This window comes from Methylobacterium sp. 1A (assembly GCF_058072805.1).
Genome location: NZ_JBYQVE010000002.1, coordinates 57,455 through 112,876, shown reverse-complemented (window position 1 = coordinate 112,876; position 55,422 = coordinate 57,455). Strand labels below are relative to the sequence as shown.

The 55,422-nt window shown below is 71.0% G+C and carries 52 protein-coding genes (2 of these 52 only partly in view); 28 read left to right on the top strand and 24 right to left on the bottom strand.

Annotation, left to right across the window (positions count from 1 at the left end; translation table 11 throughout):
• Window positions 1-412 carry the beginning of an urea ABC transporter substrate-binding protein gene (gene urtA / locus ACX9MN_RS20495; RefSeq protein WP_042669481.1) on the bottom strand. It extends 857 nt beyond the left edge of the window, so 412 of the gene's 1,269 nt are visible here — the first part of the coding sequence; its start codon is at window positions 410-412; its stop codon lies off the left edge, out of view.
• 283 nt (window positions 413-695) lie between these two features.
• On the opposite strand from urtA, the gene ACX9MN_RS20490 reads away from it, so the two are divergent.
• The 4 genes from ACX9MN_RS20490 (at window position 696) to ACX9MN_RS20475 (ending at window position 5,794) form a co-directional block, all read left to right on the top strand.
• Entirely contained in the window at window positions 696-4,070 is a 3,375-nt protein-coding gene (locus tag ACX9MN_RS20490) for a hybrid sensor histidine kinase/response regulator (RefSeq protein WP_489725281.1), read from the top strand.
• Window positions 4,063-4,980 (top strand): response regulator transcription factor, encoded by a 918-nt coding sequence (locus ACX9MN_RS20485; RefSeq protein ID WP_489725280.1) that lies wholly within the window; start codon window positions 4,063-4,065, stop codon window positions 4,978-4,980. The genes ACX9MN_RS20490 and ACX9MN_RS20485 overlap by 8 nt, the downstream gene beginning before the upstream one ends.
• A gap of 146 nt (window positions 4,981-5,126) precedes the next feature.
• Window positions 5,127-5,360, top strand: a complete 234-nt coding sequence (locus ACX9MN_RS20480) for a hypothetical protein (protein WP_042669484.1) — start codon at window positions 5,127-5,129, stop codon at window positions 5,358-5,360.
• Between the two features lie 47 nt (window positions 5,361-5,407).
• A complete protein-coding gene (locus ACX9MN_RS20475; RefSeq protein WP_056531876.1) occupies window positions 5,408-5,794 on the top strand; it encodes a DUF6894 family protein in 387 nt (128 codons plus the stop codon).
• Window positions 5,795-5,800: 6 nt separating this feature from the next.
• Here ACX9MN_RS20475 and ACX9MN_RS20470 read toward each other — a convergent pair whose 3' ends face one another.
• Window positions 5,801-6,244: a DUF488 domain-containing protein gene (locus ACX9MN_RS20470; RefSeq protein ID WP_020092959.1), complete on the bottom strand. Its 444-nt coding sequence runs from the start codon at window positions 6,242-6,244 to the stop codon at window positions 5,801-5,803.
• Window positions 6,245-6,446: 202 nt separating this feature from the next.
• Here ACX9MN_RS20470 and ACX9MN_RS20465 point away from each other — a divergent pair, with 202 nt between their 5' ends.
• A complete protein-coding gene (locus ACX9MN_RS20465) occupies window positions 6,447-7,331 on the top strand; it encodes a glycoside hydrolase family 25 protein (protein WP_489725279.1) in 885 nt (294 codons plus the stop codon).
• Between the two features lie 134 nt (window positions 7,332-7,465).
• Complete coding sequence (locus ACX9MN_RS20460; RefSeq protein WP_020092957.1) at window positions 7,466-8,239, top strand: Crp/Fnr family transcriptional regulator; 774 nt, start codon at window positions 7,466-7,468, stop codon at window positions 8,237-8,239.
• Between the two features lie 28 nt (window positions 8,240-8,267).
• Here the strand turns inward: ACX9MN_RS20460 and ACX9MN_RS20455 are convergent, their stop codons facing one another.
• The 4 genes from ACX9MN_RS20455 to ACX9MN_RS20440 are packed head-to-tail and all read right to left on the bottom strand — an operon-like array spanning window position 8,268 to window position 11,537.
• Window positions 8,268-9,041 (bottom strand): ABC transporter ATP-binding protein, encoded by a 774-nt coding sequence (locus ACX9MN_RS20455; RefSeq protein WP_489725278.1) that lies wholly within the window; start codon window positions 9,039-9,041, stop codon window positions 8,268-8,270.
• Window positions 9,041-10,093, bottom strand: a complete 1,053-nt coding sequence (locus tag ACX9MN_RS20450) for a FecCD family ABC transporter permease (protein ID WP_489725277.1) — start codon at window positions 10,091-10,093, stop codon at window positions 9,041-9,043. The genes ACX9MN_RS20455 and ACX9MN_RS20450 overlap by 1 nt, the downstream gene beginning before the upstream one ends.
• Window positions 10,090-11,154 (bottom strand): iron ABC transporter substrate-binding protein, encoded by a 1,065-nt coding sequence (locus tag ACX9MN_RS20445; protein ID WP_489725276.1) that lies wholly within the window; start codon window positions 11,152-11,154, stop codon window positions 10,090-10,092. The genes ACX9MN_RS20450 and ACX9MN_RS20445 overlap by 4 nt, the downstream gene beginning before the upstream one ends.
• The gene (locus ACX9MN_RS20440; protein ID WP_091678973.1) at window positions 11,154-11,537 is read right to left on the bottom strand and encodes a VOC family protein; all 384 of its coding nucleotides are present in this window, start codon (window positions 11,535-11,537) and stop codon (window positions 11,154-11,156) included. The genes ACX9MN_RS20445 and ACX9MN_RS20440 overlap by 1 nt, the downstream gene beginning before the upstream one ends.
• A 230-nt stretch (window positions 11,538-11,767) precedes the next feature.
• Between ACX9MN_RS20440 and ACX9MN_RS20435 the strand changes: the two genes are divergently transcribed.
• Window positions 11,768-12,688, top strand: a complete 921-nt coding sequence (locus ACX9MN_RS20435; protein ID WP_489725275.1) for a DnaJ C-terminal domain-containing protein — start codon at window positions 11,768-11,770, stop codon at window positions 12,686-12,688.
• Between the two features lie 127 nt (window positions 12,689-12,815).
• Window positions 12,816-13,640 (top strand): enoyl-ACP reductase FabI, encoded by an 825-nt coding sequence (fabI, locus tag ACX9MN_RS20430; protein ID WP_132366064.1) that lies wholly within the window; start codon window positions 12,816-12,818, stop codon window positions 13,638-13,640.
• 55 nt (window positions 13,641-13,695) lie between these two features.
• Here the strand turns inward: fabI and ACX9MN_RS20425 are convergent, their stop codons facing one another.
• Entirely contained in the window at window positions 13,696-14,850 is a 1,155-nt protein-coding gene (locus tag ACX9MN_RS20425) for an AAA family ATPase (protein ID WP_489725274.1), read from the bottom strand.
• Between the two features lie 16 nt (window positions 14,851-14,866).
• Window positions 14,867-15,859 (bottom strand): polyphosphate kinase 2 family protein, encoded by a 993-nt coding sequence (locus ACX9MN_RS20420; RefSeq protein ID WP_489725273.1) that lies wholly within the window; start codon window positions 15,857-15,859, stop codon window positions 14,867-14,869.
• 96 nt (window positions 15,860-15,955) lie between these two features.
• Here ACX9MN_RS20420 and ACX9MN_RS20415 point away from each other — a divergent pair, with 96 nt between their 5' ends.
• From ACX9MN_RS20415 to ACX9MN_RS20405, 3 genes are all read left to right on the top strand, one after another.
• Complete coding sequence (locus ACX9MN_RS20415) at window positions 15,956-16,543, top strand: histidine phosphatase family protein (RefSeq protein WP_489725272.1); 588 nt, start codon at window positions 15,956-15,958, stop codon at window positions 16,541-16,543.
• 111 nt (window positions 16,544-16,654) lie between these two features.
• On the top strand, window positions 16,655-20,725 hold the full coding sequence (locus ACX9MN_RS20410) for a Pls/PosA family non-ribosomal peptide synthetase (RefSeq protein ID WP_489725271.1): 4,071 nt from the start codon (window positions 16,655-16,657) through the stop codon (window positions 20,723-20,725).
• Window positions 20,726-21,026: 301 nt separating this feature from the next.
• Entirely contained in the window at window positions 21,027-22,181 is a 1,155-nt protein-coding gene (locus ACX9MN_RS20405) for a GGDEF domain-containing protein (RefSeq protein ID WP_489725270.1), read from the top strand.
• Between the two features lie 17 nt (window positions 22,182-22,198).
• On the opposite strand, the gene ACX9MN_RS20400 is transcribed toward ACX9MN_RS20405, so the two are convergent.
• A complete protein-coding gene (locus ACX9MN_RS20400; protein ID WP_489725269.1) occupies window positions 22,199-23,674 on the bottom strand; it encodes a methyl-accepting chemotaxis protein in 1,476 nt (491 codons plus the stop codon).
• A gap of 372 nt (window positions 23,675-24,046) precedes the next feature.
• Here ACX9MN_RS20400 and ACX9MN_RS20395 point away from each other — a divergent pair, with 372 nt between their 5' ends.
• The gene (locus ACX9MN_RS20395) at window positions 24,047-24,253 is read left to right on the top strand and encodes a SlyX family protein (RefSeq protein ID WP_020092944.1); all 207 of its coding nucleotides are present in this window, start codon (window positions 24,047-24,049) and stop codon (window positions 24,251-24,253) included.
• A gap of 39 nt (window positions 24,254-24,292) precedes the next feature.
• Here ACX9MN_RS20395 and ACX9MN_RS20390 read toward each other — a convergent pair whose 3' ends face one another.
• Complete coding sequence (locus tag ACX9MN_RS20390) at window positions 24,293-25,726, bottom strand: NAD-dependent succinate-semialdehyde dehydrogenase (RefSeq protein WP_091678962.1); 1,434 nt, start codon at window positions 25,724-25,726, stop codon at window positions 24,293-24,295.
• A 101-nt stretch (window positions 25,727-25,827) separates the two neighbouring features.
• Window positions 25,828-26,613 carry a class II glutamine amidotransferase gene (locus tag ACX9MN_RS20385; protein ID WP_489725268.1) on the bottom strand — a complete coding sequence of 262 codons (786 nt, stop codon included), beginning with the start codon at window positions 26,611-26,613 and terminating at the stop codon, window positions 25,828-25,830.
• Between the two features lie 320 nt (window positions 26,614-26,933).
• Here ACX9MN_RS20385 and ACX9MN_RS20380 point away from each other — a divergent pair, with 320 nt between their 5' ends.
• The gene (locus ACX9MN_RS20380; protein WP_026604893.1) at window positions 26,934-27,326 is read left to right on the top strand and encodes a response regulator; all 393 of its coding nucleotides are present in this window, start codon (window positions 26,934-26,936) and stop codon (window positions 27,324-27,326) included.
• A gap of 297 nt (window positions 27,327-27,623) precedes the next feature.
• Here ACX9MN_RS20380 and rpsU read toward each other — a convergent pair whose 3' ends face one another.
• Window positions 27,624-27,959, bottom strand: coding sequence for a 30S ribosomal protein S21 (gene rpsU, locus ACX9MN_RS20375; protein ID WP_012322424.1), 336 nt, complete (start codon window positions 27,957-27,959; stop codon window positions 27,624-27,626).
• Window positions 27,960-28,181: 222 nt separating this feature from the next.
• On the opposite strand from rpsU, the gene ACX9MN_RS20370 reads away from it, so the two are divergent.
• A complete protein-coding gene (locus ACX9MN_RS20370) occupies window positions 28,182-29,228 on the top strand; it encodes a threonine aldolase family protein (RefSeq protein WP_489725267.1) in 1,047 nt (348 codons plus the stop codon).
• 261 nt (window positions 29,229-29,489) lie between these two features.
• Here the strand turns inward: ACX9MN_RS20370 and ACX9MN_RS20365 are convergent, their stop codons facing one another.
• Window positions 29,490-30,677 (bottom strand): DUF1501 domain-containing protein, encoded by a 1,188-nt coding sequence (locus tag ACX9MN_RS20365; RefSeq protein WP_132366071.1) that lies wholly within the window; start codon window positions 30,675-30,677, stop codon window positions 29,490-29,492.
• Window positions 30,674-32,203 carry a DUF1800 domain-containing protein gene (locus ACX9MN_RS20360; protein WP_489725266.1) on the bottom strand — a complete coding sequence of 510 codons (1,530 nt, stop codon included), beginning with the start codon at window positions 32,201-32,203 and terminating at the stop codon, window positions 30,674-30,676. The genes ACX9MN_RS20365 and ACX9MN_RS20360 overlap by 4 nt, the downstream gene beginning before the upstream one ends.
• A gap of 185 nt (window positions 32,204-32,388) precedes the next feature.
• On the opposite strand from ACX9MN_RS20360, the gene ACX9MN_RS20355 reads away from it, so the two are divergent.
• The gene (locus ACX9MN_RS20355) at window positions 32,389-34,002 is read left to right on the top strand and encodes a peptide chain release factor 3 (RefSeq protein WP_489725265.1); all 1,614 of its coding nucleotides are present in this window, start codon (window positions 32,389-32,391) and stop codon (window positions 34,000-34,002) included.
• Between the two features lie 51 nt (window positions 34,003-34,053).
• On the opposite strand, the gene ACX9MN_RS20350 is transcribed toward ACX9MN_RS20355, so the two are convergent.
• Window positions 34,054-34,512 carry a response regulator gene (locus tag ACX9MN_RS20350; RefSeq protein WP_020092936.1) on the bottom strand — a complete coding sequence of 153 codons (459 nt, stop codon included), beginning with the start codon at window positions 34,510-34,512 and terminating at the stop codon, window positions 34,054-34,056.
• A 7-nt stretch (window positions 34,513-34,519) separates the two neighbouring features.
• The gene (locus ACX9MN_RS20345; protein ID WP_020092935.1) at window positions 34,520-34,987 is read right to left on the bottom strand and encodes a BLUF domain-containing protein; all 468 of its coding nucleotides are present in this window, start codon (window positions 34,985-34,987) and stop codon (window positions 34,520-34,522) included.
• 310 nt (window positions 34,988-35,297) lie between these two features.
• On the opposite strand from ACX9MN_RS20345, the gene ACX9MN_RS20340 reads away from it, so the two are divergent.
• From ACX9MN_RS20340 to ACX9MN_RS20320, 5 genes are all read left to right on the top strand, one after another.
• Window positions 35,298-36,683, top strand: coding sequence for a flagellar hook protein FlgE (locus tag ACX9MN_RS20340; RefSeq protein ID WP_020092934.1), 1,386 nt, complete (start codon window positions 35,298-35,300; stop codon window positions 36,681-36,683).
• A gap of 34 nt (window positions 36,684-36,717) precedes the next feature.
• Complete coding sequence (flgK, locus tag ACX9MN_RS20335; RefSeq protein WP_489725264.1) at window positions 36,718-38,601, top strand: flagellar hook-associated protein FlgK; 1,884 nt, start codon at window positions 36,718-36,720, stop codon at window positions 38,599-38,601.
• 2 nt (window positions 38,602-38,603) lie between these two features.
• Window positions 38,604-40,211: a flagellin gene (locus ACX9MN_RS20330; protein WP_489725263.1), complete on the top strand. Its 1,608-nt coding sequence runs from the start codon at window positions 38,604-38,606 to the stop codon at window positions 40,209-40,211.
• A 147-nt stretch (window positions 40,212-40,358) separates the two neighbouring features.
• Entirely contained in the window at window positions 40,359-40,619 is a 261-nt protein-coding gene (locus ACX9MN_RS20325) for a hypothetical protein (RefSeq protein WP_056531919.1), read from the top strand.
• Between the two features lies 1 nt (window position 40,620).
• A complete protein-coding gene (locus tag ACX9MN_RS20320) occupies window positions 40,621-40,956 on the top strand; it encodes a porin family protein (protein ID WP_020092930.1) in 336 nt (111 codons plus the stop codon).
• Here ACX9MN_RS20320 and ACX9MN_RS20315 read toward each other — a convergent pair.
• Genes ACX9MN_RS20315 through ACX9MN_RS20305 form a run of 3 tightly spaced genes read right to left on the bottom strand, consistent with a single transcriptional unit; the run spans window position 40,953 to window position 42,934 of the window.
• Window positions 40,953-41,426: a hypothetical protein gene (locus ACX9MN_RS20315; RefSeq protein WP_020092929.1), complete on the bottom strand. Its 474-nt coding sequence runs from the start codon at window positions 41,424-41,426 to the stop codon at window positions 40,953-40,955. The two genes, ACX9MN_RS20320 and ACX9MN_RS20315, sit on opposite strands and share 4 nt — an antisense overlap.
• Complete coding sequence (locus ACX9MN_RS20310) at window positions 41,413-41,772, bottom strand: rod-binding protein (protein WP_020092928.1); 360 nt, start codon at window positions 41,770-41,772, stop codon at window positions 41,413-41,415. Before ACX9MN_RS20310 ends, ACX9MN_RS20315 begins: the two co-directional genes overlap by 14 nt.
• Before the next feature lie 25 nt (window positions 41,773-41,797).
• Window positions 41,798-42,934, bottom strand: a complete 1,137-nt coding sequence (locus tag ACX9MN_RS20305; RefSeq protein ID WP_489725262.1) for a flagellar basal body P-ring protein FlgI — start codon at window positions 42,932-42,934, stop codon at window positions 41,798-41,800.
• Window positions 42,935-43,173: 239 nt separating this feature from the next.
• Between ACX9MN_RS20305 and ACX9MN_RS20300 the strand changes: the two genes are divergently transcribed.
• Entirely contained in the window at window positions 43,174-43,602 is a 429-nt protein-coding gene (locus ACX9MN_RS20300; protein ID WP_020092926.1) for a flagellar assembly protein FliX, read from the top strand.
• Window positions 43,603-43,665: 63 nt separating this feature from the next.
• On the opposite strand, the gene ACX9MN_RS20295 is transcribed toward ACX9MN_RS20300, so the two are convergent.
• Window positions 43,666-45,162 (bottom strand): helicase HerA domain-containing protein, encoded by a 1,497-nt coding sequence (locus ACX9MN_RS20295; RefSeq protein WP_103984877.1) that lies wholly within the window; start codon window positions 45,160-45,162, stop codon window positions 43,666-43,668.
• A 244-nt stretch (window positions 45,163-45,406) separates the two neighbouring features.
• Between ACX9MN_RS20295 and ACX9MN_RS20290 the strand changes: the two genes are divergently transcribed.
• From ACX9MN_RS20290 to dksA, 4 genes are all read left to right on the top strand, one after another.
• Complete coding sequence (locus tag ACX9MN_RS20290) at window positions 45,407-46,654, top strand: Hsp70 family protein (protein WP_489725261.1); 1,248 nt, start codon at window positions 45,407-45,409, stop codon at window positions 46,652-46,654.
• 127 nt (window positions 46,655-46,781) lie between these two features.
• A complete protein-coding gene (locus tag ACX9MN_RS20285; protein WP_489725260.1) occupies window positions 46,782-48,155 on the top strand; it encodes an MBOAT family O-acyltransferase in 1,374 nt (457 codons plus the stop codon).
• A gap of 2 nt (window positions 48,156-48,157) precedes the next feature.
• Window positions 48,158-49,165, top strand: coding sequence for a hypothetical protein (locus tag ACX9MN_RS20280; RefSeq protein ID WP_489725259.1), 1,008 nt, complete (start codon window positions 48,158-48,160; stop codon window positions 49,163-49,165).
• 182 nt (window positions 49,166-49,347) lie between these two features.
• Complete coding sequence (gene dksA, locus ACX9MN_RS20275) at window positions 49,348-49,767, top strand: RNA polymerase-binding protein DksA (protein WP_012322444.1); 420 nt, start codon at window positions 49,348-49,350, stop codon at window positions 49,765-49,767.
• 47 nt (window positions 49,768-49,814) lie between these two features.
• On the opposite strand, the gene ACX9MN_RS20270 is transcribed toward dksA, so the two are convergent.
• The 3 genes from ACX9MN_RS20270 to ACX9MN_RS20260 are packed head-to-tail and all read right to left on the bottom strand — an operon-like array spanning window position 49,815 to window position 52,766.
• Complete coding sequence (locus ACX9MN_RS20270; protein ID WP_489725258.1) at window positions 49,815-51,539, bottom strand: pilus assembly protein TadG-related protein; 1,725 nt, start codon at window positions 51,537-51,539, stop codon at window positions 49,815-49,817.
• On the bottom strand, window positions 51,511-52,176 hold the full coding sequence (locus ACX9MN_RS20265) for a TadE/TadG family type IV pilus assembly protein (RefSeq protein ID WP_020092920.1): 666 nt from the start codon (window positions 52,174-52,176) through the stop codon (window positions 51,511-51,513). The genes ACX9MN_RS20270 and ACX9MN_RS20265 overlap by 29 nt, the downstream gene beginning before the upstream one ends.
• Entirely contained in the window at window positions 52,155-52,766 is a 612-nt protein-coding gene (locus tag ACX9MN_RS20260; RefSeq protein ID WP_056531937.1) for a TadE/TadG family type IV pilus assembly protein, read from the bottom strand. The genes ACX9MN_RS20265 and ACX9MN_RS20260 overlap by 22 nt, the downstream gene beginning before the upstream one ends.
• A gap of 236 nt (window positions 52,767-53,002) precedes the next feature.
• Here ACX9MN_RS20260 and ACX9MN_RS20255 point away from each other — a divergent pair, with 236 nt between their 5' ends.
• Together ACX9MN_RS20255 and ACX9MN_RS20250 are read left to right on the top strand one after the other, a co-directional pair.
• Window positions 53,003-53,413 (top strand): hypothetical protein, encoded by a 411-nt coding sequence (locus ACX9MN_RS20255; RefSeq protein WP_489725257.1) that lies wholly within the window; start codon window positions 53,003-53,005, stop codon window positions 53,411-53,413.
• Window positions 53,410-53,880: a hypothetical protein gene (locus ACX9MN_RS20250; RefSeq protein WP_489725256.1), complete on the top strand. Its 471-nt coding sequence runs from the start codon at window positions 53,410-53,412 to the stop codon at window positions 53,878-53,880. The genes ACX9MN_RS20255 and ACX9MN_RS20250 overlap by 4 nt, the downstream gene beginning before the upstream one ends.
• 12 nt (window positions 53,881-53,892) lie before the next feature.
• On the opposite strand, the gene ACX9MN_RS20245 is transcribed toward ACX9MN_RS20250, so the two are convergent.
• On the bottom strand, window positions 53,893-55,170 hold the full coding sequence (locus ACX9MN_RS20245) for an NAD(P)/FAD-dependent oxidoreductase (RefSeq protein WP_489725255.1): 1,278 nt from the start codon (window positions 55,168-55,170) through the stop codon (window positions 53,893-53,895).
• A 146-nt stretch (window positions 55,171-55,316) separates the two neighbouring features.
• On the opposite strand from ACX9MN_RS20245, the gene ACX9MN_RS20240 reads away from it, so the two are divergent.
• A protein-coding gene (locus ACX9MN_RS20240) for a glutamate--tRNA ligase (RefSeq protein ID WP_489725254.1) crosses the window boundary here: on the top strand, window positions 55,317-55,422 show its 5' end (the start). The gene runs 1,235 nt beyond the window's last position; 106 of the gene's 1,341 nt are visible here — the first part of the coding sequence; it begins with the start codon at window positions 55,317-55,319; its stop codon lies off the right edge, out of view.

The window sequence follows — 55,422 nt, the reverse complement described above, 5'->3', positions numbered from 1 at the left end:
AGGCCGAGGTCCAGCAGCCCATCACGGCGGCGCAGTGGTCGTTGACGAGGAGCTTCTTGGCCTTCTCGGCGAAGGTCGGCCAGTCGGAGGCGCCGTCCTCCTGGATGATCTTGATCTTGCGGCCGAGCACGCCGCCGGCGTCGTTGATCTGCTGGATCGCCAGCTTCTCTGCTTCCTGCGCGCCCGTCTCCGAGATCGCCATCGTGCCGGTGACCGAGTGCAGGATGCCGACCGTCACCTCGCTGTCGGTCACCGCGAGGCCCGTGGTGTTGACCGCCGCGGTCGGCGGCGCCGCCCAGGCGGTGCGCGGCAACAGCGCCAGCGCCGGGGCGCCGGCCAATCCCATGAGCAGCCTGCGCCGCAGCGGGGAGCGCAAGCCGTGATCGGCGCCGGTCTCGGTGTCGTCTGCCATGTGCCTGACCCTGTTCGCGTCCGGGCCTTGAGAGGCGGCCCGGATCGACGAGCGCAGGCTAGGTCCTGGGTTGCAGTGCGGCCTATACGCGATTTTGCGTATGGCCGTGGTCTTGCATGCGCCGCACCATCGCGGCGGAATACTTTGAGGTCGGGGTGGCTGAGAGCGCGAATAGTGGGAGCACCGCTCCGGTGCCCGGTCTTTCGCGCGCGCGCGCGTCGCGCGGTCGCCCGTGCGCGACGCTGCCCGGGCACGACGGGCTGATCGTCCCGGCCGGGGCCCGATGAGCGGTCCGCAGCGCATCATCCCCATCCGCCGGGACTACAACCGCTTCGTCGCCGACGAGACGCTGGAGGATTACGCCCTCCGCTTCACCGCCAAGAAGGCGCGGCGCTGGTCGAGCCTCGAGGTGGCGCAGACGGCCCTCGGCTCGATCTCTTTCCTCGCGCTGGAGGCGATCGGCGGGACGCTGGCGCTCACAGCGGGATTTCCCAACACGGTGGCGGCCGTGCTGGTCGTCGGCCTGATCATCTTCGCCACGGCGGCGCCGATCACGGTCTACGCCGCCCGCTACGGCGTCGACATGGACCTGCTCACCCGAGGCGCCGGCTTCGGCTATCTCGGCTCGACCGTCACCTCGCTGATCTACGCGAGCTTCACCTTCCTGTTCTTCGCCATCGAGGCGGCGATCATGGCGCTGGCGCTGCAGCTCTGCTTCGGGCTGCCGCTCGGCGTCGGCTACCTGCTCTGCGCCGGGGCGGTGATTCCCCTCGTCGTCTACGGGATCCGGCTGATCAGCCGGTTCCAGATCTGGACGCAGCCGATCTGGATCGGGTTGAGCCTGCTGCCGCTGATCTTCGTGGCGGCGCAGGGCGCGGGGCCGCTGCGGGCGCTCGCCGGCTACCCGGGCCTCGACGGCGCCGGGGGCGGCTTCGACCTCGCGCGCTTCGGTCTCGCCACCGGGGTCCTGCTGGCGCTGCTCGCCCAGGTCGGCGAGCAAGTCGACTTCCTGCGCTTCGTGCCGGAGCCGCGGGGCCCGCGCGACCGCCGCTGGTGGCTCGCCGTCCTCTCGGGCGGCGCTGGCTGGATCCTGCCCGGGATGCTGAAGATCCTGCTCGGCGCCGCGCTGGCGGTCCTTGCGCTGGGGCACGGCGTCCCCGCCGAGCACGCCGCCGAGCCGACCCGCATGTACGCGGTGGCCTTCGGCTACCTGACGGGGGAGGGGAGCCGGGCGGCGCTGCTGCTCACCGGGCTGTTCGTCCTCGTGTCGCAGCTCAAGATCAACCTGACCAACGCCTATGCCGGCTCGATCGCGTGGTCGAACTTCTTCTCGCGCCTGACCCACAGCCATCCGGGACGGGTGGTCTGGCTCGTGTTCAACGTCGCCATCGCGGTGCTCCTGATGGAGCTCGGCATCGACAAGACCATCGAGAGCACCCTGCCGCTCTACGCCTCCGTGGTCTCGGCCTGGGTCGGCGCGCTCGCCGCCGACCTCGCGGTCAACAAGCCGCTCGGACTCTCGCCCCCGGGCATCGAGTTCAAGCGCGCCCATCTCTACGCGGTGAATCCCGTGGGGACCGGCGCCATGGCGCTATCCCTCGCGGCCGGGGGCGCGGCCTATGTCGGCTGGCTCGGCGCGACCCTGCAGCCCTTCGCGCCGTTGCTGACCCTGGCGATCGCGTTCTGCGCCGCGCCGGCGATCGCCTGGGCGACGGCGGGGCGCTGGTATCTGGCGCGGGTCCCGAAGCGGGATTGGGGCGCGGCCGAGGTGGTCTGCCGGGTCTGCGAATTGCCCTTCGAGGGCGAGGACATGGCCCATTGCCCGGCCTACGACGCCCCGATCTGTTCCCTCTGCTGCTCGCTCGACGCCCGCTGCGGTGACCTCTGCAAGCCCCACGGGCGCCTGGAGGTGCAGGCGCAGGCCGCCGTCGCGCGGATCCTGCCGGGCCGCACCGCTGCCTGGATCGGCGCGCCACTGGGCCGCTACCTCGCGGTGATGCTGACGCTCTGCGCGGTGATCGGTCTGATCCTCGGCATCGTGCACGCGGGCGCGACGATCGCCCACCCGGAGAATCGCGAGTTCCTGCGCACGGCGCTGACCAGCGTGTTCTTCACCCTGGTGGTGATCCTCGGCGTCGTGGCGTGGCTCTTCGTGCTCGCCCAGGAGAGCCGGCGCGTCGCTCAGGCCGAGACGATGCGCCAGACCGCGCTCTACCAGGCCGAGATCGCCGCCCATAAGATCACCGACGCCAAGCTGCAGGAGGCCAAGGAGCGGGCCGAGGCCGCCAACCAGGCCAAGAGCCGCTACGTGGTCGGGATCAGCCACGAGCTGCGAACGCCGCTCTCAACGGTGCTCGGCTACGCCCAGCTCCTCGAATCCGACCCCGCGATCCCGGCGCACCGCGTCAACGGCCTGCGGGTGATCCGGCGCAGTGCCCAGCACCTGTCGGGCCTGATCGACGGCCTCCTCGACATCTCGCGCATGGAGGCCGGGCGCCTCCAGATCCACCGCGACGAGGTCCGGCTGACCGACTTCCTCGACCAGCTGGTCGACATGGTCCGCCTCCAGGCGCGGGAGGCCGGACTGGAGTTCCGGTTCTCAAGGCCCGAGATCCTGCCGGCGGTGGTCGCCACCGACGAGAAGCGCCTGCGACAGGTGCTGCTCAATCTCCTGTCGAACGCCATCAAGTTCACGGAAGCCGGCACCGTCTCGCTGGACCTCAGCTACCGGAGCCAGATCGCGGTGTTCACGATCCGCGATACCGGGCCGGGCATCCCGGAGGCGGACCTCGCGCGGATCTTCGAGCCGTTCGAGCGCGGCTCGACCCCGGCCGCCCGCAGCACGCCGGGGACCGGGCTCGGGCTCACCATCGCCAACCTGCTGGCGCAGCTCCTGGGCGGCGAGATCACCGTGACCGCTGCCCCCGGCGGCGGCACGCAGGCGCGGCTGCGCCTGATGCTGGCCTCCGTGGCCCAGCCCGCGCCGATCGCCCCGGCCGCGCCGGTCGCACCCCCGGAGCGGGCCTACGCGGGCGCGCGCCGCACCGTTCTGGTCGCCGACGACGACAGCGCTCACCGCGCGTTAATGCGGGCGATCCTGGAGCCGCAGGGCATCTCCGTGCGGGAGGCCGGCTCCGGATCCGAGTGCCTCGCGACGGTCGCGCAAGGCGGCGTCGACCTCGTCCTCCTCGACATCGCGATGCCCGGGATGAGCGGCTGGGCGGCGGCGGCGGCCCTGCGGCAGGCCGGGCATACCGGCCCGATCGCCATGATGTCTGCCAACGTCCACGAGATCAGCCCGACCCGGGGCGACGACGCCCCGCACGACGCGATCTTCGCCAAGCCCTTCGACCTGCGCGACGTGATGGAGCGGATCGGCAAGCTCCTGCACCTCGAATGGACCGAGGGCGCCGCGCCGGGGCGGTCCGGGGCGGCCGCGGCCACGGCGGACGTCCCGGGGCCGGGGCCCGAGCCTGTCGGCGAGCTCCTGCGCCTCGGCCGGATCGGGCATATCCGCGCCATCGAGGCCAAGCTGACCCAGATGGAGCAGGACCCGACCGTGCCGCCCGCTTTCGTCGCCCGGATGCGCGGGCTCGTCGAGGGATACGACCTTCGCCGCTACCTCGCGGTCCTGCAGGAACTCGCCCGACATGACTGAGGCGCCGAAGGTCCAGCCGCACCGGGACATCGTCCTGGTGATCGACGATTCGCCCGACACGCTGAGCTTCCTCACCGAGGCGATCGAGCGGTCCGGCGCCACCGTGCTGGTCGCGGTCGGCGGCGACCTCGCCCTAACCCTGGTGGACGAGATCACCCCCGACGTGATCCTCCTCGACGCGGTGATGCCGGGCCTCGACGGGTTCGAGACCTGCCGGCGGCTCAAGGCCAAGCCGCAGCTCGCCGGCGTTCCGGTGATCTTCATGACCGGGCTGAGCGAGACCGAGCACATCGTGAAGGGGCTCTCCGCCGGCGGGATCGACTACGTCACGAAGCCCATCGCCCCCGACGAGATCCTGGCCCGGATCCGCGTGCATCTCGCGAGCGCCCGCGCCGCGCAGAGCGCCCGGACCGCCCTCGACACGGCCGGGCGGACCCTGTTCGCGGTCGCCGAGGACGGCACGATCCTGTGGTCGACCCCGCAGGCCGGACGCCTGCTCGCCGGGCTCGGCGCGGTACCCTCCGGCGCCCCCGCGCTGCCCGCCGGCGCCCGCGAGTGGCTGCGCGGTTGCCTCGCCGGCGCCGCCCAGCCCCTCGCGCTGACCGATCGCGACGGCGTCGCCTACGCCCTGACCTTCATCGGCCGCACCCCGGACGAGATCCTGCTCCGCCTGTCGCGCGACTCGCTGTCGGCCGGGGTCGAGCGGCTGCGGGTGCGCCTGCCGGTCACCGGGCGCGAGGCGGAGGTCCTCCTCTGGCTGTCCCGGGGCAAGTCGAGCCGCGACATCGGCGAGATCCTCGGGCTCAGCCACCGGACCGTGACGAAGCACCTCGAGAGCATCTACGCGAAGCTCGGCGTGGAGAACCGCACGGCCGCCTCGATCATCGCGGCGCGGCACCTGCAGGATTGAGCCCGCGCGGAAGCCGGTCGGCAGGGTTGCGCCGGCCGCGGATCCCCAAGCTTGTCCACAGGCGTCGATCCCCGGCGAAACGCCTTGGTAAGCCCCGCCGCCCCACGGTCCCGGCTCAGCCCGACAAGCCGAGTCCGGATGCGATGATGACCAGCCAGCAGCTCGCCGACGAACTGAAGCGGATCGCCACCACCCAGGTCAGCGACATCACGCGGGCAGTGAAGGAAGGCCAGAAGTCGATCGCCCTCAACGAGGTGCGGGACATGGCGCGGCGCCTCGGCCTGCTCGCGGACGCCTTCGATCCGAAATCCGCGGCCGAGAGATCCGAGGCCGACGGCGCGAGCGTCGCCGAAGCGGTCGACGACGCCCAGGCCGCCTGACACCCGTTGCCGGCGGCGCCCCGCCGGTCCCCTCCCAGGAGCGCTCCATGGTCCGCGCGCACTTCACCATCCGCCTCGGCAACGCCTCGCTCCCGGCCTCGGCGGCCCAGTGGGTCGAGGATGTCGAGGCCGCCCGGTCGACCGCGCGCACGATCGTGCAGGGGCTGATGCGTCAGCACGGCGGCGACCCGCGCCTCATGGAGGCCGCGATGGTGATCACCGACGACGACGGCGCCGTGCTGCTCGAGATGTCCTTCTTCGACACGCTGTACCTGCCGGTCGAGCCGGTGCCCGACGCCGACCGGCGCCGGCCACGCGCGCCCCGCGGGGCCGCGCCGCGGGGACTGACGGCCGCCCTCGGCCCGGTCCGGCGCCTCGCCGGCGCGCTGGGCATGCGCGCGCAGCCGCAGCCGCGACCGCTGCCCGGGCGCTGAGACGCTTCAGCCGTAGAGATCGCTGACCACGAAGCCCCGCGGGGCGAGGCGCTCGGCCAGCACGCGCCGGTGGCAGCCGGCCGGATCGCGCTCGAAGCAGAGCAGGCAGATCGGCGACGCCTCGGCGAGCGCGGCGAGTTCGTCGAGCGCCGCGATCCCGGCAGCGGTGTCCAGCACTTCCTCGCAGTAGATCCGGCGCATCAGCGCCGCGTCCCCGGCCCGCGCCGCCTGCCGGCCGGATTTCGGGGTGCCGAGGCTGCGCAGATGCGCGTAGCCGAGCCCGGCCTCGCGCAGGGAGGTGCCGAGCGCGCCCTTCGAGAAGCCGCGCTTGCGCGAGTTCGCCACCGCCCGGACATCCGCCAGCACCGCGACCCCGGCCGAGCGCAGGACGCCGACGAGGCGCTCCGAGTCGAGGCCTTCGTAGCCTATGGTAAAGAGTTGCTTACTCACGGTGCCCCGTCCGGACTCGCGTTGCGGGACCGCGACTTAGCCGTATGCGGCCCTGTGAACCAGCCGGGGATCGACGCCGTATGTCGCGGGGATGCAACGCGTCCCGGAATTCCGCCGCAATGATCGCAAAGCTCCGTTAACCGCGCCAGGGCCATCGAATACGCCTGTCTGTGGCGCATCTTCGGTGGCGGGCTAAACACTGATGTCGCGGATCTACACGCCTTCGCGGTCACCGATCGACGCTCTCGCTCGGGGCCTGATCAGTCGCCTCAAGCCGGCCCGGCGTCTCGCCGGGCGCTTCGCCGCCGCCGCGATCCTGGCCGGCCTCGCCGCCTGCGCGTCGAACAACGACTTCTATCCGACGAAGGGCGACGCCAAGCCCCATCCGGGCGTGGCCAAGGCCAAGCTTCACCCGATCCAGGGCATCGATATCTCGAAGTGGCAGGGCAACGTCGACTGGGCCTCGGTCCGCGCCGCCGGCACCCAGTTCGCCTTCATCAAGGCCACCGAGGGCGGCGACCACGTCGACGAGCGCTTCCGGACCAACTGGGACGGCGCGGCCCGGGCCGGCGTGCCGCGCGGGGCCTACCACTTCGTGTTCTGGTGCCGCTCCGCCCGGGAGCAGATGGACTGGTTCAAGAAGAACGTCCCCAACGACCCCACCGCCCTGCCGCCGGTCCTCGACGTCGAGTGGAACGGCCACTCGCAGACCTGCCCGAAGAAGCTGCCCAAGGCCCAGGCCCTGGCGATGGTCACCGAGATGCTGGAGGAGATGGAGCGCTACACCGGCAAGCGCCCGATCATCTACACCGACATCACGTTCCACAAGGACGTCTTGGAGGGCGAGCTCCCCGATTACCCGCACTGGCTGCGCTCCACCGCGGCCGAGCCGGAGCAGCGCTTCGTCAACCGCAAGTGGATGCTGTGGCAGTTCACGTCCACGGGCCGGGTTCCGGGCGTGCGCGGCGACGTCGACCGCAACGCCTTCTACGGCACCCCGTCCGAATGGGCCTCGTTCCTGACGACCGACTGCGACCCGCGCGAGCACAAGCGGCTCTCCGAGCAGGGGCTCTGCACGGACAAGTAGATGAAAGGCGTCGGCGAAACCTAGGTTAGTTCAAGGACGTAGAGTGCGGGGTATGGCTGACGGGCCCGCGCACCGGCGGGCGAGCCCGAGAGGATCCTGACGGGAGACTCTCCTCCCGCACCTCTCCGTCCCCCATGCCGATCGACTCTGCCGCCTCCACCGGCAACCTGCTCCTCGACGCGCTGCCGGGTTCGGATCGCGCCCTGATCGCCCCCCACCTGGAGCCGGTGACCTTCGCCAAGGGGGATACGGCGCTGGCGGCGGGCGCCGCGGCGAGCCACGTCATCTTCCCCCGCGACCAGACCGTCGTGGCGCTGATCGTCGCCACGCGGGACGGCCGGACGGCCGAGATCGCGAGCGTCGGGCACGAGGGCGCGATCGGCGGGATCATCGGCGAGGGGCGGCTGCCGCCCGCGGTCAGCGGGCTGGCGCAGATCGGCGGCGCGGCATTGCGCCTCGACGCGGCGCGGCTCCGGCAGGCAGAGCTCGAGTCATCGACGCTCCGCGACCTGTTCGCGCGCTACGCCGACTGCTTCCTGGCTCAGCTGTTCCAGATCGCGGCCTGCAACGCCCTGCACCCGATCGAGCAGCGCTGCCTGCGCTGGCTGCTGTCGCTGCAGGACCGGACGGGCGGCGACACCCTCCCGATCACGCACGAGGTCCTGGCCTCCATGCTGGGGGTCCAGCGGACCTACCTCACGCGGATCCTGCGGGTGCTGCAGGAGCAGGGCCTCATCCGGGTCGGCCGCGGGCGCATCACGATCCTCGACCGCCGGGCGGTCTCGAACGCCGCCTGCGAGTGCCACGCCCGCGTGCGGATGCAGTGCGAGGCGGTGCTCGGCGCGGTTTTCCGGGCCGAGGAGCCCCGCCGGACCGAGCCGGTCGAGACGCTGTCGCGCGCCGGGTGAGGGACCGGCCCGCGATCCGTCGACCACGTCAGGCAACGACCGGCACGCAGACCGGCGCCGCGAGGCCCGGCACCGGCGCCACCACCACGTCGATCCCGTAGATCAGGCGCAGCAGCTCCGGCGTGACCGTCGCGGCGGCGGGCCCGTCGGCGACGAGGCGGCCCGCGTGCAGGGCGATGAGGCGGTCGGCGCAGAGCAGGGCGTGCCCGGGATCGTGCGTCGAGAACAGCACGGCGATGCCGGCCTGGGCGAGGCGGCGGACCTGCCCGAGGACGCGGGCCTGGTTGCCGAAATCGAGGCTCGCGGTCGGCTCGTCCATGACGAGGAGCCGCGGCTCGCCGCTGAGCGCCCGTGCGATCAGCGCGAGCTGGCGCTCGCCGCCGCTGATCTCGGTGTAGACCTGATCGGCGAGATGCCCGATCCCGAGCGCGGCCAGCGCCCGCTCGGCGGCCGCGACGTCCGACGGCCCGGGGGCGGCGAACGGGCCGAGCCGGCTCGCCCGGCCCATCACGACGACCTCGCGCACCGTGAACGGGAAGTACGCCGCGTGCGCCTGCGGCACGGCGGCGATGGTGCGGGCGACGGCTTTCCGCGACAGGCGCGACAGGTCGGTGCCGTCGAGGAGCACCCGCCCGGCGCGGGCGGGCAGCAGGCCGAGCAGCGTCTGGAACAGCGTGGTCTTGCCGCCGCCGTTCGGCCCGACGAGGCACAGCACCTCGCCGGCGGCGAGGTCGAACGACACGTCGTGGCCGACGATCCGGCTGCCGTAGCCGAAGGCGAGGTCCCGGACCCGGAGCAGCATCAGCTGAAGCCCCGGCGCCCGGACGCCAGCAGCCAGAGGAAGAACGACGCCCCGACAAGGGCTGTCAGGATGCCGAGGGGTACCTCGACGGTGCCGAGATTGCGGGCGATCAGGTCGACCAGCACGAGGTAGCCCGCCCCGAGGACAAGCGAGGCGGGCAGCAGGCGGCGGTAATCCGGCCCGACCAGCAGCCGGGCGACGTGCGGCACGATCAGCCCGATCCAGCCGATGACCCCGGTCATCGCCACGGCCGCCGCCGTGATCAGGGTCGCGCCGGCGATCAGGACGGGGCGCAGCACCCGCGTCTCCACGCCGAGGGCCCGCGCCTCCGCGTCGCCGAGGCTCATCAGGTTCATGCGCCAGCGCAGCAGCACCAGCGGCACGAGGCCGAGAAGCAGCATCGGCAGGGTGGCGGCGACGTCGCCGAGGGTGACCGAGGACAGGCTGCCGAGGAGCCAGAAGGTGATCGCCGGCAGCTGGTTGTAGGGATCGGCCAGCACCTTGAGGAGCGAGATGCCCGCCCCGAGCACCGCGCCCACCGCGACCCCGGCGAGGACCAGCGTCAGGACCGGGTCGTGCCGCCGCACGGCGAGGCCGACGCCGTACACCGCCGCGACGGCGCCGAGCCCGCCCAGGAAGGCCAGGGCCTGGATCGGCGCCACCGGCAGGCCGAGATAGATCCCCAGGACGGCGCCGAGCCCGGCGCCGGCCGAGACGCCGAGGATGTCGGGCGAGACCAGCGGGTTGCGGAACAGGCCCTGGTAGGTCGCCCCCGCGGCCGACAGGGCCGCGCCGACGACCAGCGCGGCGATCACCCTGGGCAGGCGCACCTGCATCACGACCGTCTCCGCCGTTGCCGGAACCCGGAGGGGCAGCCCGAGCAAGCGGTGGCCGAGGATCGCGGCGAGGTCGGCGGGCGCGACCGGGTACTTGCCGACCGCCAGCGCCACGGCGGTCAGCGCCAGCAGGGCGAGACCGGCCAGCAGCGCCGCGGGCAGGCGGAGGCGGCTGCGCGCCCGGATCGTCTCGGCGGCGGCCGGGACGCGACTCACCGCGCCGGGCCCGGGGGGCCGCCCGGCGGCGTCGGGCCGAGGAGGGCGTCGGCCTGACCGGCATCGAGGTCGACATGGTAGAAGCGGCCGTAGAAGGCGCGCACCACCTCGGGCATCGGCTGCGGGAACAGGTCCGGATGAAGCCGGGCCGCCAGCCAGCGCAGGCCGATCAGCCGGTTGACCCCCGGCGGGGCGTCGAACCACGGGAAAGGCTGGAGCGGCGCCACGTAGACCCGCCCGGTCTGCACGGCCCGGACGTCCCGCCACAGCGGGTCGGCGCGCAGCCCGGCCGCGAAGGCCGGGTCGAGGGTGACGATCACGTCGGGGTTCCAGGCGAGCACCTGCTCGGGCGAGACGTTGCCGAGGCGGCCGCCCCCGTCCTGCGCGACGTTGCGGCCTCCGGCGGCCTCGACCAGCTCGGTGTTGATCGAGCCGGCGAACCCCGTCTCCAGCCCGCGCGGCCCGCGCGCGTAGTAGACCCGCGGCCGCTTGTCCTCCGGGACCGTCGCGACGGCGCGGTCCACCGTGTCGGCGAGGCTCTGGGCCTCCGCCGCCAGGGCGTCCGCGTCGGACTGACGGCCCAGGGCCGCGCCCAGCTGCCGATACGCCTCCGGTGTCTTCGCGAAGCTGCCGTCGAGCAGGATGTAGGGGATCCCGGTCTGGGCCTGGACCCGGTCGGCGAGCGACGCGTAGGTCGGCCCGAGGCTGCCCGAATCCACGATCAGATCCGGCTTGGCGGCCAGAACCGCCTCGACGTTCGCCGTGCCGCCGCGCCCGGTCAGGCGGCCGCAGGCGGGGAGGGCCCGGGTCCGGGGCGCGAGGAAGGGCAGCGCCTCGGGATGCGGGGCGCTCACCCAGCCGGCCATGAGGTCGGGCGCCAGCGTGTAGAGCAGCACCGCGGCCGGCGGTCCCGCGGCGAGCACCCGCCCGACCCGTTCGGGGAGTTCGACCGTGCGGCCGGCCGCGTCCGTGAACGGGCGCGCCGCCGCCCCGCCGGACGCCGCCAGCAGCAGGATCAGCGCCGCGGTGAGGGCGCGGCGGCGCGCGGGTCGCGGCGCCATCAGGCGGATTTCCGCTCCAGGATCTCGATCAGCGCCCCGTCGGGGCCCTCCACGAAGGCGATCCGCAGGCCGGGGCCGCGCTCCGTGATGCCGGTCCGCACGGGCACGCCCCGGGCGGTGAGATCGGCCATCGCGGCCTCGATGTCGGCGACGCGCAGCCCGAAATGCTCGATTCCGAGGCAGGGCGTGGCGGTCGCCGGCGCGATCTCGTCCGGGGCCTGCTCGATGAAGACGGCGAGGCCGCCGAGGTCGAGCACGACGCGCTGCACCGGGTCCGCGCCGACGCGCTTCACCTCCCGGGCCCCGAAGGTGTCGACGTAGAAGGAGGCGGCCGCGACGGCGTCGCGGCTGCGCAGGTGGAGGTGGTCGCAGGCGTAGTGCATCGGCTCTCCGGTTTCAGGTGATCCAGACGGGCGCGGCCCCCGGCCCGGAGGCGCCGTTCCGCGCCGTGTCCGACGATAGGGCCGGCGCGGAGCCGCGGCGAGATCGGCCGCTTGACGTTCGCCACGAACCCGCAGACTTTCCCCGCCAGAACCGTTGCAGGGATGCAACATCCATCCCACATCCCGGTTGCGAACCCACATCGCAAGCCAACCGCACAGCCAAGAGATCCATGCGCAATCCCTACGACGTGCTGGGCGTGGCCAAGGGGGCGAGCGAGGCCGAGATCAAGAAGGCCTATCGCAAGCTCGCCAAGGACTTCCACCCCGATCGCAACAAGAACGACGCCAAGGCCAAGGACCGGTTCGCCGAGGCGAATTCGGCCTACGAGATCCTGGGCGATTCCGAGAAGCGCAAGCAGTTCGACCGCGGCGAGATCGACGCCGAGGGCAAGCCGCGCGCGACCGGCTTCGAGGGGTTCGGCGGCTTCGGCGGCGGGCGCGGGGGCAATTTCGATTTCGAGAACATGGCGCGCGCGCAGCGCGGCGGCGGTGGCGGGATGGGCGAGGATATCTTCTCGCACATTTTTGGGGAGGCCTTCCGCGCCGGCGGGGCCGGTCCGGGCGGCCAGCGTCAAGCGGCCAGGGGCGAGGACGTCGCCGCGGAATTGCTGGTGACGCTGGAGCAGGTCGCCAGCGAGGAGAAGCTGCGCCTCGCCCTGCCCACGGGCCGCGAGGTCGACGTCGTGATTCCCCGCGGCGTTGTCGACGGCCAGACCATCCGACTGCGCGGCCTCGGCCAGAGTGGCGGCCTCCGGGCCGAGCCGGGCGACGCTCTCCTCACCATCCGGATCCGGCTGCACCCGCGCTTCACCGTCGAGGGGGCCGACCTGCGCACCAGCGTCGACGTCCCGCTGGAGGATGCCGTGCTCGGCGGCACGATCCGCGTGCCGACGCTCACCGGCGCCGTCGAGATGAAGATCCCGGCGATGACGAGTTCCGGCCGCACCTTCCGCCTGCGCGGCAAGGGGCTTCCGAAGAAGGACGGCACCCGCGGCGACCTGTTCGCCACGACGGCGATCGTCCTGCCGGAGGGCGAGGACGCGGCACTGACCGAATTCGCCCGCGGCCGCCGGGCGGCCAACGCGGCCTGACGCGCCGGCGTAGCCACCGGGGCGCGCATGAAGGCGCTCGGCGGCGTCCCGGACTTCCGTCGCCGGGCCGCCTCCGCTAAGGAGGCCCCCCGGCCCCGAGAGGGGTCGCGCGGCTTCGGGATCGATCATGGCGGAACACGGGCAGGGCCTTCTGGCGGGCAAGCGGGGCATCGTCCTCGGGGTCGCCAACAACCGCTCGATCGCCTGGGGCATCGCCCGCAGCGCCCGCGCCCACGGGGCCGAACTGGCGTTCACCTACCAGGGCGACGCCCTGCGCAAGCGCGTCGAGCCCCTGGCCAAGGAACTCGACGCCCACGTGATCGGGCACTGCGACGTCACCGAGTCAGCCACGATCGACGCGGTCTTCGCGGAGGCCGCCAGGGTCTTCCCGGACGGCATCGACTTCGTCGTCCACTGCGTCGCCTTCTCCGACAAGGACGAACTGACCGGACGCTACATCGAGACCTCCGAGGACAATTTCACCAAGTCGCTCCTGGTCTCCTGCTACTCGTTCACCGCCGTGGCCCAGCGCGCCGAGAAGATCATGCGCCCGGGCGGCTCGCTGGTGACGCTGACCTATTACGGCGCCGAGAAGTGGATGCCCCACTACAACGTAATGGGCGTCGCCAAGGCGGCCCTAGAGGCGTCGGTGCGCTACCTCGCGGCCGATCTCGGCCCGAAGAACATCCGGGTCAACGCCATCTCGGCCGGCCCGATCAAGACCCTCGCGGCGTCCGGGATCGGCGATTTCCGCTACATCCTGAAGTGGAACGAGTACAACGCGCCCCTGCGTCGGACCGTGACGATCGGGGAGGTCGGGGAGACCGCGTCCTACCTCGTCTCCGACATGGCGGCCGGCATGACCGGCGAGATCCTCCACGTGGATGCCGGCTACCACGTCGTCGGCATGAAGAATCCCGAGGCACCGGATCTCACCCTCGACAAGGACTGAGGCGGGTCGGTCGTCGCGGCGGCCCGGACCCGAGGCGTGAGCGGCCCGGTGTGGCTCACGCGTCTTCCGCCTCGTCGAACTCCCCCGAGAGCGTGAGCCCGTCGATCCAGGTCTCGCCGTCGCGCTTGATGACGGTGCGCGGCCGGACCTTCCCGTGCTCCGCGATGCCGACCGCCAGCCGCTCCGAGTGCGTGACGAGCCAGACCTGCGTGCGCTCCGCGGCCCGCGCGATCAGCCGCGCCAGCGGATCCATGAGATCGGGATGCAGGCTGGTTTCGGGCTCGTTCAGCGCGATGAACGGCGGCAGCCGGTAGCCGAGCAGCGCGCCGGCCAGGGCGAGGTAGCGCAGGGTGCCGTCCGACAGTTCCGGCGGATCGAAGGTCCGGCCCGGGAAGTCGGGGAAGCGCAGGCCGAAGCGCGCGTGACGGCCCGGCTCCGGCAGCACGAGCGCCGCGCCCGGGAAGGCGCCGTCGACGGCCTCGTCGATCTCGGTCGTGTCCTCCCGGATATGCGCCAGGGTGGCGAAGACGGCGGCGAGGTCCGCGCCGTCGGACGCGAGGGTCGGCGTCGTCACCGCGAGGCAGGGCCGGCGCAGGGGCGACTCGGCATCCGTCCGGAAATCGTGGTGGAAGCGCCACCCCGCCAGAGCGAGGCGGACCACGGCGATCTCGGGATGGCCGGTGGCGTCGAGGAGGCTGCCGAGGGCGGTCTCGGTCGGCAGCAGGTCACCGCCGAGGGTGCGCTTGCGGCCCTCCGCGTCCCGGAAGAAGCCGCTCCGCCCGTCGCGATCGAGGATCACGGCCGCGCGGCCGCGGGTGCGGACCGTCAGGCGCTCGGCCTTGACCTGCGGCTCCTTCCGGAAGGCGGCACCGAAGGTCGTCCCGCCGACCTGCTGCACCAGCCCGATCTCGACGGCGTAGACGAATTCCTGCCCGATCGTGTCGTGGCGCAGGGTGGCCGACAGGCGGATCCGCGCCGCCTCGCCCTGCCGCCGGCGGCCGGCCCAGAGGGCGGAGTCCATGCCGCCCTCGGCGGCGAGGTCGCGGGTGAGGGTGCCCCGGGCGGCGGCCTGCAGCAACTCCAAAGACCGGTAGAGGTTGGTCTTGCCGGTGCCGTTGCCGCCGACGAAGACCGACAGCGCGTCGACCGGGAAGCCGATCCGCCGCAGCGAGCGGTAGCCCGAGATCGCGACCTCTCGAACCACCAGCATCCCGGATTCTCCCGCGTCAGTCGGGGACCGTCAGATCCGCGATGCCTTTGGCGGCCTCGGGGAATCGCGGGTCCATGGCCTCCAGCGTATCCGCCACGGTCCGGGCAATCACGTAGTTGCGGAACCACTTGTGGTTGGCCGGCACCACCAGCCAGGGCGCCTCGGGCGTCGAGCAGCGGCCGAGGGCGTCCGCGAAGGCCTGCTGGTAGGCGTCCCAGGATTTCCGCTCGACCAAGTCGGCCGGGTCGAACTTCCAGTGCTTCTCGGGGTCGGCGATCCGGGCCTCCAGGCGTCGCTTCTGCTCCGCCTTGGAGATGTGCAGGAAGAACTTCACGACCGTCGTGCCCGACTCGGTGAGCAGGCGCTCGAAATCGTTGATCCGGCCGTAGCGGCTCTGCCAGACCGCGTCCGGCACGAGGCCTTTCACCCGCACGACGAGCACGTCCTCGTAATGGCTGCGGTTGAACACACCGATCATGCCGCGCCCCGGCACCCGGGCGTGGTAGCGCCACAGGAAGTCGTGATCGAGCTCCTCGCTCGAGGGCACCTTGAACGAGGCCACCGCGCAGCCCTGGGGGTTCACCCCCTTGAGCACCGACCGGATCGTGCCGTCCTTGCCGCCCGTGTCGATCGCCTGGAACACCAGCAGGAGGCTCCGGGCGCGCTCCGCGTAGAGGCGCTCCTGGAGGGCGACGATGCGCGCCCGCTCCTGGGCGAGGGCGTCCTTGGCCCAGTCCTTCTCGAGGCCGCCGACGTCGTCGGGATCGACCGTGCCGAGATCGAAGGGCGCCCCCGGTTCGACCGCCACGATGCCGGGCGCCGGGCGGATCGGTACCGGCCCGTGCCGGCCGAGCGCCGCCGGGACGGATTCGGCCACGCTGTCGACGCTGCCGGCCCAGCGGGCCATCGACGGGCGGTGATCCACGGTGGCGCCATGCAGATCAGCCTCACCTGTCATGCCGTCACCGCGTTTGTGGCCGCGATGATGCTTGCCGTGCTTCTTGGACATGGGGCAGGACCTAGTTCCGGATATTGCCGACCGCCGGCGAGAACGGCCGGTAGTCCACGCTGTTCCGGACGCCTGTGCAGGACGGGGTTGAGACGGTTGGGTACGATCTACTTCATCCGGCACGGCCAGACCGCCTGGAACGCCGAGGGGCGCCTCCAGGGCGGGCGCGACACCGACCTCAATACCCAGGGGGAGGCACAGGCTGCGGCCGTGGCGGAGCGCCTCGTTGCCGCGGCGGGGCCGGCCCTGGCAGAGGCCGATTTCGTCGCGAGCCCACTCAAGCGCACCCGGCGCACCATGGAGATCCTGCGGGGCGCCCTCGGCCTGCCGCCCGAGGCGTACCGCGTCGACCCGCGCCTGCGGGAGATCGGTTTCGGCAGCTGGGAAGGCTCCACCTGGGCGGAGATCCGCCGCCGCGACCCGGCCGGGGCCGCCGGCCGCGACCGGGACCGCTGGCACTACCGCCCGCCCGGCCTCGGCGCGGAGAGCTATGCCGGCCTCGTCGAGCGCGTCGGGCCGATGATCGCGGGGCTGGAGCGGGACACGGTCATCGTCGCCCATGGCGGCGTCGCGCGGGCCGCCCTGGTCGCCCTCGGCCACCTCGACGTCTACGCGGCGCCCCGCCTGGGCATCCGCCAGGGCGAGGTCCTGATCCTCGAGCCCGGTGGCTGGCGCTGGGCTTGATCCCGTGCGCCGGCGCAGTGCAAAGCCGCCTCGATAACGGCATGATCGGCAGGCTATAGGGCGGCGGCCAGGACAGGCGCCGGCCCGAGCGGTCGGCCAGCGGAGCAGCGGATGAGCGACGTCGCCGAGAAGACCCGGCCCGGACCGACGGCCGGGGAGCCCGCGCCTCTCGGAGCCGCGGCGGCGATCCTGCGCGGCGACCACCGGCCCGACCTCATCCGCGACGAGGTCCTGGCCGAGATCTTCCTGCACGCGGCCGAGACCCGGCCCGATCATCCCTGCCTGGTCGACGGCGCCGGCGTCGGCGCCGGGGGCGTCCACCCGCACCTGACCTACGCGGAGGTCGCCGCCCGGGCCGGCCGGATCGCCGCCGGCCTCGCCCATCGCGGCATCGGGCCGGGTGACATCGTCGGCCTGTGGATGGCCCGTGGCCCGGACCTCCTCGTGGCGCAGATCGGCATCACGATGGCGGGCGCGGCCTGGCTGCCCTTCGACGCCGAGGCGCCGGCGGACCGGGTGGGCGTGTGCCTCGCCGACGCGGGCGCGAAGGCGCTGCTGGTCTCCCCGGCGCTCGCCGCGGCGGCGCCCGACGCCGCCCCGGCCCTGACGCCCGCCGATCTCGACTCCGGGACGCCCGCCGGCGCGCCGCTGCCCGATCCGCGCGCGGCCGGGCTGACACCCGAGCACCCCGCCTACCTGATCTACACCTCGGGCTCGACCGGCGTCCCCAAGGGCATCGTCATCAGCCACGCCAACATCTGCCACTTCCTGCGGTCCGGGAACGCCCTCTACGGGATGCGCGCCGACGACGTTGTCTTCCAGGGCGCCTCGGTGGCCTTCGATCTCTCGATGGAGGAGATCTGGGTGCCGTATCTCGTGGGCGCGACCCTGTTCGTGGCGAGCCCCGCCATGATGGGCGACCTGGAATCGCTCCCCGGCATCCTGGAGGCCGAGGGGATCACGGTGCTCGACACTGTCCCGACGCTCCTGGCGATGATCTCCGGCGACCTGCCGCGGGTGCGCCTCGTCCTGCTCGGCGGCGAGGCGCTGCCCGAGCCGCTGATCGCCCGCTGGGCTACCGGCGGCCGCCAGCTGTTCAACACCTACGGCCCGACGGAGGCCACCGTGGTGGCCACCGCGGCCGAGATGCGGCCCGGCGAGCCGGTGACGATCGGCGGCCCGATCCCGAACTACTCCGTCTACGTCGCCGGCGAGGACCTTTCCCTGCTCGGCCGAGACCAGCAGGGCGAGCTGCTGATCGGCGGTCCCGGCGTGGCGCGGGGCTACCTCGCCCGTCCCGAGCTGACGGCGGAGAAGTTCATCGCCAACCCGTTCGCGTCGGACGGGACCGACCCGGTGCTCTACCGCTCGGGCGACGCGGTCTCCCTCGATGCCGCCGGCCGGATCGTGTTCCACGGCCGGATCGACGACCAGGTGAAGATCCGCGGCTTCCGCGTGGAACTCGGCGAGATCGAGTCCCGGATCCGAGCGGTGCCCGACGTCAACCAGGCCGCCGTCGTGCTGCGCAACGACGACGGCGTCGACCGCCTCGTCGCCTTCCTGATCCCGGAGCGCGGCCGGTCCATCGACGCCGCCGCCCTCCGCCGGACCCTCGCCGGGCAGATGCCGCCCTACATGGTGCCCGGCCATTTCGAGGTGGCCGAGACTCTGCCCCGGCTCACGTCCGGCAAGGTCGACCGCAAGGCGCTCAAGGTCGCCCCACTCACGGTGGTCGCCGCCGACGGCGAGCAGGAGCCGCCCGCCAACGAGACCGAGGCGGCCCTGGTCGCCGCGGCCAAGCAGATCTTCGGCAACCAGCCGATCGCCCTCGAGGGCGACTTCTTCGCCGATCTCGGCGGCCATTCGCTGCTCGCCGCGCGCTTCGTCTCGGCGGTGCGCGAGAACCCACCGCTGGCCGGGATCACGCTGCCGGACGTCTACGCCCTGCGCACCGTGCGGGCGATGGCCGACGCGCTCATCGCCCGCACGGGCGGCATGGGCGCCGGGGCCGCGACCCGCGACCTGAGCTTCGCGCCGCCGCCGCTGCTGCGCAGGGCGCTGTGCGGCCTCGGGCAGCTCGTCGCGCTGCCCTTCGTGATCGCGCTGGCCACCGCGCAGTGGCTCGGCATGTTCGTGACCTACCTGCTGCTCACCGGCGGAGGCCTGAGCTTCTTCGCCGAACTCGGCGTGCTGCTCCTCGTCTACGTGGCGATCAACGGCGTGACCGCGGTCGCGGCGGTCGCCGGCAAGTGGCTGATCCTCGGCCGGACCAGGCCGGGCCGGTACCCGCTCTGGGGCACCTACTATTATCGCTGGTGGCTCGCGCAGCGGCTGGCGCCCCTCGTCCACGTGAAGTGGCTCCAGGGCTCGCCCGCGATCGCCGTCTACCTCCGGCTGATGGGTGCGAAGGTCGGACGCGACACGCTCATCTCCGACATCGAGATCGGCGCGGCCGACCTCCTGACCATCGGGGACGGCGCGTCCCTGGGCGGCCGCCTCGTCATCGCCAACGCGGAGATCGTCGGCAACGAGCTGGTCATCGGCAGGGTCGAGATCGGCGCGGACGCGGCGGTGGGCACCTCCTGCGTGATCAGCCACGACGCGGTGATCGGGCCGCAGGCGGAGATCGCCGACCTCACCACGATCCCCACGGGCTCGCGGGTGGGCGCGGCCGAGCGGTGGGACGGCTCGCCCGGCCGCAAGGTCGGGATGGCCGACCCCGCGGAGCTGCCCGAACCCGCCGAGGCTTCCTTCGCGCGCCGCGCGGCGTTCATGGCGGCCTACGTGGTGCTGCTCGGCGCGATCCCCGCGGTGGGTCTGCTGCCGATCTTCCCGGCCTTCTTCATCTTCGACCAGATCTCGGACTCGCTCTCCGACATCACCGACATCGACTACCACTGGTACCTGCCGATCCTCACCTGGCCGACCGCCATGCTGATGACCGCCGGCACGGTGCTGCTGATCGCCGGCATCCGCTGGGTGGTGCTGCCGCGGACCCGCTCCGGCACCTACTCGGTCCACTCGCTGTTCTACCTGCGGAAATGGTCGCTGGCGCTCGCCGTCGAGGTCACCCTGGAGACGCTCTCGTCGCTGTTCGCGACCGTCTACATGCGGGCCTGGTACCGGCTGATGGGCGCCAATATGGGCCACGGCGCCGAGATCTCGACCAACCTCGCGGGCCGCTACGACCTCGCCGAGGTCGGCGCGAAGAACTTCATCGCCGACGAGGTGGTGTACGGCGAGGAGGAGATCCGGCGCGGCTGGATGCACCTGGAGCCGGTGCGCACCGGCGCCCGGGTCTTCGTCGGCAACGACGCCGTGGTGCCGCCCGGCGCCGTCATCCCCGACGACGTTCTCATCGGCATCAAGTCGAAGCCGCCCGAGAACGCCGCGATGAGCCCCGGCGAGACGTGGTTCGGCTCGCCGCCGATCCGGCTGCCGGCCCGCCAGAAGGTCGATCTCGGCTCGACCGCCCAGACCTACGAGCCCGGCGCGTGGCCGAAGATCCGGCGCGGCGTCTTCGAGGCCTTCGCGACCTCGTTCTCGCCGATGCTCTACATCACCCTCGCGATCACGGTGATCGACTGGTACTTTTACCCGGCCATCCTGGAGCAGGACTGGTCGGGGCTCGCCTACAGCTTCGTCGTGGCGAGCGTCGCTATCGCGCTGATCCAGTCCTCGGCGGTCATCGCGATGAAGTGGCTGCTGATGGGCGTCTACAAGCCCGGCATGCAGCCGATGTGGTCGTGGTGGGCGATGCGCACTGAGGCGATCGCGGTGGCCTACTGGGGGCTCGCCGGCAAGGTGCTGCTCGAGCACCTCCAGGGCACGCCCTTCCTGCCCTGGGTGCTCCGGCTGTTCGGCGTGAAGGTCGGCAAGGGCGTCTGCATGCTCACCACCGACATCACCGAGTTCGACTGCGTCACCATCGGCGACTACGCCACCATCAACCGCGTCTCGGCACTGCAGACGCACCTCTACGAGGACCGGATCATGAAGATCGGCCGCGTCGTCGTCGGGCGCGGTGTCTCGGTGGGTGCGTTCTCGACCGTGCTCTACGACACCAAGGTGGGCGATTTCGCCCGGCTGCGCCCGCTCACCATCGTCATGAAGGGCGAGTCGATCCCCGCCAACACCGAGTGGGAGGGCGCGCCCGCGGTCCCGGTGATCCACCGCGCCTGACGGGCGGGCCGCACCGCGCGTTCCGGCCCCGGCGTTCCGGGGCCGTGCGGGGGCGGGCCCGCGCCGAGGTCAGAGTCGGCAACTCTGCGGCACTCAGCACGAGAGACCCGGCAGGCTCAGGGACTAATATGCCGGTGTACTAGCACCTTCGTCCCGGTTGGCCGTTCTAATCTAGCTTACTGTGGCTTCCGGCAAGATAGAGCGATATACTCTGCCGGCTCGTATCGTTGCTCGGCCATAGTGCGGCGCGACGCGGGGGCGGGGGCGGCTCAACGTCCGGGTCGAGGATAGACAGGCGTCCGTGCAACTCGATCCCGCCACCCTGCTGGTCGTCAGCGCGGCGACGACCTTCCTGGTCGGCACGCTCTTCATGGCCTCGTGGCGGCAGGCGCCCGAATCCAGGGTGCTCGCCTACTGGGGCGCGGCGCATCTCGTGGGCGCGGCCGGATCGGCCGGCCTCGCGCTGCGCAACCAGATCCCCGACCTGATCTCGGTGGGCTTGGCCAATGCCGTGGTGCTCGCCGCCTACGGCCTCATCTGGAGCGGCGTCCGCTCCTTCGAGCATCGGGAGCCGCGGGTGGGCATCGCCATGGCCGGCGCCCTCGGCTGGTGCGTCCTGTGCCTGATCCCGACCTTCTACGCGTCGATCGAGGCCCGCATCATCTACGCCTCGGGGACCGCGGCGCTCTATTGCTGCGCCGCGGCCGCGCAGATCTGGCGCGGTCGCGCCGAGCGGCTCGCCTCCCGGATCGCCGCCGCCACCATCCTGGGACTGCACGGCAGCTTCTACATCGTGCGGATCCCCGCGACGCTGGTGGCGCCCCCGCAGCCGGGTCTCAGCCCGCTCGCGTCGCACTGGGTGGCGATCCTGTGCTTCGTCACCCTGATGTTCTCGATCGCCTCGGCCTTCACGTTCATGGCGCTGGTCAAGGAGCGGGCGGAGCGGGAGCAGCGCATCGCCGCCTCCACCGACGCGCTGACGGGTGTGCGCAACCGCCGGGCCTTCGCCAGGGCCGCCGCGGACGCGATGGCGCGGCACGGCGACGCCGCCCTGCTGCTGTTCGACCTCGACCGGTTCAAGGCCGTCAACGACCGCTTCGGCCACGGGGTCGGCGACGCGGTGCTCATCGGCTTCTGCACCATGGCGTCGACCTTGCTGCCGCGGGAGGCCCTGCTGGGCCGCCTCGGCGGTGAGGAGTTCGCATGCCTCCTGCCGGACGTCTCGCCCGCCGAGGCCCTGGCCCGAGCCGAGGAGCTGCGCCAGACCTTCGCGCAACTCGCGGTTCCCGAGCTTCCGGCCCTGCGCGTCAGCGTCAGTATCGGGATCGCGCAGGCGCGCCCCGGCATCGCGTTCGACCTGCTGATGCAGCGGGCTGACGCCGCTCTCTACGCCGCCAAGAATGGCGGACGAGACCGGATCTCCGTGGCCGATCCGGTCGCCACCCGCGCGGCCTGAGGCCCTGCCGGGCCGGCTCACGCGAGGGCGCGCGCCGCCTCCGAGACCTTGCGCACCGAGGCGTCGACGACGCTCGCCGAGGAGGCGATCTCCGCCATGGCGGTGTGGATCGCCGCGACGCCCTGCGCCGCCGACTGCATGTTCTCGGTCATGTCGCGGGTCACCGCGGCCTGCTCGGTCACGGCCGACGAGACGCTGAGCGAGATCGCGCTGAGCTGCTCGATCGTGGCGCCGATCCCGTCGATCGCCGAGACGGCCCGGGAGGTCTCGGTCTGCACGGCGGCGATCTGGGTTCCGATCTCGCCGGTGGCCTTGGCGGTCTGCTCGGCGAGCGCCTTCACCTCGGCGGCGACGACCGCGAAACCCTTGCCGGCCGCTCCGGCCCGGGCGGCCTCGATCGTGGCGTTCAGCGCCAGCAGGTTCGTCTGGTCGGCGATGGACCGGATCAGGCTGACCGCCGCCCCGATCCGGTCCGCGGCGCCGGTCAGCCCCACGACGATCGCCCCCGCCTCCTCGGCGCGGGAAACGACCAGATCGACGGAGGATTTCGCCTGCATCGCGTGACGGCTGAGCTCCTCGATCGAGGCGGCGAACTCCTCCGAACCCGCAGCGACCGCATCGACGTTGCGGCTTGTCCGGCTCGAGGCCTCCGCGGTCTCGTCCGCCTGCCGGACCACCCGGCTCATCGAATCGCGGATTGCCGCGATGTCGGCGTCGATCGCGCGCTGCCCCTCGGCCCGGCGCTGGCGGTCTTCGACCTGCCGGGTCACGTCGGTGGCGAACTTCACCACCGCGCAGGGCTTGCCGTCGGCGTCGAGGATCGGATTGTACGCGCCGAAGATCCAGACGATGCGGCCGTCCTTCCCGACGCGCCGGAACTCGCCGGCCTGGTACTGGCCGTTGCCGAGCGCGGCCCAGAACGCCGTGTAGTCCGGGCTGGCCGCCTCCGCCGGCGCCATGAACATGCGGTGATGCCGCCCGCGGATCTCCTCCAGCGTGTAGCCCATCGTGGACAGGAAGTTGCTGTTCGCGTCCGTGATCGTCCCGTCGAGGGCGAAGCAGATCACCGCCTGCGAACGGTTGAGCGCTTCGACCTGACCGGCGTGGAGCGCGTTGCGGACGCGTTCCGCGGTGATGTCGGTGGCGAGCTTGACGACCTTGGTGGGCTTGCCGCGGCGGTCGAGGATCGGGTTGTAGGAGCCCTGGATCCACACGGTTTGGCCGGCTTTCGTCACCCGCGGAAAGGCACGCGCCTCGTGCTGACCGGCGCGCAGCCGGTCCCAGAAGGCGCTGTAGTTCGGACCGGACCTGTCGGCCTCAGGCACGAACATTCTGTGATGCTGGCCCCGGACTTCGTCGAGCGTGTAGCCGACGAGGTCGAGGAACACGGCGTTCGCGTCGGTGACGGTGCCGTCGAGGTCGAATTCCACCCGCGCCATCGTCCGGTCGATCGCCGCGAGGAGGGCGTCGTCGCGTGAACCAAACATCGCCATCGGAGCCCGTGCCCGCCTGATCTGTAAAGTGCGGACGATCATGAGGAGACGCGCTTAAAAAACCGTCAATGGCGTGCTCTCGTCATGAAACAGGCTCAATTAGATCGCGGGAAAGTTGTAGGAGCGCAGTCGATCGTCCCAAAATGCATTTATTCAAGCGGCAAAGACACGCGAGATATAAATCATTTTCGCGCAATTATCGGTCTTCGAGTCTATACGTCGACTGATGGACGTTCTCGACTGGTCATGGCTCGAGGCGGTCCGTCGGGTTGTTCGGCGCGCGGCCTGCGTTAGGAGGAGCGTCGAGCGCCGGAGGTCCGAGACGATCGGGTCGGGGACAGCTCGCGACACGGCACTGCCTGGAGACCCGACATGGACGAGGCGACACGGATCGATCGCCTGGAGATGCGACTGACCGAGCAGGATGCGACGATCGAGGATCTGAACCGGACCGTGACCGAGCAGTGGCGGGTGATCGACCGGCTCGTCCGGCAGCTCGACGCGCTGCGGGAGCAGGTGGAGGAGGCGGCCGCCCGCGCGGCGCCGCGCGGGCCGGAACCGCCGCCGCCGCATTACTGAGGGGAGGGGCCGGCGCGCCGCGGCGCGCCGGCCGGTGCGTCAGAAATTCGCCTGCGTGACGAACTTGGTGACCAGGTAGGCGTCGAGGGCCTCCGGGCCGCCCTCGCTGCCGTAGCCCGAATCCTTGACGCCGCCGAACGGCGTCTCGGGCAGGGCGAGGCCATGGTGGTTGATCGAGATCATGCCGCTCTCGACCGCATTCGACACCCGCGCCGCGCGCTCGGCGGAGCGGGTGTAGGCGTAGGCCGCGAGCCCGTAGGGCAGGCGGTTGGCCTCGGTGAGCGCTTCCTCGTCGTCAGAGAACCGGTTGATCATTGCCAGAGGGCCGAAGGGCTCCTCGTTCATGATCCGCGCGGTCAGCGGCACCTCGGTGAAGACCGTCGGCTCGAAGAAGTTGCCCTGGTTGCCGATGCGCTTGCCGCCGGCGCGCAGCGTCGCGCCGCTCGACTCGGCGTCCGCTGCCAGCGCCGTGACGGCGTCGAGGCGCCGCCCGTGGACCAGCGGTCCCATCTTGGTCTCGGGATCGAGCCCGTCGCCGACCTTCACCGACTTGGCGAAGGTGGTGAAGCCCTCGACGAAGCGATCGAAGACCGAATCGTGCACGAGGAAGCGGGTCGGCGAGACGCAGACCTGGCCGGCATTGCGGAACTTCGAGGGGGCCAGGACGGCCACCGCCTTCTCCACGTCGGCGTCGCCGAACACGATCGCGGGGGCGTGGCCGCCGAGTTCCATCGTGGCGCGCTTCATGTGCTCGCCCGCGAGCGCCGCGAGCTTCTTGCCGACCACGGTCGAGCCGGTGAACGAGATCTTCCGGATGACCGGGTGCGGGATCAGGTAGGCCGAGATGGCTTCGGGATCGCCGTAGACCAGCGAGAGCGCGTCGCCCGGGATGCCCGCATCCAGGAAGGCGCGGACCAGGGCGGCGCAACTCGCCGGCGTGTCCTCCGGGCCCTTCAGGATCACCGTGCAGCCGGTGCAGAGCGCCGCCGAGATCTTGCGGACCGCCTGATTGATCGGGAAGTTCCAGGGCGTGAAGCAGGCCACCGGCCCGACCGCCTCGCGGACCACCGCCTGCAGCACGCCGTCGGCGCGGCCCGGGATGACGCGGCCGTAGGCGCGCTTACCCTCCTCGGCGAACCAGTCGATGATGTCGGCCGCCGCCAGGGTCTCGACCCGCGACTCGGCGAGCGGCTTGCCCTGCTCCAGCGTCATGATCCGGGCGATCTCGTCGACCCGGGCGCGCAGCAGGTCGGCCGCCTTGCGCATCACCTTGGCGCGCTCGAAGGGCGCGACTTTGCGCCAGGCCGGGAAGGCGCGGGCGGCGGCCGCCAGGGCCTCGTCGAGATCCGCCGTGGTGGCGACCGCGCACTGGCCGATCGTCTCGCCCGTGGCGGGGTTCAGGACGCCCAGGGTGTCCCGGTCGGCACCCGCGCGCCAGCGCCCGGCGATGTGAAGCTCGGTATCCGGATACATCGGTCGATTCCCGCTCGGCCGCACCATCGGCCGCAGGCGGAATGTGGCGATGTGGCGCGCCCCGGCAATCCCCGCGGCGGCATGGCTGGGGCCGTCTGTATTCAGGCGGCGGCGCGCGCGGGCTCCGGCGCCTCGACGAGGGTCGCGCTCCCGTGGCGGGCGCGCAGGGTCGCGCCCTTCGGAACCACCCGCCAGCCCTCGCGGCAGCCGTCGATCGGCTCCGACACCACCACGATGCCGCCCGGCCCCTCGCGGTAGTACAGGCTCGGCGGCCGGCCGTCGCAGGCCCAGCGATAGGCGGTCAGCGTCTCGCCGTCCGTGAGCAGCGCGGTGAAGCGCAGCGGCTCGCAGACATTCGCCGACTCCATCAACTCGCGGACGGTCTTCAGCGTCCGCGCCATCGCACCGACGGGGTCCGCCTCGAGGCCGTTGGCGAGCCCCAGGAGGAAGATCGCCTCCGAGTCGGTGCTGCCGCGGCGATGGTCGTAGTAGGAATCCGGGATCAGCGCCTCGAGGCGCCGCTTGATCCGGTGGTAGCCGCCGATCTGGCCGTTATGCATGAACAGGTGGCGGCCGAACACGAAGGGGTGGCAGTTGGCCCTGGCGGTGGCCGTCCCGGTCGAGGCGCGCACGTGCGCGAAGAACGTCCGCGCCCGCACCTGCCCGCAGAGGTTCACGAGGTTCTCGTCCGACCACGCCGGGGAGATGTCGCGGTAGACACCCGGCTCGGGCCGCTCGGCGTACCAGCCGATGCCGAAACCGTCGCCGTTGGTCTCGGTCTTCCCCTCGTCGGCGTGCAGCGACTGGTGCACCAGCGAGTGGGTCGGCGCGCAGACGAGGTCGGAGAGGAAGACCGGCTCACCGCTGTAGGCGAGGAAACGGCACATGTCGGACGATGATCCTTCAGCTCTAGGCCGCGTTCGATCCCGCGAAACGCCCCGCGCGGGTGGAGACGTTCCGCCGCAGGACGTTAACAGTCGGTCCACTCCGGTGAACAGTTTCTTAACCGCCCGGAAACTGCGCCATTTTCGTGCGTTCCGCATGAAAATGGTGCCGCCTGTCCGCAGGGCAGGCATTCGCCTCCGGAGCGACGCGACTCTTGTGAGCCGCCTCATGAAGGGTCAGCATGGCCGAATCGGGGAATCAGAAGCTCGCCGTACAGGCGGCCACCCGACGCGGGGCAAGGCACCGGCAGCAGGAGACTTTGATGGATCGCGCAACGCCCGATAGTTCCGCCCCCGTGGCGCTCGTCGTGGAGGACGATGCGGCTGTGCGCGATCTCGCGACGGCGGTGCTCGAGGAGACCGATCTCGGCGTGATCGCCTGCGAGAGCGCCGAGGCGGCCCTCTCGGTGCTGGAGCGGTCCGACGTGACCGTGGCGCTGCTCTTCGCGGACGTGCGCCTGCCGGGCGCCATGGACGGCGTGTCGCTGGCGCAGGCGGTCAAGCGGCGGTGGCCGGACGTGCGCGTGGTCGTCACCTCGGGCGCGAGCCGGGACGCGCGGCTCCCCGATCAGGCAGTCTACATGCAGAAGCCCTGGCGGGCCCTCGACGTGCTGGTCCAGGCCGAGCACGCCACCATGGCCGCCAAGGCGGCCTGAGCTGGCGGCCTGAGCTGGCGGCCTGAGCGCCCGGCGCTCGAAGCTCTTCACGTCATCGCGAGCGCCGAGCCCCGGCTCGGCGCTACAGGCGCGACCTTCCTCCTTTCCCGACGGATCTTGGGCCTGCCCGAGATCCGTCCTGAGAAGCCCGACTCGGGGCAAGCTCGACTCGGGTGGAAAGGGGACCCGCGCCACGTGCGGCTCGCGTGCCCGGGCGCCTTCATCCGGACGCGACGCAAAGAAAAAGCCCGGCCTGCGCGCGCAGGCCGGGCTCTCTCATGACTGACGTAGTGTCGCTCAGGCGGCGGGAGCCGGGCTGACCGGGGTCTGACCGGCGGCGTTGCCGCCCTGGCCCTGCGCGGCGGACGGCGACGGGAAGCCGGGACGACGGCCGCCGGCGGGGAAGCGGGGCTTCGGCTTCGGCGCGGCGATCAGGCCCTCGCGGATCGCGGTCTTGCGGGCCTGCTTGCGGGCGCGGCGGACGGCCTCGGCCTTCTCGCGAGCCTTGCGCACGGACGGCTTCTCATAAGCCTTGCGCTGCTTCATCTCGCGGAAGATGCCCTCGCGCTGCATCTTCTTCTTGAGGACGCGGAGCGCTTGATCGACGTTGTTGTCGCGAACGAGTACCTGCAACGGACTTGATCCTCTGGACCTGAAGTTCTGGGTTCACGCGGCCCGCCGCCGATCTGGAAACCGGCAACGTCCCTCGCCCGGTTTGAACCCGGGAGGGACGGGAACGTCGGTTTCCGAATCGGCGTGGAGCTCACGCCTTGACGGGGCTATTACACCAAGCGCGCACCAGTTCCAACCTGTCCGCGCGATCCATCCGCGCCTGCGCCGTGCTAGGTTGCGCGGATGAGACACGACGACTCGCAGCAATTCGCCAGCGACAACTATTCCGGCATCTGCCCGGAGGCCTGGGCTGCGATGGAGGCGGCCAATCGCGGCCACGCCCCGGCCTACGGCGAGGACGCCTGGACCGCCCGGGCGGCCGACGCCTTCCGGAACCTGTTCGAGACACCGTGCGAGGTGTTCTTCGCCTTCAACGGCACGGCCGCCAACGCGCTGGCGCTGGCCGCGCTGTGCCAGTCCTACCACAGCGTGATCTGCGCCGACTCGGCCCATGTCGAGACCGACGAGTGCGGCGCGCCGGAATTCTTCTCGAACGGCTCGAAGCTGCTGACCGTCCGGACCGAGGGCGGCAAGCTCACGCCGGAGGCGATCCGCGGGCTGGCGCAGAACCGCAGCGACATCCACTTCCCGCGGCCGCGCGTGGTGACGATCACGCAGCCCACCGAGACCGGGCAGGTCTACAGCCTCGCCGAGCTGCGGGCCCTGTCGGCGACCTGCCGCGAGCTGGGCCTCGCCCTGCACATGGACGGGTCGCGCTTCGCCAACGCCTGCGCGAGCCTCGGGTGCAGCCCCGCCGACATGACGTGGCGCTCGGGCATCGACGTCCTGTGCTTCGGCGGCACCAAGAACGGCATGCATGCCGGTGAGGCGGTGGTGTTCTTCGACGCCAAGCTCGCGGAGGATTTCGGCTACCGCTGCAAGCAGGCCGGCCAGCTCGCCTCGAAGATGCGCTTCCTCGCGGCCCCCTGGGTCGGCATGCTGGAGAGCGGCGCGTGGCTGCAGAACGCGGCCCACGGCAACGCCTGCGCTCGCCGCTTCGCCGAGGCGGTCGGCGGGCTGCCGGGGGTGCGGGCTCTGTTTCCCGTCGAGGCGAACGCGGTCTTCCTGACAATGCCGGCGGCCACGATGGAGGGCCTGCGCGCCCGGGGCTGGCGGTTCTACACCTTCATCGGCGGCGGGGCGCGCTTCATGTTCGCCTGGGATGCCCGGACGGAGCGGGTCGACGAGCTGGTCGGCGACCTGCGCGCCCTGGCGGCCGCCGCGGCCTGAGCGCGCGGACAGAGCGGCGCGGAGCCAATCCGTTGAAGGTGTTTCGCGCGCGCTGATATCGGGATCCGCTGAGGAGCATCGATATGTCGGCACGACATGCGCTTGGTCGTCCTTGCGAGCGCAGCGAAGCAATCCAGTGTCGCGCGACGCCTGCCGAACTCGTGCGGCCCTGGGTCGCTTCGCTGCGCTCGCGATGATGGAGGGGCTGAGAGCCCGGGCTCGCGAGTGCTGGGACGGCGCGACGCTGCGACGGCCCGCTCCCTACAGCAGCGCGAGATCCGCCGGGTCCGCGCTGGGGAAGATCCGCCGCAGGCTCGCCTGGTCGAGCCCGTAGAGCCGCCGGAACAGGCCGCCCAGCAGGCCGCGATAGTCGGTGAGCACCGGATAGTCCCGGTTCTGGAACAAGTGCGCCTCGTCGGCCCGCACCTGCGGTCCCGCGATCCGGCCGCCCCGGACGCCGCCGCCGAGAATCCAGTAGACGCTGCCGTGGCCGTGATCGGTGCCGCGGCTCCCGTTCTCCCGGAAGGTGCGCCCGAACTCCGACAGCACAACCACCACCGTGTCGGACCAGCCCGGCCCGATCTCCTCGACGAAGCCCGAGAGTCCGCGCCCCAGCTCGCCGAGTCGGTCGGCGAGGTAGCCGGTGCCCGCGCCCTGGTTCACGTGCGTGTCCCAGCCGCCGACATCGACGAAGCCGAGGTTGAAGTTCTCGCGCATCAGGCGGCCGATCCGCCGGGCCGACAGCTCGAAGCCCTTGGGCGAGACCGCCCCGCGGTCGGCCTGCCCGGCATGATCGGAGATCGTGTGGTAGACCGCGTCGCGCACCCGGAACCCCTCGGTCACGGCGGCGGCCAGCTTGGTGTCGCTGTACATCGCCGCGATGAGGCGGGCCTGCCGGTCGTCGATGCCGGGCTTGCCGACCCCGTTGATGGCGATGTTGGGCACCGTCTCGCCGCCCCGGAAGATGAGCGGCATCTGGTCGGTGAAGGCGATCGGCCGGACCCGGGTCAGATCCGCGGCGAGCCGGGCCATGAAGCCGGAATTGTAGTCGCGGGCCGCGCCGACCGTCTGGCCCATCTCGATCGTGTCCTGGGTCTCGAAATGGCTCCGGGTCAGGTCGTCGGTGCCGGCGAACGGCACGAAGGCGGCCTGACCCTTGGCGTAGAGCGGCAGGAGCGTGTCGCGCAAAGCCGGGTGCAGGCTCCAGTCGGCGTCGAGCGCCAGCGCCGCCTTCGGGTCCGACGCGTCGGGCTTCGGGATCGCGAGGTTCGGCCGCGACCGGTAATAGAAGTCGCTGCCGGTCGGGATCACCACGTTGGCGGCGTCGTAGGCGCCGCGCAGGAACACCACGAGGAGGCGCGCGTCGGCCTTCGGGGCGGCCCAGACGCGGCCGGCCAACGTGGACAGGCCGAGCGCCGCCGAGGCGCGGATCAGGTCGCGACGGTTCATCGCATGAACTCCGGCGAGGCGAGGTAGAGGGTGTTCCAGTCCTGCGGCGAGACCGCCTGGGCGAGGGCCGCGCGCGTCGCCGCCGACAGGGTGCCGGACAGCGCCGAGAAATAGAGCCCGTTGGCGAGCACCGGAAAGGCCGGCTCCTCGGCCTGATCGGGCAGCGCCGGCTTGAACAGGCCGGCCGAGCCGGACCCGATCTGCCGGGCGATCTCGAACCGTGTCGCGAGCTGCCCGGGCCCGTTCCAGGCGGCCGCGTCGAGGGGGTAGCCGTCCGGCGTCGAGCGGTTGAACAGGCCCTCGCCGAGGCGGTTCAGCCAGCCGAGCACCGGGCCGGCGTTGCGGATCACGCGCCCGTCGTAGGCCATGCGCAGGGCCGAGAAGACATAGCGCACCGGGTCCTTGAAGGCGCCGCCGCGCTCGGCCGTAAAGGCCGGCTCGCGCACCAGCGCCTCCATCACCGCGGCGATGTCGCCGTCGGTCCGCGTGAAGACGGCGGCGAGTCGGGCGACGAGGGCGTCGTCGGGTGCCTGCCCGAGGAAATAGGTCGCCAGCGCCCGGGAGACGTTGGTCGCGGTGGCGGGGTTGCGAGCGATCAGGTCGACCGCCTCCTCGACCTCGGGCCAGCCGCGCCCCCGGATGCGCGTGTCGAGGAAGACCTTGTCGCCGTAATCGTGCCGGTTCGGGGCGAACTCGAACAGGCCGTCCCGGCGGAAGTCGGCGGCGCGCTCGGGGCGGAGCTTCGGGTTCTCGGGCTTCAGATCGATGCCGACCCCGCTCAGGATCCGGGCCAGCGCCTCGACGTCGCCCTGCGTGTAGCCGGATCCGACACCCATCGTGTGCAGCTCCATGATCTCCCGGGCGTAGTTCTCGTTCGGGCGGCCGGCGGCGTTGGCGTCGTTGTCGAGGTAGCGCAGCATCGCCGGGTGGCGCAGGCTCGCCATCAGCAGGTCACGGAAGCGGCCGAGCACGTGCGGGCGGATCGCCGTCTCGACGTAGTCGCCCACGGCGGCGCGCAGGGTCGACTTTCCTTGGTGGACGTTGAGTCGGTTGAACCAGAACCACGTCAGCCGCTCGCGCAGCTGGTCGGGGCTGTAGAGCGCCCGCAGTACCCAGATGGAGGCGGCGTTCCGCGCGGCCGTGTTGAGCGCCGCCTGGAAAGCCTGCTGCGCAACCTTCCTAGCCTCGGGATCGGCGATGTCCTTCGCGGCCTTGGCCTGCGCGTCCAGGGCCTGGGCCCGCTCGAACAGGCTGCCCGGCGGGGTCAGCGCGTCGACCTGCGCCTGGGCGTCGGGGGGCAGGCGCATTTCGGCGGGCGGGTGAAGCTGATCGTGTAGCCAGCGCGTCCGCCCCTCCGCGGTGAGCTGCGCGAAGGCCGAGGGCGTGGCGCCCCAGGTCAGGGCATCGAGGAAGGCGGCGTCGGCCGCTGCGGCGCGCTGCGGCGCCTCGGCCGCGCAGGGCCCGGGGCCCGCGGAGGCGAACAGCAGAGCGGTGACCAGACAGCAGCGTGCTGCGGCGCGCGACATCGGGGCCTCGCGAAGCGTGGATCGACCGGGGAAGCGTGGTGTCACGCCCCTGTACGGTGCCTGAAAGGAGGCCCCATTCTGCCGCCGTCTTTGCCAATATCGGGGCTTGCCGCTACACGATCCCGAGACCGCGCGAGTGCCGCGCCGCGCACCACCACGTTCCGCCGACCCAGGGCGTTCGCTCCATGCTGATGCAGACCAAGACCGAGGCGAGGCCGGCCGATCCGGTGTCGCGGCGGCGCACCTTCGCGATCATCTCCCACCCCGACGCGGGCAAGACCACGCTCACCGAGAAGCTTCTGCTGTTCGGAGGCGCGATCCAACTCGCCGGCGAGGTGAAGGCCAAGCGCAACCGGGTCTCGACTCGCTCCGACTGGATGGGCATCGAGAAGGAGCGCGGCATCTCGGTGGTCACCTCGGTGATGACCTTCGAGTACGGCGACTGCGTCTTCAACCTCCTCGACACGCCCGGCCACGAGGACTTCTCGGAGGACACCTACCGGACGCTGACGGCGGTCGATTCGGCCGTCATGGTGATCGACGCTGCGAAGGGCATCGAGGCGCGCACGCGCAAGCTGTTCGAGGTCTGCCGCCTGCGCGACATCCCGATCGTCACGTTCGTCAACAAGCTCGACCGCGAGGCGCGCGACCCGTTCGAGCTTCTGGACGAGATCGAGAAGACGCTGGCCCTCGACGTCGCCCCGGTCACGTGGCCGATCGGCACCGGCCGCAACTTCTCCGGTACTTACGAGCTCGGCGGCAACCGTGTCCGCCGCCTCGACGCCGCCGAGGATGCGGGGATGGTCCCGGTCTCGGGTCCCGGCGACAAGCTGTTCGACGAATTGCTCACCGAGGACGGCGCGGCCGACGCGTGGCGCGAGGAGGTGGAACTCGCCGAGGGCGGCCTGAAGCCGTTCGACCTCGACGCGTTCCGCGAGGGGCACCTGACGCCGGTCTTCTTCGGCTCGGCGCTGCGCAATTTCGGCGTGCGCGACCTGATCGACGGTCTCGCCAAGGTGGCGCCGCCACCCCGCGGCCAGGACGCCGACAAGCGCCTCGTCGAGCCGACCGAGCCGCGCATGACCGGCTTCGTGTTCAAGATCCAGGCGAACATGGACCCGAATCACCGGGATCGGATCGCGTTCATGCGGGTCTGCTCGGGCAAGCTCAACCGGGGCATGAAGGCCCGGCTGGTGCGCACCGGCAAGCCGATCTCGCTCTCGGCGCCGCAATTCTTCTTCGCCCAGGACCGTGCCATCGCCGACGAGGCCTATGCCGGCGACGTGGTCGGCATCCCGAACCACGGTACGCTGCGGATCGGCGACACGCTCACCGAGGGCGAGGACATCGTGTTCCGCGGGGTGCCCAGCTTCGCGCCGGAGATCCTGCGCCGGATCAAGCTGACCGACGCCATGAAGGCCAAGAAGCTGCGCGAGGCGCTCCAGCAGATGGGCGAGGAGGGTGTCGTCCAGGTCTTCGTGCCTCAGGACGGCAGCCAGGCGATCGTCGGCGTGGTCGGCGCGCTGCAGCTCGACGTGCTGAAGGAGCGGCTCCAGGCCGAGTACGGCCTGCCGGTGGATTACGAGACCTCGCGATTCTCGGTCTGCCGCTGGGTGTCGTGCGATTCGGAGGCCGAGCTCGACAAGTTCATCGACTCGCACGGCTCGGCCATGGCCAAGGACCTCGACGGTGCCCCGGTCTTCATGGCGACAACGGCCTTCTCGCTCCGCTACGAGGAGGAGCGCTACCCGGCCGTGCGCTTCACCGACGTGAAGGATTACCAGAAGCGGGCGGCGTGACGCGCTTCGGCGGCGCCTCCGCGTCGCCGCACCCGCGAGGGGGGCGCGGCGTCAGAACTTGCCGAGCATCGGGAATTCGACGCTCAGGGTCGATTCGGACGCGATCGGCGCCTCGCGCTTGCGCGGCTTGCGGTTGAGGACCTGCTTCAGCTTGGTCTTCAGCACCGCCATGTCGAACGGCTTGAGGATGAAGGCGTCCGCGCCCGCCTGGTGGGCGAGGTTGATGTCCTCGAAGTCGAAGGACGACTCGGTGAGCATGAAGGGCGTGTTCATCAGCGCGTCGTCGGCGCGGATCTCGCGCAGCAGGGTGAGCCCGTCCATGGGCTCCATGTCGAGATCTGAGATCACCAGGGCGTAGCGGCGCTGCCGCATCCGCTCCAGCGCCTCGGGCGCGTTGGTGACGCCCTCGACATCCGGGAAGCCGATGCGGGTCATCAGCATCACGATCAGCCGCAGGAGCTTCTCCTGATCGTCGACGATGAGAATCGGGGGCGTATCGCTCTCGGACATCGGCGGCTCAGATGAAGAGGTGGTCGATGCCCTGACGGGACATCGCGTCGGACTGCAGCGACAGGCACAGCCCGTGTATCGCGGATGCCTTCGGCGTTCCGCGCTGGAGCATCGGGAGCAGGTTGGCCTTGGCGAACAGCGTGTCGTTCCCGGCCGTGCGCTGCGCGCTCTTGAACGAGTGGACGAACTCGCGCTTGGTGATCTCCCGCCACTCGCTGATCTGGACCTCGCGGTGCCGGCTGTCGGCACTCACCCGGTCGAAGGTCTCGTGCACGGATGTGCGCTCGCCCTCGATGACCTGGCAGGCGAAGTTCCCCTCGATGACCAGAAAGCTCGTGATCACCGCGAACTCGTTCTTCTTCTGAGCGATGCGACCGATATCGCTGATCTGCTCGGACCTCTTCGCCGCGTCCGACGACAGGTTGAGACGCGAGAAGTAGATGATGTGGACGAGGCTTGTCCGTTTCGCCCGCATGATCCCGAGATCCGCAATCCGTACCCGTTCAGCGCTTCCGGACAGGACGCACCGCGCGTGGCCCCGGCCCGGCGGCATCTTCGCGCGTGTCGAATAACACCGCGTAAACGCGGGGGACGGGACTTCCGGTCCGGATCTCCGCGCCCGCGGGTCCGACCCGGCAGGATCTGCCGGGCGCGCGGCCATGACCGGTCAACCCTGCCGGGTCGTCGACAATCCGGTCCAGGATTCTCAAGGACTTAGCCCTGGCATGCCGGTTGCGGCCGGACCGGCCTGCGGGCCAGTGCGGCGCGCATCGGGATCGTTCGCCATGGATCTTTTCACCGCCCTGCAGACCTCGGTCTCCGGACTCCAGGCGCAGTCCTACGCCATCAGCAACATCTCCGGGAACATCGCGAACTCGCAGACGACCGGCTACAAGCGCATCGACACCAGCTTCGTCGACCTGATGTCCGAGAAGACGCCGGGCCGCGAGGTCGCGGGTTCGGTGCTGCCCCAGTCGCAGCTCACCAACACCCTGGCCGGCAACGTGGTCTCGTCGAGCGTGCCAACCAACATGGCCATCAACGGCCAGGGCTTCTTCACCGTCGTGCAGAAGACCGGCGACGCGAACGGCGCCACATCGTTCGGCGGCACGAGCCTGTACACGCGCCGGGGCGATTTCGCCCAGGACAAGGACGGCTATCTGGTCAACGGCGCCGGCGGATACCTGACCGGATCCAACCTCGATCCGATCACCGGTCAGACGACCAGCATCGGTCCGATCAAGATCGGCAACTCGGCGCTGCCGGCGCAGGCCACCACGACGATCACCTACGCCGCCAACCTGCCCTCGACGCCGAGCACGTCGGCCTCGGCGACGTCGGGATCCGATCTCTACAATCAGAATACCGCGGCCGTCGTGACCTCCGGATCGGGGCAGACCGGCGTCAAGGTCGATTCGACCCAGACCGGTGCCGTCTCGACCTTCATGAGCAACAGCATCGCCGGCCCGTCGCTGCCGGTCTACACGTCGACCGGCGCGCCGCTCACGCTCACGACCCGCTGGGCCAAGGTCCAGGACGCGACGACCACGCCGGCTCAGCCCGCCGTGTGGAACCTGTACTACTCCACCAACCCGAGCGCGCTCACCACGTCCGACTGGAACAACGTGGGCACGGCCTTCACCTTCGATTCCACCGGGAAGCTCACCTCGCCCTCGACGAACCCGATCCCGCTGGGGCCGATCACCATGGGTGACTACACATTCCCCAGCCTCAACATGAATCTCAGCGCCTCAGGCCTGACGCAGTATGCCGACACGACCGGTGCGGCGACGACCAACGCGCTGACACAGAACGGCAACAGCTCCGGGACGCTCACGAGCGTGGCCGTCGGTCCGGACGGCAAGGTCAACGGCACCTTCTCTAACGGTTCGGTCGTGGCTCTCGCCTCGGTCGGCGTCGTCCAGTTCGCCAATGCCGACGGTCTGAAGGCCGATACGAACGGGAACTATCTCCAGACGGTCGATTCGGGGCCTCCGCTCGCGGGCCTCAACGGCAGCACGATCTCGGGCGCGAGCAACGAGCAATCGAACACCGACATTGCGACCGAATTCTCTAAGATGATCGTAACCCAGCAGGCCTACTCTGCGAACACGCGCGTCATGTCGACGGCCCAGACGATGATGTCTGATCTGCTCAACGTGATCCGCTGAGTGAGGGTGCGATTCGAGCCGCGGAGGCCGTGACATGTCGCTGAATGCGATCTCCACCTCGAGCGCAGGCCTCGCCGCCACCCAGGCGGCGATCAACATCGTCTCGCAGAACGTCGCCAACGCCGGGACGGCGGGCTACGTCAAGCGCACGCTCTCGACGGTCGCCACCGGGACGAACAATTCCGGCGTGGCCGCCGGCACGATCACCCGCAGCTTCGATGCCGCGGCGCTGAACCAGCTCCGGCTAGAGACCTCGGGGGCCGCCTACACGGGCACCAAGTCCGGCATCGCCGCCCAGCTTGACGCCCTCTACGGCGTGCCCGGCAGCGCTACCTCCCTCGACGGGACGCTGAACACCTTCACCCAATCGCTCCAGGAGCTCGCCGCGAACCCGACCTCGGCGGCCGCCCGCACGACGGTGCTGGGCAATGCCGCGGCCGTCGCGAGCCTCATCAACAGCGCCGCCGGAACGGTGCAGAACCTGCGCACCGGCCTCGAGTCGCAGCTCGGCACCGACACGAGCGCGGCGAGCACGATACTGTCCAACATCGCGACGCTTAACGGCAAGATCCAGAACACCACTGACAGCACCTCGCTGACCGATCTTCAGGACCAGCGCGACCAGGCGATCAACAACCTGTCGAGCTACATGGACGTGCAGACGGTCCCGCAGCGCGACGGGACGGTCTCCGTCATGACCCGTTCGGGCGTGACGCTGGTCGACCGCGGGAACGCCGCGACCCTGACCTTCGATGGACGCGGCGTGCTCAGCCCCACCGCGAGCTACGCGTCCGACCCCGCCCAGCGGACGGTCGGAACCATCACGGCGACGCTGCCGGGCGGCGGCAAGATCGACCTCGGCGCCCCCGGCGTGCTGCGGTCCGGCAGCCTGGCCGCCGAGATCGAGATGCGCGACCAGACCCTGCCGCAGGCGCAGCGGCAGCTCGACGATCTCGCAGCCGGCCTCTCGAAGGCGTTCACGAATACCGCGACCACCGGGACGTACAGCGGGACCGACACGCAGATCAGCGTCTCGACGATGCAGCCCGGGAACACGATCACCTTCCCGGTCACCGACAACACCGGGGCCGTGCGCAACGTGACGCTGGTGGCGTCCGCGACCTCCAGCGGCGCGGTCGTGCCCGCCGCGCAGACCACGGATGCCAGCGGCCTCACGCTGACCTTCAATGCCAGCGGCGGGCCCGGCACCTACCCGGCGGCGATCCAGTCCGCCTTCGCCACGTTCAACGCCTCCGGCAGCACCTACAAGCTGCCGACACTGTCGGCGAGTCCGGTCTCCTCGACCGCCACCAGCGCAACGCTGACGCTGGGGGCGGCCGGCAAGGTCGCCGGCGCGGCGAGCGCCAGCGTCACGGCCGTCTCGGCGTCGGACCTGAACACCGGCAACCCGTCGATCGCGATGTTCGTCGACGGTACGGGCAACAAGCTCTACACCGGCACGTTCGACGGCGGCTCGCAGCTCACCGGTTTCGCCCAGCGCATCACGGTCAACGGCGCGCTGGCGGGCAACACCGCCGCGCTGACGGCGACGAGCGCCACGGACACGAGCACGTCGGGCGCCCGCGCCCAGAAGCTGTTCACGGCGCTCACCGCGAACCAGCAGACCTTCTCGTCGTCGAGCGGTATCGGCGGCGTCTCGGCCCCCTACAGCGCCACCGTGATCGGTTTCGCGCAGGACATCGTGTCCACGCAGGGGGCCAACGCGTCGAACGCCGCGGCCCTCGACGCCACCCAGCAGACGGCGCTCTCCACGGCGCAGAGCCGGTTCTCCGCCGGGGCGGGCGTCAACATCGACCAGGAGATGTCGAACCTGATCGCCCTGCAGACCGCGTACGGTGCCAACGCCCGCGTGCTCACCGCGGCCCGCGACATGCTCAACCAGCTGCTGCAGATCTGATCATGACGACGATCACGCCCTTCGCGGCCGGCTCCTACATCACCAACCGCAACGCCTCGCAGCTCCAGGCGCTGAAGAGCCAGCTCAACGACCTGACCAACCAGCTCTCGAGCGGTCAGGTCTCGCAGACCTATGGCGGCCTCGGCTCCGGGCGGTCGACGGCTCTGTCCGCGCAGGCCACCCTGAGCGCGCTCTCCGGCTACGCCGCCGGCATCACCGCCGCGCAGACCCGGACCGACCTCGCGGTCACGAGCCTGACGCAGGTGGCGACCCTCGGCACCTCCACCGGGACGATGCTCCAGAACGGCCTGCAGAGCGTGGCGGCGAACTCGGTCTCCGGCCGGTCGACGGCGCTGGCCAACCTGCAGACGGCGCTCGACACGCTCAACGAATCGGCGGCGGGCAACTACCTGTTCGGCGGCACCGACACCACGACCCAGCCGGTGGTCGATTCGAGCAAGATCCTCAACGGCACGACCGACGCGAGCGGCAACACGCTCGACGGCCTCTCGACCCTGATCTCGCAGCGGGTCACCGCCGAGCTCGGCGCGGGGGGCAACGGCCGCCTGACGCAGACTCTGGCCAGCCCGGCAACGAGCGTGCAGGTCACCGAAGAGTCGAACAACCTGACCCGAGGGCAATTCGGCTTCACCCTGGCGGGCGCGCCGATCACGACCGGCTCGGCGATCGGCGCGACCTACACGGCGGGCACGGCCACGAGCCCGGGCAGCTTCAGCCTCAGCATGACGACGCAGCCGAGCGCCGGCGATACCGTGTCGTTCGCGCTGAAGATGGCCGACGGCACCTCCACGACGATCACGCTCACGGCCGCGACGAGCGCGGACCCGAAATCGATCACCAACTTCGCCATCGGCTCGACGCCCGCCCAGACGATGGCCAACTTGTCGGCGACGCTGAGCAACGCGCTCACCGGTGCGGCCAACAGCACGCTGGCGGTGAACGCCACCGCGGCGACCGCGTCGAACTTCTTCTCGGGCGCGGCGGAAGGCGGCCCGTCGGGGTCCGGCGTGATGCCGCAGCGCATCCTGTACGACGGCACCACCCCGGTCGGCTACAGGGCGGCCACGCCTCAGGACACGGTGCTGTGGTACCAGGGCGAGAACACCTACACGCAGCCCGCGCCGCCGGCAGTGCCGCAGCCGACCTCGGCGATCGACACGCAGTCGGTCCAGGTGAGCGCGACCGGGAGCGTCGGGACGGGCGCCCGCGCCAACGATCCCGCCGTCCAGAACGTGCTCGCCGGCCTGGCGACCATGGCCTTCGGCCTGCCCACCACGAACGACGCCAACACCTACAACACCTACCAGACGGTGGCGACGAAGGCCGGCAGCCTGCTCTCGTCCGCCAACCAGACCCCCAGCGTCCAGGACACGGTCACGCAGCTCACCGTCGCGTCGACGCGGCTCTCGAATGCCGGCACGACCAACAAGGCGCTCCAGAACACCGTCCAGAACACCCTGGACGGGATCGAGCAGATCTCCCCCGAGGAGGTCATCACCAAGCTGCTCGACGTGCAGAACCGGCTCCAGGCCAGCTATCAGGTGACCGCGACGCTCTCGAAGCTCTCCCTCGTGAACTACATCAGCTGAGCTGATCGCCGAGATCGGTCAACGCGCGCCTGACGCTCGAAAAATCTCGCGACGTGTCGGGTTCACCATAGTCTTGCCGCTTTCCGGGAATGAAGCGCAGCGTGCGGTCGCGCCCACGCGCCGTCATTCGATTGAGGAGAGGTCGGCATGGCGCTGTCCGGACCCATCGAACTCGTCCTCCGCCTGGGAGCCGTCCCGCGTAGCGGCGCGATCGTCCTGGTCGAGCAGGCCGTCGACACCTACCTCGCGGGCTACGCGCATCCCGAAGAGCGCGCCATCGCCCTCGACATCCTGCTGCGGGACCTCGCCCGCCTGCGCATCCACGAGCCCGACCTCGACGGGTTCGTCGGCGAGGTCGAGCACTACATCGACCTGCTCCACCGAGATCTCGCCCGCCAGGCCGCCTGAGATGCGCGGCCGGATCCCGGTCTGCGCTGCCCTCGCGGCGATCGTGGCCGGCGCTGGCCCGGCCGAGGCCCTCGACCTGCGGGATCTGCCCGTGATCCCGGGGCCGGTGCCGTGCCCGTCCAAGGGCCAGGGCTTCGTGCGGCTGCCGGGGAGCGGCAGCTGCCTCCGCGTCTCGGGCCGCGTCGTCGCGGGGGCGGATCTGGCCGCGGGGAGCGGCGTCGCGGCAGCGCCAGTTGTCGCCGGCCGCATCGCGGTCGACAACCGCGTCGACACCGATCTCGGCGAGGTGCGGACCTACGTCCGGATCGGCGCCGGCCGCCGTCCGGGCGGGCCCTAGAGGTTGCGCGAGAGGACCAGCGGCCCGCTGCGCACGCCGCGGCCGTACGGGGACGGCGCTGGCGTCTGCCGCCCGTAGCCGGAGGGGAGCTGTGCCCGGCCGATCTCCTCCGCCAGGGTCTTGATTAGCCCTTCCGAGACGGTCTTGGCGCTGGCGAGCACCGTCTGGTTCGCCTCCACGGCCGCGGTGAACCGCCGGTGGGCGGTGCGCAGGGCCTCGACCCCGTCGGGATGGAAGCGCTTCAGTGCGACGGCGTTCGCCTTCGCGACCTCGAGACCCTGCATGTAGGCGGCGGCCAGCGCGGCCTTCGGCTCGGCCGCGGCGACGCCCTCCTGCAGTCGCCCTTCCCGAACGTAGGCCGCCTCTTCGGCGAGCACGGCTTCCAGCGCGGCCATGTTGCCGAGCACGCCCGCCACCAGGGCCTCGGCGGTGATCCGGTCCCCGACGCGCAGCGGTTCAGCCCTTTGCATGGATCGCTCCCTCGCTCGCCGCGCCCTGCATCTTCATGATCTCACGGAAAACCGAATCGGCGATGCCGACTCCGCCGCTCTTCACGATCTGCTTCGCGTATTCCTTGGTCAGCATCGAGCGGTAGACACCGCCGCCGGTCCCGTTCTCGCCGAGCGGCCCGTCGGTGCCCTCCGACTGGGTCAGCCGGTCGAGGCTGTTCTCCAGGAACATCGATTCGAACTCGGTCGCCGTCTTCAAGGCCTTGGCCTTGTTGGCGGTCTTGATGATCCCGTCGACGGCGCTCCCGGCCACCGAGGTTCCGACGCTGGCGGCGGCGCTGGCCGCGAGACTGGCGAGTTGCAGCATGGATCGTCCCTTCGCGTCCGTTCGGTCACATCAGCTCGATATCGGCCTGGAGCGCGCCCGCGGCCTTGATCGCCTGGAGGATCGAGATGAGATCCCGCGGGCCGACGCCCAGGGCGTTGAGACCGTCGACCAACTCGCGCAGGCTGACACCCTCCTTCACCAGGGCGAGCTTGTTTCCGTCCCCGGTATCGACCTTCACCCCCGTGCGCGGCACCACGACGGTGCGTCCGTCGGAGAACGGCGCCGGCTGGCTGACCTGCGGCTGCTCGGTGATGGTGACGGTGAGGTTGCCCTGGGCGATGGCCACCGTCGACACGCGCACGTCCCGGCCCATGACGATGATGCCGGAGCGCTCGTCGACCACGACCCGGGCGGTCTGGTCAGGCTCCACCTTCAGCTGCTCCACCTCGGTGATGAGGCGGATCATGTTGCCGTTGTAGCGGGACGGGATCTGGATCGTGACGGTGGCCGGGTCGGTGGGCTCGGCGGTGTCGGCGCCCATGAAGTCGTTGATCGCCGCGGCGATCCGCTTCGAGGTGGTGAAATCCGGGTTGCGCAGCGACAGACGCAGCGAGCGGGCGTCGTTCAGCTTGAAGGCGATCTCGCGCTCGATATTGGCGCCGTTGGAAATCCGGCCGTTGGTCGGCACGCCCCGGGTGATCTTCGCGGCATCGCCCTCGGCGGCGAAGCCGGCGATCGCCACCGAGCCCTGCGCCAGGGCGTAGACCTCGCCGTCGGCGCCGAGCAGCGGCGTCACCAGCAGGGTGCCGCCCTGGAGGGACTTGGCGTCGCCCAGCGACGAGACCGTCACGTCGATCCGGGTGCCCTGCGCGGCGAAGGGCGGCAGGCTCGCGGTCACCATCACGGCGGCGAGGTTCTGCGTGCGCATCGTGGCGCCGCGGGTGTTGACGCCGAGGCGCTCCAGCATGGCCTGGAGCGACTGCTTGGTGAACGGGATGTTGTTCAGCGTGTCGCCGGTTCCGTTGAGGCCGACCACGATGCCGTAGCCGACGAGCTGGTTCTGGCGAACGCCCTCGATGGAGGCGAGATCCTTGACGCGCGACAGGGCGAGCGCCGGCACGGACAGCGCGGCGAGAATCAGGGCGCCCGCGAGAGCGACCGAGAGAGACCGGAGAGGACTGAACGCGTGACGCGGGCGCATGCCGTGTTTCGACCGTGACGGACCTGCCCCCATCCTGCCAGGGTCGTGCCAGCCGCCCGATCTGTGCAAGCCATTGAAGAAAAAAAGTTTTTCCGGGCCAGGTCTGGCCCCGCGCCTCGCGGTGCCGGCACCGAACCTGCCGACCCGGCAGCTTCTGCCGGCTTGTTTACCCGCGCTTAACCCTGGCGGCCGAATTTCCGGTTCTGCGCGGGGGCGCTTGGAGCAACGCGAACCGGATCATGCGTGTCGAGACTCGCCAGCCGATCCAGAGCGCCGGCGGTGTCGCGTCCGCCCGGAAGCCCGAGGGCGGCGCAGCCTTCAGCCTCGGCGCGGCCCCGTCGTCGACGACGTCTGCCGGCGCGCCGGCCGCCGCCGCGACGCTCGCCGGGCTCGACGCGGTCCTGCTTCTCCAGGCCGAGGCCGACACGCCCCAGGAGCGGCGCCGGCGCTCCGCCCAGCGCGGCCAGGACCTCCTCGACGGCCTCGACCGGCTGAAGGCGGCACTGCTCGGCGGCCGCGTCGCGCCGCAGGATTTGCGCGCCATCGCCGGCCGCCTGAACGAGCGTGCCGGCCTCTCGGGGGATCCCCGGCTCGACGGCCTGATGGCCGAGATCGAACTGCGCGCCGCGGTGGAACTCGCCAAGCTGGAGATGGCCCGGCGCGTCTGACCGGGCTTCCGCACCAGACCCTGGGCGCATCCCGGTACCGCGCCGGGCGAGCGCCCGATCCTGCTACCCCGCCCGCCGCTTCGGACCCGTCGGCAGCATCTGCGGCTCGCCAGGTCCGGTCTCGACGCCGAGATCCGGCACCGCGATGATCGGTGCGCCGCGCAGGTCCTTGCGGGTGACGATGGCGCCGCGCTCCTCGAGATAGGCCAGCATCCGCCGCGCCCGGCCGCCCGAGCTGGTGCCGTAGGCCTCGGCCAGCACGGTGTCGGTGGGGCAGGGGGCGCCCTCGATGGCGGCCCGCGCGACCACGAGGAACAGGCCGGCGAGGTCGTCCGGCAGGCCGGCCGCGATCGCCTGGGCCTGCTCCCAGCCGGAATTGTCCGCGACCGCGCCGCCGGCCTCGGCCCGCGCGACCGCGAGGCGCCGCTTGAACTCGGGCAGACCCATCGTGTCGCCGCGCAGGCGCCGGATCCGGCAGCGGACCGTGAAGTCCTGGTAGAGCGTGGCGGGAGTGCAGGCGGCGGCGTCGGCATCCGCCAGCACGGAGGCCAGCACCTCGGCGAGCGCCGCCTCGCGGGCCTCCGGGTCCATGGGTTCCTCCTCCGGCTCCTCCGCCGGAGCCGGCGGACGGTAATTGGCGAGCTGGACGAGCACGTCTGGCGCCGGCGCGGGGCGCGGCTTCGGCCGCGGCGCCAGCGGCGCGACGGTCTCGGCGGGGCTCGCCGTGAGGATCAGCGCGCGGGCATCCTCCAGGGCGTCGGGCAGGGGCACAAGGACCGGCGAGGAACTCCGGCTCACGGTCTGGGTCGGCCCGACCGCGATGGTGAGCGGGCGCCGGGACAGGGCCGGTCCCAGGGCCACGAAATGCCCGCGCGGCAGGTCGCGGAACGTCTCGGCCTGCCGGCGCTCCAGCCCGAGGAGGTCGGCGGCGCGTGCCATGTCGATGTCGAGGAAGGTCCGGCCCATCAGGAAGTTCGAGGCCTCGGCCGCGACGTTCTTGGCGAGCTTGGCGAGGCGCTGCGTGGCGATGATGCCGGCGAGCCCGCGCTTGCGGCCGCGGCACATGAGGTTGGTCATCGCGCCGAGCGACAGGCGCCTGGCCTCGTCCGAGACCTCGCCGGCGGCCGCGGGCGCGAAGAGCTGCGCCTCGTCCACGGCCACCAGCATCGGGTACCAATGGTCGCGGTCGGCGTCGAACAGGCCGCCCAGGAAGGCGGCGGCGGCCCGCATCTGGCCGTCGGCGTCGAGATTCTCCAGCGACAGCACCACCGAGACCCGGTGGGTCCGCACCCGGGCGGCGATCCGCTGCAGGGCGACGTCGTCGCCGTCGGCCTCCACCACGACGTGGCCGTAGCGGTCGGCGAGGCTGGCGAAGTCGCCCTCCGGATCGATGATCGCCTGCTGCACGAGGCCGGCGCTCTGCTCGAGCAGCCGCCGCAGCAGGTGCGATTTGCCGGACCCGGAATTGCCCTGAACCAGGAGCCGCGTGGCGAGCAGTTCGGTGAGGTCGAGGAGCGCGGGGCGCTCGCCGGTCAGGCCGAGATCGATGTCGGAACGCATGGGGCCTCATAGCACGGCCCGGCGGGTCCGGGTGTGCCGCCGCGGCACTGTCCACGCTTCCCGTATATGGGCCGCATGTGGACCTTATGCGGGCGTCGGTCCGAGGCGTGGCTCCGCCGCCGGTGCGCGATCGGGCCGTCAACCCCCGCCCGGGCGCCCCGGGCCCCGCTCTTCCGCCCTGGACCCCGACATGGCGGCCCTGTAGGCCCACGGCCCTTCTCTTCAGTCCCGGATCCACGACACGATGGCGGCCTGCGGCCTCGATTTCGGCACGTCGAACACCACGCTCGGGCATATCGGCCCGGACGGCCCGACGCTGCTGCCCTTGGAGGGCGCGCACCGGACAATCCCGAGCGCGATCTTCTTCGAGCTCGGACGGGAGCCGATCATCGGCCGGGCCGCCACGGCGGCCTATGTCGAGGGCCGGTCCGGCCGGCTGATGCGCGGGCTGAAATCCGTGCTCGGCACGCCGCTCATGGATGAGGCGACCCCGGTCGGCCGCCAGCGGCTGCGCCTGCGCGACGTCATCGCCCGCTACCTCACCGCCGTGAAGGCGCGGGCGGAGGCCGCCAGCGGCCAGAGCCTCGACACCGTGGTCCACGGCCGCCCGGTCCACTTCGTCGACGGCGACCCGGAGGCGGATCGCCGCGCAGAGGACACGCTGCGCGACATCGCCCGCGACGTCGGCTTCAGGGAGGTCTCGTTCCAGTACGAGCCGATCGCCGCGGCGCTCGACTACGAGCGCCAGGTCCGCGCGGAGGAGATCGCCCTCGTCGCCGACATCGGCGGCGGCACCTCGGACTTCTCCATCGTGCGCCTCGCGCCGGAGCGGCGGGGGCGGCCGGACCGGGCCGGCGACATCCTGGCCAACGACGGGGTGCGGATCGGCGGCACTGATTTCGACCGACAGCTCAGCCTCGGAACGGTGATGCCGCTCCTGGGCCTCGGGAGCCCGATGCGCCGCGGCGACCTCGCGGTGCCGAACGCCTACTACCACGACCTCGCCACGTGGTCGGCGATCAACCGCCTCTACAATCAGAAGACCCTACGCGAGATCGACGAGGTCATCCGCGACGGCGCCCGGCCCGACCTGCTCGCGCGGCTGCGCGAGGCGGTGGAGGGCGAGCGCGGTCACGCCCTGGCCGGGGCAGTGGAGAGCGCCAAGATCGCGGCGTCCGAACAGGACGCGACCCTGCTCGACCTCGGCCTCCTGGAGCCCGGGCTCGCGGTCCCGGTGGATCGCGCGACCCTGTCCGCCCAGACAGGGGACCTCGCCCGCGCCGTCGCGGCCCGGATCGCGCGCTGCCTCGCGCAGGCGGAGCTGACGGCCGACCGGGTCGACGCCCTGTTCCTCACCGGCGGCTCCACCGGCCTGCCGCACCTGCGCGCCGCGCTGACGGCCGCGCTGCCGGCCGCCCGGGTGGTGGAGGGCGACACGTTCGGCTCGGTGGGACTGGGCCTGACCATCGAGGCGGCCAGCCGCGGAGCGTGAGGCCGCGCCCGGCCGGGCGCGCCGCCTCTGCGGCGATTGACGGGCCGGCCTTGATCCTCGACAAGGCGGTCCCTCCCGCTCGGAGACAACGGCGGCCCATCCGGGCTCCTCCGCGCCGCCTCGCCCGATGCTGTTCAACTCCTTCGTCTTCCTCCTCGCCTTCCTGCCGGCCGCGCTGATCCTGCACGGGCTGGTGGCGCGCGCCGCGCCCGCGTGGCGGCTGCCGCTCCTCGTAGCCCTGTCCTTCGTGTTCTATGGCTGGTGGGACGTCCGGTTCGTGCCGCTGCTGGCCGGCTCGATCCTGGCGAACTGGTGCGTGGCGCGCGCCTATCGCCGGTGGCCCGGCCGCTGGCTGATCCCGGCGGCGATCGCCGCCAACCTCGCGCTGCTCGGCGTGTTCAAGTACCTCGACTTCGCGGCCGACCTCGCCAACCTGATCCCCGGCCTGGAGGCGCAGCGGCTCGGCCTCGCCCTGCCGCTCGGCATCTCGTTCTTCACCTTCCACCACATCATGTATCTCGCCGACCTGCGGGCCGGCCGGGCGCCGGGCTTCGGGCTCGTGAAATACGCCCTCTACATCGCGTTCTTCCCGCAGGTTCTCGCCGGCCCGCTCGTGCGCTGGAGCGAGATCATGCACCAGTTCGACGAGGCGCCCTACGCGCGGCCCGACGCCGCCGAGCGCTTCGCCCGCGGGTTGATGCTGCTGACCGTCGGCCTCGCCAAGAAGGTGTTCCTCGGCGACCCGCTCGCGGAGTATGTCAACCCGGTGTTCCAGGCCGCCGCTGCCGGCAAGGCCGTCACGGTGGTCGAGGCGTGGCAGGCGACGCTCGGCTTCACCTTCCAGATCTACTTCGACTTCTCCGGCTACACCGACATGGCGCTGGGCATCGCGCTGCTGTTCGGCCTCGTCCTGCCGCAGAACTTCGACGCGCCCTACCGCGCCACGTCGCTCCGCGACTTCTGGCGGCGCTGGCACATGACCCTGTCGCGCTTCCTGCGCGACTACCTCTACATCCCGATGGGCGGGAATCGCCGCGGGCTGCCGCGGCAGGTCGGGGCGCTCGTCGCCACGATGACGCTCGGCGGCCTCTGGCACGGGGCCGGCCTGACCTTCCTCGCCTGGGGGGCGCTGCACGGGATCGGCCTCGGGGCCGGTGTCCTGGCGCGCCGGGCCCGGATCGCGATCCCCGCGCCGCTCGGCTGGGCGCTCACCAGCCTGTTCGTCGTGCTGACCTGGGTTCTGTTCCGCGCGACGAGCTTCGAAGCGGCCCTCGCGATCTTCAAAGGTCTCTTCGGGCTCGCGCCGAGGGGCTCCGGCTTCAAGTGGCGCACTATCGCCATCGCCGCCCTGGTCGCGACGGTCGGGCCCACCGCCTGGAACGCGGTGCACCGGCTGCCGCCGCGCCGGCTCCTCGCCTTCGGCTTCGCGCTGCTGTTCGTGCTCGTCCTGCTGAAGATCGGCGACGATGCGAACTACGAGTTCATCTACTTCCAGTTCTGAGGATGGCGCCCGCACCCCCCACGACCGACAGGGACTGGCGCGGCTTCGCCCGCACCCTGGCCCTGTCGATGGTCGGCCTCTTCGCGGGCTACCTGGCCCTCGCGGTGCTGGTCGACCCCTACGATACCGGCCGCTCGACGCTGCTGTCCCGGGGGGCCGTGCGGCCGCAGGGGCCCCGCACGGCCTCGGCCGTCCGCGGCCGCGATCCGACCTATGCGGGCGTGGTGATCGGCAACTCGCACATCCAGCTCATCGAGCCGGCGGCACTGACCGGGCTCACCGGCATCCCGTTCCTCCAGCTCTCGGTGCCGGCCACCGGCCCGTCCGAGCAGTTCGCCTTGCTGGGATGGTACCTGCAGCACCACGCCCGCCCCGCCGCGATCGTGCTCTCGGCCGACGCGTTCTGGTGCGCGGACGACCCGTCCTTCCCGAGCGAGCACGGCTTTCCCTACTGGCTCGTGGGCGACTGGCCCGCCTACCTGCGCGGGCTGATCCGCTTCTCGGCCGCGCAGGAGACGGTCAACCGCATCGGCTGGCTCCTGAACCCGCGCCGCAAGACCGCCGCGGCCGACGGCTGGTGGGATTACGAGCGCAACTACCTGAGCCAGGGCTTCGGCGTCGATCCCGCCAAGAAGGCGGCGCTGGAGAAGCCGGTCGGGCCCGAGCCGGAGCCGCGGCACGGCGGGCCGTTTCCGATCGCGGCGCGCCTGCGCGCCGAACTGACCCGGATCCCGGCGGAGACGCCGGTCGTGGTGGTGTTCCCGCCGGTCTACGCCCGCGGCGAGCCGCCGCCCGGCAGCCCTCGGGCGCGGGCCGAGGCCGCCTGCCGGGCCGAGGTGCGCACGGTGTTGGCCGCCCACGCGCTCAGCACGGTGGTCGACTGGCGCGACGGCCGCCCCGCGGCGGCCGATCCCGACCAGTTCTTCGACCAGACCCATTACAGGCTGCCGATCGCCCGGAGCCTGACGACCGAGATCGCCGAGGCGATCGTACGGTTGCGGACCAGATGACAGCGTAAAACATCTGTACCGTGGCCTGTTTGCCGCACGCGGCGATGCAGTGACAGCCAGTTACAGCCCCTGCATCCGTGTGCGTTGTGGCGATGAGGCACCTCGACTATACGGCACCTCACGTTATCGCCGCACACCGGCCATCCCCTGGTGGGCGGTTTACCATCCAGCGAGGGTGACGCATGGCGAAGGTGCAGCTGGAGGACGGCTACGTCCCGTCCGACGACGAGCCCTTCATGAACGACCGGCAGCGCGAATATTTTCGGCGCAAGCTGCTGAGCTGGAAGAACGACATCCTGCGCGAGGCGCAGGATACGCTGGTGGCTCTTCAGAGCGAGAACGAGAACCACCCCGACCTCGCCGACCGCGCGTCCTCCGAGACGGACCGGGCGATCGAGCTGCGGGCCCGGGACCGCCAGCGCAAGCTCACCGGCAAGATCGACGCGGCGCTGGCCCGAATCGAGGACGGATCCTACGGGTTCTGCGAGGAGACCGGCGAGCCGATCTCCCTGCGCCGCCTCGACGCGCGCCCGATCGCCACCCTGTCCCTCGAGGCGCAGGAGCGGCACGAGCGCCGCGAGCGGGTCTACCGCGACGACTGACCGGGGCCGGGCCGCGCGCCAAATCCCGCGCAGCGCCGGCGCGGCGCCTACTGCGTCAGCCGCAGCGCGCCGATGCTGGCCTGGATCGACTTGAAGGCCTTGATCAGGTCATCGGACGAGTTGGCGAGGTAGAACTGGTCCGGTGACGAGGCGCAGTTCCGCAGCAGCGTCTGGCCGGCCGAGTCGATCGGATCCGCCGGGACGCTGAAGCCGATCGTGTAGATCGAGATATTATTTGTCTTCGCGTTGCTGCACGCAAGGGCTGTCAGTTTGTCGAGCGCATCCCGCGCTGTGCGGGCATTCGAAATATTTTGATTGCTGGGCGGAAGCCGCGAATTCGGGTTCGATCCATCGGCGTTCGTAAAGTAGCCGAAGGGAAAGTACATGGATTTATTGTAGGACGGGTTCGAATTTACGGGCCAGGTATTTTCCCCGTCTGTCATGAGGATCATGATCTTGTTGATCGTGCTGAGGTCGGAATTGGCGCTGTTCGAGGAGTAGCGCGCGCCGTCTGCGAACACGCTGTTCGGGGAAAGCGTGCGCCATCCCCACATGAAACCTTCATGAATATTGGTCGAGCCTGAGGCTACCATCAGGTTGATCAGGTTCTTGAGCGTCGTGGTATCACTGGTCAGTCGTTGAAGCGGCTGGGTCGTGCAGCCGAAATTCGGCCCGTTGGGAATACCCGTGTAGCGGTTTCGCGAGGTGGGCGACGGATCGCGGGGGCTGAGATACTTGCATGCACGCCCCTCGGCCGTCGAGAATGACGTGTCCCGGGTCGGCTTCAGGCAATCGGGGCTGTTCGTATAATCGTCGATATAGCTGTTGAAGCTGATACTCGATGAGTTTTTGGTCGAGTATTCGCTATATTCCGACGAGCCATCACCCGGCTCGTCGGGGGCGAAGAGCGGGAGATAATAAGAATCCTTGTTGCTCGCGGTCGGTGCGCCGTCTTGAACGTTCAGGGGATAGGGCAGTGTTTCGAGGCATCCCGCCCAGGCCCAGCCGGAGTTGGCCGCCTGCAACTTCGAGAAGATGTCGAAGCGATTGGTGATGCCCGTGCCTTGAAGGCCGTTGACGTTGAGCCAGTGATAGCTGGATTGCGCAGCTTGATCGATCCAGGTCGCGTAACGATAGGTGGCTGGATTGACAGCCACAGACGCGGCGAACGGCACGATGGAGATCTTGCTCGCGCTGGAGAAGGCCGGGCTGGTGTAGACGTAGTTGACGAAGTCGGTCGCGGCCGTCTGGACGGCCTGAAGCTTCGACTGTCCCCCGCTCGAGGCGGCCATCGAGCCCGTGTTGTCGAGCACGAGCGCGATCTCGAAAGTCTTCGGCAGCGGCGTGGCGCATTGCGAGACGGCGCCCGGGTTGATGCGCTGGGTCCCGGTCAGGCCGCCGAAGAAGGTCGTCGACTGCTTGTGAGCGGTCAGCGTGATCTTGCGCGGGCTGCTGGTGATGGCCAGCCGGTCGACCACGAGGCTCGCCGCCCCCATGGCACCGGTCATCGTCGTCTGCGCCAGGGCGTTGAGTTCGGTCTCGGACGTCGTCAGCGGCGTCTGGCAGAGCAGCAGCGCCGTGGCGTCGGCCGCGGCCTGGAGCTTCGTCTCCAGCCGCGTGGCGAAGCCGTAATCGATCGCCGCGCCGCCGACCATCACCATCGGCACGCTCAGGAACGCGAACAGCAGGGCGACGTTGCCGCCGCGGTCGCGCAGGATGTCGCGGCGCCGCTCGGGGCGGCCGTCAGGTTTTGCGAACGATCTTCGTGCCATCGCAGTTCGATTGTTTGTCGTCCGGCAGGACGACTTCCGTGTAGGTGCTGGTGCCGTAGGCCTGGCCGCCGCGGGTCGGCCACGGCGCGCTGCTGGTGAACGTGATCGTGTTGCTCACGCCCTTGGCGAGCTTGACCAGCGCGCTCCCGATCATCGGCGTGTAGCTGATGCTGACCTCAGCCAGCACGTAGCGCATGCCCGGCATCCGATAGCCGTCCGGCACGGTCAGGCTGGGCGCGGGGCCCGGGCTCCGCGCGGTCCCGTTGGTGTTGGCGACGCTGGAGCAGACCACCGGAGGACCGCTCGGGTCCTTCGCGTCGGTGCCCATCGCGCTGACCACGATCTTGACCTTCGACGTGTCGAACGGGCGCATCACCGCCGTGGCGGAGGCGAGGATGTCGTTCATCACGGTGGTGCTGATCGGGTTCTGTGTGTCGCCCTGCGCCGTCAGGTCCGCCACGGTGCGGCCGAGCTGCGTCAGCTTGCGCCACTCGTCGATGGCGTGCGTCACCTCGGTCATGCCCGCCCAGATCGCGAGCAGGATCGGCAGGATGACGGCGAACTCGACGGCCGCGCCGCCGCGCCTGTCGTGCCGGAGCCGCGCCGCCCGCCGGGTCAGGACGGTGAGGACGGGCACGGGCTCGCTCCGACGATCTGGTAGGGCTCGGTGCGGAACACCGCCGTGGAGGTCAGCAGGCTCGATCCCTCCGCGGATCCGCTGGTGAACTGCTTCGTGTTGAGGCCCATCAGGTTGAAGAAGGTCGGGAACGGCACCGCCGCGGTGACGATCACGATCGTCCCGGGCGAAGCGCATTTGTAGTTGGAGCCGAAACTCGTGCTCCACGTGCCCGTGGCGGTGTCGATCGGCTTGTTCGCGGTCGCGCTCGCGAAGCTGCTCGAGGTCGCGACGTCGATCTTGACGTTCTGGCAGTTGAACACAGTGGGCACGGGGCTGACGGGCGATCCGCACATCCGCGCCTTCAGGGTCGCGAGCACGGTCGCCGGATTGGTCTGGCCCGCTGTGTCGAGCTGGAACTGGCCGGTGAAGATCGTCCGGACCGCGTTCTGGAGCGCGCGATCGAAATTCTGCGTCGCCCACATCTGGAACACGATCTGGATGATCGCGCCGCACAGCGCCAGGAAGGGCAGGGCCACCAGGGCGAACTCCACCGCGGCCGCGCCCCCGGTGTCGCGCCCGAGGCGCGCGAGGAGGCAACCTGGCGTCACTCTGACCTGCGTTCCTACAAGTCCTCGGCTGTTCATATGCGAGCAGATCAGTCGGAAGTAGCCATCTCATCCGATGTGACGCCAAGCTTTTGCGAAACTCTTAATCCGATCGACTAGACCAGGGTTATCAAACGGCCGCTACTTTTGGTTGTAATAGGGCCGGCGTGTCGTCGACGCGCTGTTGACGCACCGCCTGCGCGCGCCAGTTCCCCGCGCGCAGCGTGCCGGAGAACCCCATGAGATCCCCCCTGATCGCGCTCGTGGTCGGCGCGGTGGCGCTCGCGCTCGCCGCCTGCGATGCCCCGAAGCCGGGACCGGCCGGACCCCCCGGGGCGAAGGGTGATCGGGGACCGGCGGGGCCGGCCGGGCCGGCGGGTGTGAACGGTGCCACCGGGGCCCGCGGTCCCACGGGCGACCCGGGCCCGGCCGGCCCGGCCGGTCCGCCGGGACCGTCCCTGAACAGCCAGGTGCGCCTCGACGTGGCGTGCCGCCGTGACGAGGAATTGATTGGCGCTTACTGCCGAGGCATGGCGGTTGTGCCGTCGGTGACTGTCACGGACGGCGTGTCCACGGTCGGCTGCCTCGACATGACCGCCAAGGCCGCCAAGGATGCCCAGCCCGTCGCGGTCTGCATGAAGAAGCTATGAGACTTGCCGTCCCCGCACTCTTGGTCGCGCTGGTGTCCGGCCCGGCCTGCGCGCAATCCTTCGTGCCCTCGGAACGGGCGGCGATCGACCTCGTGCGCGACCGGCGCACCGCCGGCTTCACCACGGTGGCGCGGACGCTGGCCTATGCCGAGCGCGCGACCGGCGGCGCCTTCCGTCTCGGCGGCTACCGGGTCGATTACCGCCCGGACGTCCCCTTCGCCCGGGTGCGGATCTGCTATCGCCTGGGGATCGACCCGCCGACCTGCGGCCTCGCTTACCGCGTCGCGGTCAATCCCGCCCATGTCGAGCCGGCCGACCGCTACAGCGGCCTGACGCGCGACCTGGAGCACGGCCCGCAGGCCTTCCTCCGGGCACTTGCCCGGGAGGCCGACCTCCAGCGCCAGCCGGATATCCTGCGGAAGGTCGAGGCCGCGCTCGAGCCCTACAACCCCTACGACTGGCGCTGAGGGACGCGGCTCTCAGAGCAGCCGCGGCCAGCGCAGGAGCCGCTCCGGCGCGAAGGCAGCGACCGGCACGGCCGGTTCCCGGCCGGTGGCGAGGTCGGCGACGATCTCGCCGGTGATCGGGCCGGTGGACAGGCCGATATGGCCGTGGCCGAAGGCGAAGAGCAGGCCGTCGTGCCGGGGGGCGCGGCCGATCACCGGCATCCCGTCGGGGGTCGACGGCCGGGAGCCGAGCCACGGCGCGTTGTCCAGCGGGCCGCCGAGCCGAAGGGTGGAGGCCGCCTCCCGGGACGCCGCATCGATCTGGGTGTGGTCGGGCGCGGCGGCGCGCGCGTTGAGCTCGACGCCGGACAGGACCCGGACCCGGTGCTCGCCCATCGGCGACAGGATCGACCCCGCGCCCGTGTCGAGGATCGGCCGGGTCAGCGGCGCGCTGTCCGGATGCAGGGCGTAGTGGCGGTGGTAGCCGCGTTCGGCCGCAACGGCGAAACGGTAGCCCAGGGTCCGGGCGATCGCCCCGGACGCGGCGCCGGCCGCGAGGACAACCTGTCGGCCCCGCACCGCGCCGCCGTCGTGATCGACGCGCCAGCCGTCCGCCTGGGGCTCCAGCCGGGCGACGCTGCCCCGCAGGCGGCGGCCGCCGAGACCGGTGAACAGGGCCTCGCACGCCTCGATGAGCCGGCCGGGCTCGCGGACCGACCCCGTCTCGGTGAGCAGCATGGCCCGCGCGTAGGGCCGCACCAGCGCCGGCTCGAGCGCGCGCAGCGCCGCGGTGTCGAGGATGTCGAAGGCGACCCCGTGCCCGGCCAGGATCTCGCGCTCGAGGGCGGCGGACGCGAAGGCCGCTTCGGTGCGGTAGGCCTTGATCCAACCCGTCCGCTGTAGCCGGTCGCCGGTCCCGGCCCGGGCAGCCAGCCGCTCGTGGGCCGGATAGGCGGCGCTGGTCAGCGGCAGCAGCGCCTCCGCGGCGCGGCGCCAGCGCGAGGCGCGCGCGGCGGCGAGGAAGTGCGCCGTGTAGGGCACGATCCGCGGGAGATGCCCGTAGTGCAGCCGCAGGCCGCGATCGGCGTTGCGCAGGTAGGCCGGGAGCTTGCCCCACAGGGCCGGGCTCGACATCGGCAGGATCGAGCCGCGGCTGACCACGCCGGCATTGCCGTAGGAGGTCCGGGCCCGCGCCTCGCCGGGATCCAGCAGCACCACGTCGAGCCCGCGGTCCCTCAGCGCGATGGCGCTGGCGAGGCCGACCATCCCGCCGCCGACCACCACGATGTCGGCCGTCTCGTCCGTCGCCATGCCGCTCACATCCTGCACCGCACCACGCGCGCCCTTCTGCCGGGTTTCCCGCGTCCTGGGTAGCGGGCGCTGCGGGGGACGCATCCGGCCGGTGTGATCGCGAAGTCCCGCGCACATTCTCGCGCAGATCGGCTAGAGAGCGGGCCATGACTCTCGTCCGCTTCGCACCCTCGCCGACCGGGTATCTCCATATCGGCAACGCCCGGCCGGCCCTGCTCAACGCCCTGTTCGCCCGCCGGACCGGCGGCCGCT

Excerpts from the sequence above, each read along its gene's own strand:
- ACX9MN_RS20490 (WP_489725281.1), top strand. The coding sequence starts at position 696 with ATGAGCGGTCCGCAGCGCATCATCCCCATCCGCCGGGACTACAACCGC.
- ACX9MN_RS20485 (WP_489725280.1), top strand. The coding sequence starts at position 4,063 with ATGACTGAGGCGCCGAAGGTCCAGCCGCACCGGGACATCGTCCTGGTG.
- ACX9MN_RS20480 (WP_042669484.1), top strand. The coding sequence starts at position 5,127 with ATGACCAGCCAGCAGCTCGCCGACGAACTGAAGCGGATCGCCACCACC.
- ACX9MN_RS20475 (WP_056531876.1), top strand. The coding sequence starts at position 5,408 with ATGGTCCGCGCGCACTTCACCATCCGCCTCGGCAACGCCTCGCTCCCG.
- ACX9MN_RS20465 (WP_489725279.1), top strand. The coding sequence starts at position 6,447 with ATGTCGCGGATCTACACGCCTTCGCGGTCACCGATCGACGCTCTCGCT.
- ACX9MN_RS20460 (WP_020092957.1), top strand. The coding sequence starts at position 7,466 with ATGCCGATCGACTCTGCCGCCTCCACCGGCAACCTGCTCCTCGACGCG.
- ACX9MN_RS20455 (WP_489725278.1), bottom strand. The coding sequence starts at position 9,041 with ATGCTGCTCCGGGTCCGGGACCTCGCCTTCGGCTACGGCAGCCGGATC.
- ACX9MN_RS20445 (WP_489725276.1), bottom strand. The coding sequence starts at position 11,154 with ATGGCGCCGCGACCCGCGCGCCGCCGCGCCCTCACCGCGGCGCTGATC.
- ACX9MN_RS20440 (WP_091678973.1), bottom strand. The coding sequence starts at position 11,537 with ATGCACTACGCCTGCGACCACCTCCACCTGCGCAGCCGCGACGCCGTC.
- ACX9MN_RS20435 (WP_489725275.1), top strand. The coding sequence starts at position 11,768 with ATGCGCAATCCCTACGACGTGCTGGGCGTGGCCAAGGGGGCGAGCGAG.
- fabI (WP_132366064.1), top strand. The coding sequence starts at position 12,816 with ATGGCGGAACACGGGCAGGGCCTTCTGGCGGGCAAGCGGGGCATCGTC.
- ACX9MN_RS20425 (WP_489725274.1), bottom strand. The coding sequence starts at position 14,850 with ATGCTGGTGGTTCGAGAGGTCGCGATCTCGGGCTACCGCTCGCTGCGG.
- ACX9MN_RS20420 (WP_489725273.1), bottom strand. The coding sequence starts at position 15,859 with ATGTCCAAGAAGCACGGCAAGCATCATCGCGGCCACAAACGCGGTGAC.
- ACX9MN_RS20410 (WP_489725271.1), top strand. The coding sequence starts at position 16,655 with ATGAGCGACGTCGCCGAGAAGACCCGGCCCGGACCGACGGCCGGGGAG.
- ACX9MN_RS20400 (WP_489725269.1), bottom strand. The coding sequence starts at position 23,674 with ATGGCGATGTTTGGTTCACGCGACGACGCCCTCCTCGCGGCGATCGAC.
- ACX9MN_RS20395 (WP_020092944.1), top strand. The coding sequence starts at position 24,047 with ATGGACGAGGCGACACGGATCGATCGCCTGGAGATGCGACTGACCGAG.
- ACX9MN_RS20390 (WP_091678962.1), bottom strand. The coding sequence starts at position 25,726 with ATGTATCCGGATACCGAGCTTCACATCGCCGGGCGCTGGCGCGCGGGT.
- ACX9MN_RS20385 (WP_489725268.1), bottom strand. The coding sequence starts at position 26,613 with ATGTGCCGTTTCCTCGCCTACAGCGGTGAGCCGGTCTTCCTCTCCGAC.
- ACX9MN_RS20380 (WP_026604893.1), top strand. The coding sequence starts at position 26,934 with ATGGATCGCGCAACGCCCGATAGTTCCGCCCCCGTGGCGCTCGTCGTG.
- ACX9MN_RS20370 (WP_489725267.1), top strand. The coding sequence starts at position 28,182 with ATGAGACACGACGACTCGCAGCAATTCGCCAGCGACAACTATTCCGGC.
- ACX9MN_RS20365 (WP_132366071.1), bottom strand. The coding sequence starts at position 30,677 with ATGAACCGTCGCGACCTGATCCGCGCCTCGGCGGCGCTCGGCCTGTCC.
- ACX9MN_RS20360 (WP_489725266.1), bottom strand. The coding sequence starts at position 32,203 with ATGTCGCGCGCCGCAGCACGCTGCTGTCTGGTCACCGCTCTGCTGTTC.
- ACX9MN_RS20355 (WP_489725265.1), top strand. The coding sequence starts at position 32,389 with ATGCTGATGCAGACCAAGACCGAGGCGAGGCCGGCCGATCCGGTGTCG.
- ACX9MN_RS20350 (WP_020092936.1), bottom strand. The coding sequence starts at position 34,512 with ATGTCCGAGAGCGATACGCCCCCGATTCTCATCGTCGACGATCAGGAG.
- ACX9MN_RS20345 (WP_020092935.1), bottom strand. The coding sequence starts at position 34,987 with ATGCGGGCGAAACGGACAAGCCTCGTCCACATCATCTACTTCTCGCGT.
- ACX9MN_RS20340 (WP_020092934.1), top strand. The coding sequence starts at position 35,298 with ATGGATCTTTTCACCGCCCTGCAGACCTCGGTCTCCGGACTCCAGGCG.
- flgK (WP_489725264.1), top strand. The coding sequence starts at position 36,718 with ATGTCGCTGAATGCGATCTCCACCTCGAGCGCAGGCCTCGCCGCCACC.
- ACX9MN_RS20330 (WP_489725263.1), top strand. The coding sequence starts at position 38,604 with ATGACGACGATCACGCCCTTCGCGGCCGGCTCCTACATCACCAACCGC.
- ACX9MN_RS20325 (WP_056531919.1), top strand. The coding sequence starts at position 40,359 with ATGGCGCTGTCCGGACCCATCGAACTCGTCCTCCGCCTGGGAGCCGTC.
- ACX9MN_RS20320 (WP_020092930.1), top strand. The coding sequence starts at position 40,621 with ATGCGCGGCCGGATCCCGGTCTGCGCTGCCCTCGCGGCGATCGTGGCC.
- ACX9MN_RS20315 (WP_020092929.1), bottom strand. The coding sequence starts at position 41,426 with ATGCAAAGGGCTGAACCGCTGCGCGTCGGGGACCGGATCACCGCCGAG.
- ACX9MN_RS20310 (WP_020092928.1), bottom strand. The coding sequence starts at position 41,772 with ATGCTGCAACTCGCCAGTCTCGCGGCCAGCGCCGCCGCCAGCGTCGGA.
- ACX9MN_RS20305 (WP_489725262.1), bottom strand. The coding sequence starts at position 42,934 with ATGCGCCCGCGTCACGCGTTCAGTCCTCTCCGGTCTCTCTCGGTCGCT.
- ACX9MN_RS20300 (WP_020092926.1), top strand. The coding sequence starts at position 43,174 with ATGCGTGTCGAGACTCGCCAGCCGATCCAGAGCGCCGGCGGTGTCGCG.
- ACX9MN_RS20295 (WP_103984877.1), bottom strand. The coding sequence starts at position 45,162 with ATGCGTTCCGACATCGATCTCGGCCTGACCGGCGAGCGCCCCGCGCTC.
- ACX9MN_RS20290 (WP_489725261.1), top strand. The coding sequence starts at position 45,407 with ATGGCGGCCTGCGGCCTCGATTTCGGCACGTCGAACACCACGCTCGGG.
- ACX9MN_RS20285 (WP_489725260.1), top strand. The coding sequence starts at position 46,782 with ATGCTGTTCAACTCCTTCGTCTTCCTCCTCGCCTTCCTGCCGGCCGCG.
- ACX9MN_RS20280 (WP_489725259.1), top strand. The coding sequence starts at position 48,158 with ATGGCGCCCGCACCCCCCACGACCGACAGGGACTGGCGCGGCTTCGCC.
- dksA (WP_012322444.1), top strand. The coding sequence starts at position 49,348 with ATGGCGAAGGTGCAGCTGGAGGACGGCTACGTCCCGTCCGACGACGAG.
- ACX9MN_RS20270 (WP_489725258.1), bottom strand. The coding sequence starts at position 51,539 with ATGGCACGAAGATCGTTCGCAAAACCTGACGGCCGCCCCGAGCGGCGC.
- ACX9MN_RS20255 (WP_489725257.1), top strand. The coding sequence starts at position 53,003 with ATGAGATCCCCCCTGATCGCGCTCGTGGTCGGCGCGGTGGCGCTCGCG.
- ACX9MN_RS20250 (WP_489725256.1), top strand. The coding sequence starts at position 53,410 with ATGAGACTTGCCGTCCCCGCACTCTTGGTCGCGCTGGTGTCCGGCCCG.
- ACX9MN_RS20245 (WP_489725255.1), bottom strand. The coding sequence starts at position 55,170 with ATGGCGACGGACGAGACGGCCGACATCGTGGTGGTCGGCGGCGGGATG.